General features: G+C 70.6%; 49 protein-coding genes and 2 pseudogenes (1 of these 51 cut by a window edge). 31 read left to right on the forward strand and 20 right to left on the reverse strand.

Annotated elements, in window-relative coordinates; translation table 11 throughout:
• Positions 1–2 precede the first annotated feature (2 nt).
• The 3 genes and pseudogenes from AMK58_RS24900 to AMK58_RS24910 form a co-directional block, all read right to left on the reverse strand.
• Positions 3–626 (reverse strand): annotated as a pseudogene (locus AMK58_RS24900) (acyl-CoA dehydrogenase family protein); the annotation flags it as partial.
• Positions 627–649: 23 nt separating this feature from the next.
• Positions 650–2055: pseudogene (locus AMK58_RS31990) on the reverse strand (MmgE/PrpD family protein).
• A gap of 66 nt (positions 2056–2121) precedes the next feature.
• Positions 2122–2619 carry a MaoC family dehydratase gene (locus AMK58_RS24910; RefSeq protein ID WP_035682750.1) on the reverse strand — a complete coding sequence of 166 codons (498 nt, stop codon included), beginning with the start codon at positions 2617–2619 and terminating at the stop codon, positions 2122–2124.
• A 135-nt stretch (positions 2620–2754) separates the two neighbouring features.
• Here AMK58_RS24910 and AMK58_RS24915 point away from each other — a divergent pair, with 135 nt between their 5' ends.
• The 3 genes from AMK58_RS24915 (at position 2755) to dctP (ending at position 6070) form a co-directional block, all read left to right on the forward strand.
• The gene (locus AMK58_RS24915) at positions 2755–3651 is read left to right on the forward strand and encodes an HpcH/HpaI aldolase/citrate lyase family protein (protein ID WP_051140960.1); all 897 of its coding nucleotides are present in this window, start codon (positions 2755–2757) and stop codon (positions 3649–3651) included.
• Between the two features lie 53 nt (positions 3652–3704).
• A complete protein-coding gene (locus AMK58_RS24920; protein WP_051140961.1) occupies positions 3705–4907 on the forward strand; it encodes an MFS transporter in 1203 nt (400 codons plus the stop codon).
• Positions 4908–5038: 131 nt separating this feature from the next.
• On the forward strand, positions 5039–6070 hold the full coding sequence (gene dctP, locus AMK58_RS24925) for a TRAP transporter substrate-binding protein DctP (RefSeq protein ID WP_051140962.1): 1032 nt from the start codon (positions 5039–5041) through the stop codon (positions 6068–6070).
• A gap of 79 nt (positions 6071–6149) precedes the next feature.
• Here the strand turns inward: dctP and AMK58_RS24930 are convergent, their stop codons facing one another.
• From AMK58_RS24930 to AMK58_RS24940, 4 genes are all read right to left on the reverse strand, one after another.
• Complete coding sequence (locus AMK58_RS24930) at positions 6150–6851, reverse strand: SDR family oxidoreductase (protein WP_035682752.1); 702 nt, start codon at positions 6849–6851, stop codon at positions 6150–6152.
• A gap of 140 nt (positions 6852–6991) precedes the next feature.
• Entirely contained in the window at positions 6992–7117 is a 126-nt protein-coding gene (locus tag AMK58_RS31725) for a hypothetical protein (RefSeq protein WP_257722163.1), read from the reverse strand.
• A gap of 203 nt (positions 7118–7320) precedes the next feature.
• Complete coding sequence (locus AMK58_RS24935) at positions 7321–8445, reverse strand: glycosyltransferase family 9 protein (protein ID WP_059399586.1); 1125 nt, start codon at positions 8443–8445, stop codon at positions 7321–7323.
• Positions 8442–11081, reverse strand: coding sequence for a tetratricopeptide repeat protein (locus tag AMK58_RS24940; RefSeq protein WP_059399587.1), 2640 nt, complete (start codon positions 11079–11081; stop codon positions 8442–8444). The genes AMK58_RS24935 and AMK58_RS24940 overlap by 4 nt, the downstream gene beginning before the upstream one ends.
• 207 nt (positions 11082–11288) lie before the next feature.
• Here AMK58_RS24940 and AMK58_RS24945 point away from each other — a divergent pair, with 207 nt between their 5' ends.
• From AMK58_RS24945 to AMK58_RS24955, 3 genes are read left to right on the forward strand one after another with little or no spacing between them, the layout of a single operon-like run.
• On the forward strand, positions 11289–11888 hold the full coding sequence (locus AMK58_RS24945) for an RNA polymerase sigma factor (RefSeq protein WP_051140964.1): 600 nt from the start codon (positions 11289–11291) through the stop codon (positions 11886–11888).
• Positions 11885–12316, forward strand: coding sequence for a hypothetical protein (locus AMK58_RS24950; protein ID WP_035682775.1), 432 nt, complete (start codon positions 11885–11887; stop codon positions 12314–12316). Before AMK58_RS24945 ends, AMK58_RS24950 begins: the two co-directional genes overlap by 4 nt.
• On the forward strand, positions 12313–12780 hold the full coding sequence (locus tag AMK58_RS24955) for a periplasmic heavy metal sensor (RefSeq protein ID WP_059399588.1): 468 nt from the start codon (positions 12313–12315) through the stop codon (positions 12778–12780). The genes AMK58_RS24950 and AMK58_RS24955 overlap by 4 nt, the downstream gene beginning before the upstream one ends.
• Here AMK58_RS24955 and AMK58_RS24960 read toward each other — a convergent pair.
• Entirely contained in the window at positions 12777–13319 is a 543-nt protein-coding gene (locus AMK58_RS24960; protein ID WP_059399589.1) for an ankyrin repeat domain-containing protein, read from the reverse strand. The two genes, AMK58_RS24955 and AMK58_RS24960, sit on opposite strands and share 4 nt — an antisense overlap.
• Before the next feature lie 29 nt (positions 13320–13348).
• Positions 13349–14269, reverse strand: coding sequence for a transcriptional regulator GcvA (gene gcvA / locus AMK58_RS24965; RefSeq protein WP_079285270.1), 921 nt, complete (start codon positions 14267–14269; stop codon positions 13349–13351).
• Positions 14270–14386: 117 nt separating this feature from the next.
• Between gcvA and AMK58_RS24970 the strand changes: the two genes are divergently transcribed.
• Positions 14387–14611 (forward strand): YjiS-like domain-containing protein, encoded by a 225-nt coding sequence (locus AMK58_RS24970; RefSeq protein WP_079285271.1) that lies wholly within the window; start codon positions 14387–14389, stop codon positions 14609–14611.
• Between the two features lie 17 nt (positions 14612–14628).
• Here AMK58_RS24970 and AMK58_RS24975 read toward each other — a convergent pair whose 3' ends face one another.
• Positions 14629–15024, reverse strand: coding sequence for a hypothetical protein (locus tag AMK58_RS24975; protein ID WP_059399592.1), 396 nt, complete (start codon positions 15022–15024; stop codon positions 14629–14631).
• A gap of 192 nt (positions 15025–15216) precedes the next feature.
• Between AMK58_RS24975 and AMK58_RS24980 the strand changes: the two genes are divergently transcribed.
• From AMK58_RS24980 to AMK58_RS24990, 3 genes are read left to right on the forward strand one after another with little or no spacing between them, the layout of a single operon-like run.
• Entirely contained in the window at positions 15217–15612 is a 396-nt protein-coding gene (locus tag AMK58_RS24980) for a VOC family protein (protein WP_035682787.1), read from the forward strand.
• A gap of 56 nt (positions 15613–15668) precedes the next feature.
• Entirely contained in the window at positions 15669–16235 is a 567-nt protein-coding gene (locus AMK58_RS24985) for a twin-arginine translocation pathway signal (RefSeq protein WP_051140965.1), read from the forward strand.
• Between the two features lie 28 nt (positions 16236–16263).
• Positions 16264–17835 carry a GMC family oxidoreductase gene (locus AMK58_RS24990; RefSeq protein ID WP_035682792.1) on the forward strand — a complete coding sequence of 524 codons (1572 nt, stop codon included), beginning with the start codon at positions 16264–16266 and terminating at the stop codon, positions 17833–17835.
• 84 nt (positions 17836–17919) lie between these two features.
• On the opposite strand, the gene AMK58_RS29985 is transcribed toward AMK58_RS24990, so the two are convergent.
• The gene (locus tag AMK58_RS29985; protein WP_244621413.1) at positions 17920–18459 is read right to left on the reverse strand and encodes a ribbon-helix-helix domain-containing protein; all 540 of its coding nucleotides are present in this window, start codon (positions 18457–18459) and stop codon (positions 17920–17922) included.
• Positions 18460–18889: 430 nt separating this feature from the next.
• On the opposite strand from AMK58_RS29985, the gene glf reads away from it, so the two are divergent.
• From glf to AMK58_RS25015, 4 genes are all read left to right on the forward strand, one after another.
• Positions 18890–21193 carry a UDP-galactopyranose mutase gene (gene glf, locus AMK58_RS25000; RefSeq protein ID WP_059399593.1) on the forward strand — a complete coding sequence of 768 codons (2304 nt, stop codon included), beginning with the start codon at positions 18890–18892 and terminating at the stop codon, positions 21191–21193.
• Positions 21194–21319: 126 nt separating this feature from the next.
• Positions 21320–22468: a beta-galactosidase gene (locus tag AMK58_RS25005; RefSeq protein WP_059399594.1), complete on the forward strand. Its 1149-nt coding sequence runs from the start codon at positions 21320–21322 to the stop codon at positions 22466–22468.
• Entirely contained in the window at positions 22465–24231 is a 1767-nt protein-coding gene (locus tag AMK58_RS25010) for an ABC transporter ATP-binding protein (RefSeq protein ID WP_035682807.1), read from the forward strand. The genes AMK58_RS25005 and AMK58_RS25010 overlap by 4 nt, the downstream gene beginning before the upstream one ends.
• Before the next feature lie 219 nt (positions 24232–24450).
• Positions 24451–27435, forward strand: coding sequence for a PAS domain-containing protein (locus AMK58_RS25015; protein WP_051140967.1), 2985 nt, complete (start codon positions 24451–24453; stop codon positions 27433–27435).
• Between the two features lie 69 nt (positions 27436–27504).
• Here the strand turns inward: AMK58_RS25015 and AMK58_RS25020 are convergent, their stop codons facing one another.
• Positions 27505–28815: a solute carrier family 23 protein gene (locus AMK58_RS25020; protein ID WP_035682809.1), complete on the reverse strand. Its 1311-nt coding sequence runs from the start codon at positions 28813–28815 to the stop codon at positions 27505–27507.
• Between the two features lie 269 nt (positions 28816–29084).
• Between AMK58_RS25020 and AMK58_RS25025 the strand changes: the two genes are divergently transcribed.
• Positions 29085–30101, forward strand: a complete 1017-nt coding sequence (locus AMK58_RS25025; protein WP_035682812.1) for a sensor domain-containing diguanylate cyclase — start codon at positions 29085–29087, stop codon at positions 30099–30101.
• A gap of 39 nt (positions 30102–30140) precedes the next feature.
• On the opposite strand, the gene AMK58_RS25030 is transcribed toward AMK58_RS25025, so the two are convergent.
• Positions 30141–30620: a hypothetical protein gene (locus AMK58_RS25030; RefSeq protein ID WP_035682814.1), complete on the reverse strand. Its 480-nt coding sequence runs from the start codon at positions 30618–30620 to the stop codon at positions 30141–30143.
• 553 nt (positions 30621–31173) lie between these two features.
• Between AMK58_RS25030 and AMK58_RS25035 the strand changes: the two genes are divergently transcribed.
• Positions 31174–32241, forward strand: a complete 1068-nt coding sequence (locus tag AMK58_RS25035; protein WP_079285404.1) for an Ldh family oxidoreductase — start codon at positions 31174–31176, stop codon at positions 32239–32241.
• A gap of 164 nt (positions 32242–32405) precedes the next feature.
• Positions 32406–33746: an amidase gene (locus tag AMK58_RS25040; RefSeq protein WP_059399595.1), complete on the forward strand. Its 1341-nt coding sequence runs from the start codon at positions 32406–32408 to the stop codon at positions 33744–33746.
• Between the two features lie 22 nt (positions 33747–33768).
• On the opposite strand, the gene AMK58_RS25045 is transcribed toward AMK58_RS25040, so the two are convergent.
• From AMK58_RS25045 to AMK58_RS25075, 7 genes are all read right to left on the reverse strand, one after another.
• Entirely contained in the window at positions 33769–35355 is a 1587-nt protein-coding gene (locus AMK58_RS25045; RefSeq protein WP_059399722.1) for a gamma-glutamyltransferase family protein, read from the reverse strand.
• A 33-nt stretch (positions 35356–35388) separates the two neighbouring features.
• A complete protein-coding gene (locus tag AMK58_RS25050) occupies positions 35389–35646 on the reverse strand; it encodes a hypothetical protein (protein WP_035682832.1) in 258 nt (85 codons plus the stop codon).
• Between the two features lie 136 nt (positions 35647–35782).
• Positions 35783–36907 (reverse strand): DUF1513 domain-containing protein, encoded by a 1125-nt coding sequence (locus AMK58_RS25055; protein WP_059399596.1) that lies wholly within the window; start codon positions 36905–36907, stop codon positions 35783–35785.
• A 3-nt stretch (positions 36908–36910) separates the two neighbouring features.
• On the reverse strand, positions 36911–38023 hold the full coding sequence (locus tag AMK58_RS25060; protein WP_236778366.1) for an imelysin family protein: 1113 nt from the start codon (positions 38021–38023) through the stop codon (positions 36911–36913).
• Between the two features lie 33 nt (positions 38024–38056).
• Positions 38057–39313, reverse strand: a complete 1257-nt coding sequence (locus AMK58_RS25065) for a di-heme oxidoredictase family protein (protein WP_059399597.1) — start codon at positions 39311–39313, stop codon at positions 38057–38059.
• A 180-nt stretch (positions 39314–39493) separates the two neighbouring features.
• Positions 39494–40774 (reverse strand): imelysin family protein, encoded by a 1281-nt coding sequence (locus AMK58_RS25070; protein WP_035682838.1) that lies wholly within the window; start codon positions 40772–40774, stop codon positions 39494–39496.
• Positions 40775–40948: 174 nt separating this feature from the next.
• Positions 40949–42118, reverse strand: a complete 1170-nt coding sequence (locus tag AMK58_RS25075) for a cytochrome-c peroxidase (protein WP_035682840.1) — start codon at positions 42116–42118, stop codon at positions 40949–40951.
• Positions 42119–42839: 721 nt separating this feature from the next.
• Between AMK58_RS25075 and AMK58_RS25080 the strand changes: the two genes are divergently transcribed.
• The 14 genes from AMK58_RS25080 to AMK58_RS25145 all read left to right on the forward strand — a co-directional run.
• Positions 42840–43052, forward strand: coding sequence for a Flp family type IVb pilin (locus AMK58_RS25080; RefSeq protein WP_051140969.1), 213 nt, complete (start codon positions 42840–42842; stop codon positions 43050–43052).
• 39 nt (positions 43053–43091) lie between these two features.
• Positions 43092–43664 (forward strand): prepilin peptidase, encoded by a 573-nt coding sequence (locus AMK58_RS25085; RefSeq protein ID WP_059399598.1) that lies wholly within the window; start codon positions 43092–43094, stop codon positions 43662–43664.
• Positions 43655–44533 (forward strand): Flp pilus assembly protein CpaB, encoded by an 879-nt coding sequence (cpaB, locus tag AMK58_RS25090; RefSeq protein WP_211107378.1) that lies wholly within the window; start codon positions 43655–43657, stop codon positions 44531–44533. Before AMK58_RS25085 ends, cpaB begins: the two co-directional genes overlap by 10 nt.
• 31 nt (positions 44534–44564) lie before the next feature.
• On the forward strand, positions 44565–46025 hold the full coding sequence (locus tag AMK58_RS25095) for a type II and III secretion system protein family protein (RefSeq protein WP_059399600.1): 1461 nt from the start codon (positions 44565–44567) through the stop codon (positions 46023–46025).
• 23 nt (positions 46026–46048) lie between these two features.
• On the forward strand, positions 46049–46714 hold the full coding sequence (locus AMK58_RS25100; protein WP_236778367.1) for a CpaD family pilus assembly protein: 666 nt from the start codon (positions 46049–46051) through the stop codon (positions 46712–46714).
• Positions 46711–47922, forward strand: coding sequence for a CpaE/TadZ family protein (locus tag AMK58_RS25105; protein WP_059399602.1), 1212 nt, complete (start codon positions 46711–46713; stop codon positions 47920–47922). The genes AMK58_RS25100 and AMK58_RS25105 overlap by 4 nt, the downstream gene beginning before the upstream one ends.
• A complete protein-coding gene (locus tag AMK58_RS25110) occupies positions 47919–49313 on the forward strand; it encodes a TadA family conjugal transfer-associated ATPase (protein ID WP_059399603.1) in 1395 nt (464 codons plus the stop codon). Before AMK58_RS25105 ends, AMK58_RS25110 begins: the two co-directional genes overlap by 4 nt.
• Positions 49314–49329: 16 nt before the next feature.
• Positions 49330–50295 carry a type II secretion system F family protein gene (locus tag AMK58_RS25115; RefSeq protein WP_051140973.1) on the forward strand — a complete coding sequence of 322 codons (966 nt, stop codon included), beginning with the start codon at positions 49330–49332 and terminating at the stop codon, positions 50293–50295.
• A complete protein-coding gene (locus AMK58_RS31160) occupies positions 50292–51314 on the forward strand; it encodes a type II secretion system F family protein (protein WP_059399604.1) in 1023 nt (340 codons plus the stop codon). The genes AMK58_RS25115 and AMK58_RS31160 overlap by 4 nt, the downstream gene beginning before the upstream one ends.
• The gene (locus AMK58_RS25125) at positions 51311–52141 is read left to right on the forward strand and encodes a tetratricopeptide repeat protein (RefSeq protein ID WP_059399605.1); all 831 of its coding nucleotides are present in this window, start codon (positions 51311–51313) and stop codon (positions 52139–52141) included. The genes AMK58_RS31160 and AMK58_RS25125 overlap by 4 nt, the downstream gene beginning before the upstream one ends.
• 7 nt (positions 52142–52148) lie before the next feature.
• A complete protein-coding gene (locus tag AMK58_RS25130) occupies positions 52149–52727 on the forward strand; it encodes a TadE family protein (RefSeq protein WP_035682859.1) in 579 nt (192 codons plus the stop codon).
• A 5-nt stretch (positions 52728–52732) separates the two neighbouring features.
• Complete coding sequence (locus tag AMK58_RS25135; protein WP_079285406.1) at positions 52733–53332, forward strand: TadE/TadG family type IV pilus assembly protein; 600 nt, start codon at positions 52733–52735, stop codon at positions 53330–53332.
• Positions 53329–54771 (forward strand): TadE/TadG family type IV pilus assembly protein, encoded by a 1443-nt coding sequence (locus tag AMK58_RS25140; protein ID WP_079285407.1) that lies wholly within the window; start codon positions 53329–53331, stop codon positions 54769–54771. Before AMK58_RS25135 ends, AMK58_RS25140 begins: the two co-directional genes overlap by 4 nt.
• Positions 54772–54910: 139 nt before the next feature.
• Positions 54911–55000: the beginning of a response regulator gene (locus AMK58_RS25145; RefSeq protein WP_035682866.1), read on the forward strand. It continues 285 nt past the right edge of the window; only the first 90 of its 375 coding nucleotides appear in the window; it begins with the start codon at positions 54911–54913; its stop codon lies off the right edge, out of view.

The raw sequence follows: 55000 nt of genomic DNA on the forward strand, positions 1-55000 counted from the left end.
AGCTTCTCCAGCTTGCGGCTGACCTTGAAGCCCGGCCCCTTCTCGGCCAGGAACATCGTCATGCCCTTGTGGCGGGGCTGCGCCGTCGGGTCGGTCTTGACCAGCAGGGCGAAGCAGCTTCCCTGGATGCCGTTGGTGATCCAGGTCTTGGAGCCGTTGATGACGTAGTCGTCGCCGTCGCGCTTGGCCACCGTGCGGATGGCCTGGAGGTCGGTGCCGCAGTCCGGCTCGGTCAGAGCGAGGCCGCCGCGCAGCTCGCCGGTGGCGAAGCGCGGCAGGAAGGCGGCCTTCTGCTCCTCCGTCCCCGTCTTGGTGACGATGAAGGCCATGATGAGGTGCGAGTTGATGATGCCGGACAGCGACATCCACACCGATGAGATGCGCTCGATCATCTTGGCGTAGGTCGAGGGGCGCAGGCCCAGCCCGCCGTACTCCTCCGGGATCGTCGCCCCGAAGAGGCCCAACTCCTTCATCCGCTCGACGATCTCGTCGGGGTAGGCGTCGTCATGCTCCAGCTTCAAGGCGACCGGCCGGACGTGGCGGTCGAGGAAGCGGTCCACGCTGTCGAGGATCAGGCGGTCCTGCTCGTCGCGTTCCGCGTCGGTCATGGTGTTGGCGTCGCTCATGGCGTGTTTCCCGGATTGATTGGTCAGCGGACGGACGGCGACAGCACGGACAGCGAGTCCGCCGCGCGCGGGCTGGCGTCGAGGCCGAGGACGGCGTCGGCGATGCGCGCCGCGGCGGTCTCGTTCACGGTCATGGCGGCGTTGCCGCGGTACTTGTCCACGATCTCGGCGTTGGACAGCGGGCGGTCGGCGGCGCCGCGGTTGATGTGCTCGCGGTGGCGCAGTTCCCGCCCGTCGTCGAGCGTGATGACCAGTTCGCCCGAATAGGCTTTGGGGAAGGGCGAGTCCGGGTCATGGCGGTAGGACACCTTCGACGCGATGTCGAGTATGGCCGCGTCGCCCAGCGCGTCGTTCTCCAGCTCCGCCAGGGTCAGGCGACCGCGCACCAGCGCGGCGGCGACCAGGAAGGGCACGCTGAACTGCGCGTCGTAGGAGTTGGAGGGCCGCTTCTTGTTGGCCTCCGGCTCGCAGACGGTCTTGACCACCTGCTCGGGCACCAGCGCCTCGATGCGGCGGATGCGCGCGAGGTCGAGGCCATCGCGGCGCAGCTCCAGGGCGGCGTCCACGCAGGCGTGGGTGAAGTGGCAGGCCGGGTAGGGCTTGATCGCCGTCGCCATCAGCTCCCACGTCTCGCCGAGGCCGGCGGTGGCGATGCCCAGATCGGCGCGCCCGGCCTCCTTGCCGAGATAGGCATTGAACAGGCCGAAGCGGCCCTCGTAGGGGCGGGTGACGCCGGTGAAGCCCTCGCGGGCCAGCGCGCCGCAGTGATGCCCGCCGCCGCCGCCCAGCCGGGATGCAGGCGCTTGTTCCAGGCGCCGTCCTCCAGGAACTCCAGGCTGCCGCTCGCCATCGACAAGGCGATGCCCTGGGCGGCGGCGAGCTGCGCGCGGGTCAGGCCAAGCAGACGGCCGGCGGCCAGCGCGCAGCCGAAGACACCGATCATGCCCGTCGGGTGGAAGCCCACCTGATGGAAGCCGCCGCGCGCCACCGCGCCGAGCCGGGCCGCCACCTCGACGCCCAGCACATAGGCGCTGACCACGGAACGGCCGTCCGCCCCGGTCATCGCCGCCGCCGACAGGACGGCGGGCATCACGCTGGCGGTCGGGTGGATGACACCGCCGATGTGGGTGTCGTCGTAGTCGAGGCCGTGGCAGAGCAGCCCGTTGACCGTCGCCGCGTCGCGGGCGGGCAGCGAGGCGGGCATGCCGATCACCGGCACCGGCCCTTCCCCCGCCAGCCCGCGCAGGGCGGTCAGCGTCTTGTGGGCGAAGTCGTAGCGGGTCGAGGCGAGCGCGATGCCCACGGCGTCCAGCATGTGGTGCGGCGCGCGGGTGCGGACCTCCGCCGGAATGGCGTCGTCGGGCGTGTCGGCGACGAAGGCCGCCAGCGTGGCGGCGATCGAGTTGGTGGCGGAATCGGTGGCGGGCATGGTTCCTCCCTTTTGTTCTTCTCGGGCCATCAGTGGTTTCGGACAGATCCTTTCAGATTGTCCGGATCAGTCGCCGATGCCGTGGCCCCGCTTGGGGACGAGGCTGGCCCGCTCGAAGGTCACGAAGACCGTGCCGTCGGCCTTGTAGCCTTCGGTGTAGGTGGTCACGATGCCCTGGGTCGGGCGCTTCTTGGATTCGCGGACGTCCAGCACCTTGGAGCGCGCGTAGACCGTGTCGCCGGGGAAGACCGGGGCGACCAGCTTGATCTCCTTCCAGCCGAGGTTGGCGACGGACTTGTAGGAGACGTCGTCCACCGTCATGCCCAGCACGATGGCCAGGGTCAGGCCGCTGTTGACCAGCGGCTTGCCGAATTCCGACTTCTCGGCGAAGGCATGGTCGCAGTGCATGGGGTGGCGGTTCATCGTCAGCAGGCTGAACTGGATGTTGTCCGCTTCGGTGATGGTCCGGCCGGGGCGGTGCTCGTAGACATCACCGACGGTGAAATCCTCAAGGTAGCGGCCAAGGTCGGCGACGATGGTCCGCGGTTCCTGAACATCGGGCATGGGCGGGCGTCTCTTGTCTGCGGATCGGAGGGATGAGTGCGGGGCGCCGATCATTTCAAGGTGACATGTTCAGCGCGTGTGATAGCATGTTGTACGTACAAATAGCACGCCCCCTCACCCTTGGAAAGCGTTTTCATGGCCAACAATCCGCAAACCCCGGCAACGGCGCCGGAATCGCCGGTCCGCCGCTCCTACCTGTTCGTTCCCGGCGCCCGTCCCGACCGTTTCGCCAAGGCCCTGGGAGCCGGTGCCGACGCGGTCATCATCGATCTGGAGGACGCGGTAGCCCCCGGCGACAAGGACAGCGCCCGCGCCGCCGTCGGCGCCTTCCTTCGGGAACATGACGGCGCGGGCGGCCCAGCGGTTTTCGTTCGAACCAATTCGGTGCGCAGCCGCACCGGCCTGCTCGACATCCTCGCTTTGACCGATCTTCCGGATGGTACTGCGCCGCGCTGGGCGGGAGTCCTGCTGCCGAAGGTGGACGGGGCCGAGGACGTCCGGCTGGCCGCCGGGCTTCTCGACGAGCGCAATCTGCCTGGCGCGCTCGGCGCGCTGATCGAGAGCGCCGACGGGCTGGAGAACGTCATGGCGATCGCCGCGGCCTCCCCCCGCCTGTCCTTCCTGATGTTCGGCGGGGCCGACCTGTCGGCGGAGCTGCGCGTGCCGCTGTCCTGGGAGCCGCTGGTCCAGGCCCGCACCCGCATCGTCCACGCCGCCGCCCGCTTCGGGCTGGACGCGCTGGACATGCCGTGGATCGCGCTGGACGACGAGGAGGGCTACCGCCAGGAGCTGGCGCGCAGCGTCCTGCACGGCTTCACCGCCCGCTCGGCCATCCATCCCAAGCAGATCACCGCCATCCACGACGCCTACACCCCGTCGCCGGAGGCGGTTCTCCGCGCCGGGCGGGTCCTGGCCGCCTTCGAGGCCGCGGGCGGCGGGGTCTGCGTGCTGGACGGCAAACTGGTCGAGCGGCCCCTGGTGCTGGGGTCCCATCGAATCCTGGCATTGGCCCGCCGCGCCGGAATGCTGTAGCCAGGGATTGACCGTTCATGCGCACCGCGCCACCGCCACTTGTACGGACCCCCATGACCACGCAAGAAACCCCGCCCGCCCCCTTTCCCCTGCTGCTGGCGGAGGTGACCAGCGTCCAGACCGTCGCCACCCTGTCGGTCCTGACGCTGGCGACGGTCGCCCCGCTGGCCGCCGCCTCGCTGGGGGTGGGGTCGGAGGCGGTCGGCTACCAGATCAGCGTCATCTACAGCGCCGCCGCCCTGGTGTCGGCCTTCGCCGGGCTGGTGGTCCGCCGCTGGGGTGCCGGGACGGTGGGCGTCCTGGCGCTGGCTTTGGGGCTGGTGGGCTGCCTCGGCATCGCCACCGGCTTCCTGTGGGTCGCGGCGTTGGCGTCGGTGCTGCTTGGCATCGGCTACGGGCTGGTGAACCCCTCCTCCTCCCACCTCTTGAACCGCTTCACCCCGCCGGCCCGGCGCAATCTGGTCTTCTCGCTGAAGCAGACCGGCGTGCCGCTGGCCGGCGTGCTGGCCGGACTGACCCTGCCGGGAATCGGCGAGATCGCCGGCTGGCGCGGGGCGGCGCTGGCGGTGGCCGGCATGTTCGCGCTGTTGCTGGCCCTCTTCGCGCCGGGCCGCCGGGTGTGGGACGACGACCGCAGCCCCGGCCTGCCGATCCGCGGCAACCTGATGGAGGGGCCGCGGCTGGTCTGGCGGGTGCCGGCGCTCCGCGGCTTCGCCCTGATGGGCTTCTTCTTCTCGGCGATCCAGCTGTCGCTGATGGCCTTCACGGTGAACATGCTGGTGCACGACCTGCACTGGTCCATCGTGTCCGCCGGGCTGGCCGTGTCGGTGATGCAGGCGGCGGGGGCGGCGGCGCGCATCGGCTGGGGGCTGCTGGCCGACCGGCTGCGCTCCGGCGTGGCGGTGCTGGGCGGCATCGGCGTGCTGTCCGCAAGCGCCGCACTGGCCACCGCCGGCCTGGGGCCGAGCTGGCCGGTGCCCGCGGTGATCGGTGTTCTGACGGTGTTCGGCATCGCCGCCATCGGCTGGAACGGCGTGTTCCTGGCGGAGGTGGCGCGGGTCGCCCCGAAGGGAACGGCCAGCACGGCGACCGGCGGCGCGCTGATGTTCACCTTCTCCGGCGTGGTCGTCGGGCCGGCGCTGTTCGCCACCCTGTTCAACACGGTCGGCAGCTACGGCGAGACCTTCGCCCTGATGATGGCCTTCCCGCTGGCCGGGGCGGCGGCCGTCCTGTTCTGGTCGCGCCGCAAAAGCTGACGGCAAAGGCCATAGGCCCCATCGCGCATAGTTGTCCGTACAATAATGTTGGCACTCCCCACTGTTTTCCCCTATGATCGTTCGGACAAGCGGGCCAGAAGCGTCCGAACGCAATCTTGGGAGGGAAGCCGATGTTCAATCCGTCGCTGTTCAGGCCATTCTGGGCGAAGACGCTGCTGGTGGGAATGACGGTGGCCGGGCTGGCCGCCGGATCGCCGGGCCAGGCCCGCGCACAGGCGGCGCCGGTCGAGATGGTGATGACGGACGAGATCGCGACGTCCCACTGGACCGCCAAGATGATGGACGAGTATGCCGCCCTCATCGAGGAGCGCTCGAAGGGCCGCATCAAGCCGAAGGTCTTCCACTCCGGCACGCTCTACAAGGACAAGGACGCCGTCGCCGCCCTCGGGTCGGGCGCCGTGCACATGGTCTGGCCGGTCAGCGTGCAGCTTGAGAGCATCGCCCCGCAGTACGGCGTGGTGAACCTGCCCTTCGCCGTCACCGACGCCGCGATGTCCAAGCCGGAAACCGCGCAAGAGGTCTCCAAGCTGCTGTCCGGTCTGGTGGCCGACAAGGGCATCCGCGTCATGGGGCTGATGCGCACCGCCGACCTGATCTTCCTGTTCAAGGACAAGGAGGTCGACTCCGTCGGCGACCTGAAGGGCAGCAAGATCCGCCTGACCGGCGGGCGCGTCCTGCAGCTTCTGATGCGCGACTTCGGGGCCAGCCCGGTGTCGATGCCCGCCTCCGAAATGGCGGCGGCGCTGATGCAGGGCGCCATCGACGGCATCTACACCTCCGCCGGCGGCTGGGAGATGGTCGGCACCAACGCCGCCAAGGTCGCCTCGCTGGTGCCGGGCATGAGCCTGCTCACCTACTCGGTCCTGGTGGATGACAAGTGGATGAAGGGCCTGCCCGACGACCTGCGCCAGGTGGTGGAGACGACCACCAACGAGATCATCGCCAAGCAGTGGCAGCGCGCCATCGACGCCGACAAGAAGACCATGGACCAGATGATCGCCCAGGGCGGGCGTCTGGCCGTGGCGCCCGAGGCGGAGCAGGCGAAGTTCCGCGAGATCGCCAACAAGGTCAACCAGGACTATGTCCGGCGCTACCCTGAGATCTGGAAGCAGTATCAGGCCATCGTCGGCAACAAGAGCTGAGGCGATCCCCCTCGCTTCACCTCGCGGTGCGGGCGGCGTTCCGGAAGGAGCGCCATCCGCACCGTTTTTTTATGCGTGCTCAGACCGACCGCATGAGGCCGCCGTCCACCCGGATGTTCTGCCCGGTGATGTAGCCGGCCCCGTCGGAGGCGAGAAAGGCGACGGTCGCCGCGATCTCCTCGCTCTTGCCGTAGCGGGCCATCGGGACGCCCTGGCGCCGCTCCTCCGTCGCCGGAAGGCTGTCGATCCAGCCGGGCAGCACGTTGTTCATCCGCACATTGTCGGCGGCGTACTGGTCGGCGAACAGCTTGGTGAAGGAGGCCAGCCCGGCCCGCGCGACGGCGGAGGTCGGGAACATCGGGCTCGGCTCGAAGGCCCAGGCGGTCGAGATGTTGATGATCGTCCCGCCCTTCTGCCCGACCATGACCGGGGTCACCAGCCGGACCGCCCGGACGACGTTCAGGAAATAGACCTCGATCCCCTTGTGCCAGTCCTCGTCGGTCAGCTCCAGCAGGCCTTTTCGCGGGCCGTGGCCGGCGCTGTTCACCAGCGCGTCGATGCGGCCCCAGCGCTCCATCGTCCGGCTCACCAGACGCTCCAGATCCTCGGCGGACTGGTTCGAGCCGGTCACGCCGATCCCGCCCAACTCCTCCGCCAGAGCCTCGCCCTTGCCGGAGGAGGACAGCACCGCGACCTTGAATCCGTCCGCCGCGAGGCGCCGCGCCGCCGCAGCCCCCATGCCGCTGCCGCCCGCGGTGATGATGGCAACCTTATCGCCCATGATTCGTCATCCCTCTCCTGCCGGAACGGTTCGTCCGTTCCTTCTCTCCTCCTGTATCGCACCGGACGCAGGACGGGGCCAAGGGAAGCGTGCGTGTGCCTTCGGGCGCCGATCAAGGACAGCGCCGGATTCAGGGCCGGTCAGAGGGTGAGCAGGAAAGCCAGAGACGCGACCGGAGCCGCCGTGACGAAGCCGACGGCGACGAAACGCTCGACCGGGCTCCAGGACGCCCAATCCCGCTGAAGCGAGGACAAGAACGACTTCATGATCCCTCACGGACCGGCTGATGTTGCAATGCATATAAGATACGGTTTCCGAGGGCGTTCGTGCCAGGGGCGTGGCTTCCGTATCGCGAAATATCGGGGGGTGATGCAGCGCCGCCACAGGCCGGAAAGCGGCACTCCGAAAGGGCTTTGCCGGGGCGGGACCGTCAAAGGTTGCCCATCGGCCACAGGGACCGATGGACGCTTCAAGGCGACACGCCCTCGCCGAACAAAGCAAGGATTTGCGCCGCCGCCAGCTCCGGCGGGATCGAGGCGATGCAATGCGCCTCCGCCGCCGTGCAGCTTTCCGGCGGACAGGGCGCAAGCGCCGCCACGGGCCGCAACACCAGCGCCCGTGCGCACCAGGGCCGGAAGCGCTCCGGCGCGTGGACGTGGTTGGGGTCCCCACCCTCCGGATGGCAGGAGAAGACGGCGACCGGCACGCCCACGGCGGCCCCGAGATGGGCCGGACCGGAATCCATGGCGATCAGCCCCGCCGTCCGCTCGATCACCGCCGCCGCCGAGCGCAGCCCGGTCCGCCCGGTGAGGTCGGTGACCCGCCCCGGCAGGGCTGCGGCGATCCGCTCCGCCGCCGCCCGCTCCAGCTCCGTGCCGAGAACCGCCACCCGCGCGCCGAGCGCGATCGCCACCACGGCGACCACCGCCGTCAGCCGCTCCGGCGGGTATTCGCGACGCGACGCGGCGGCCCCCGGCGCCACGGCGATGATCCGCTCCCCCGCCGCATCGGCCAGCAAAAGGGCAGCCTCCGCCCGGTCCTCCGCGGTCAGGTGCAATTCCACCCCGGCGCCGTCCGGCACGCCGCCGGCGAAGCGCAGCAAAGCGAGGTTCTGCTCCACCTCGTGGCGTCCCGGCGGGGGCGTCAGCCGGTGGGTGTAGGCGCGGTCGAAGCCGGCGTTGCCCGACGCCTTCCAGGGCGTGACCGCCTCAGAGAATCCAACAACGGCGCGGGCACGGCTGTTCGCGGCGAGCGCCGTGGCGCCGTGGCGGTCGAAATCGTAGCGGGGGACCAGCGTCAGGTCGAAGCCGGCGCGGAACGCCTCCGCGAAGGCCGCCGCGCCGCCCGGCGTCACGCCGCGCAGGTCGATCCCCCCGGCCGGCTTCGGATGAGGCGCCACCACCGCGTCGACATGCGGGCAGGTTTCGGCGAGGTCGGCCACCGCCGGGCGCACCGCCAGCACGATGCGCGCCTGTGGCGCCGAGGCCCGCAGACCGCGCAGGAAGGGCGTGGCGAGCACGAAGTCGCCCACCTCGTCCAGCTTCACCACCAGGATGCGCTGGGCGGATGAAAGGTCGAAGACGGCGTCCGTCATGCCGCGCTCATGTCGATACGGGCGGGAGGCAAGCCGGCGCACCAGCGCCGCCACGCCATGCGGTAGCCGGCCTCGACCGCCCGGGCGTACCCTATCTCGTCCATCAGGGGGGAGCGCGCCATCCGCTCGCGCAAGCCCGCGCGTTGCGCCTCCAGAAAGGCGCGGTCCGTGGCCAGCCGGACGGCGAGCGCCACGTAATCGTCCTCGCGCTCCACCACCAGCGCGTCCAGCCCGACGCTGCCGAGCATCGTGGCGCCCCAGCGGGAGATCATCGCCTCCCCCGCAATGGACAGCACCGGAACCCCCATCCACAGCGCGTCGCAGGTTGTCGTCCCGCCGTTGGCGAAGACGGGGTCCAGCGCGCAATCGAGCAGCCGATAATCCTCGTAAGGGTCCGGCGCGGTGCCGCGCAGCAGCAGCCGCGACTCCGCGACTCCATGGGCAGCGAAGGCGTCCAGCACCCGCCGCGCCACCCCGCCGCCGGACAGCCCCCGCCATTTCAGCATCAGCCGCGCCTCCGGCACCGCCGCCAGCACCCGCCCCCACAGCGCCAGCGTGGAGGCGTTCAGCTTCGTCAGGTTGTTGAAGGAACCGAAAGTGAACACTCCCGCCGTCTCGACCGGCGGGTGGGCGGGCAGAGTGACGACAGACTCCGCAGGGCGGTAGCACAGCACGCTTCCCGGCAGACGGATCAGCTTTTCCGTATGCAGGGCGTCCGCGCTCTGTGCGGCGAAGCGGTGGTCGGAGAACTGGTAATCCATCGCCGTCAGGCCCGTCGTGTTCGGGTAGAGCGGCAGGCTGACCTGGACCGGGGCCGGGCGGCGGATGAACAGCGGCATGCGGTTGCGCGACATGTGCCCGCCGCAGTCCACCAGCACGTCGATGCCGTCCGCCCGGATCAGGCGGTCCAACTCGCTGTCCGGCAGGGCCGCGACGGCGCGCCAGCGGTCGGCCAGTGCCGCGAAGCGGTCCGTCGCCGCGTCCTTCGGCAGGTCCACGTAATAGCAGGTCACCTCCACCGCCGACCGGTCGTGGCGCTCGATCAGCGGCAGCAGGAAGTGATAGCCCGGCCCCGGATAGCGCTGGAAATCCGGTGACAGGTAACCGACGCGCAGACGACGCTCCGGATCGCGGTCCACCGCGTCGAAGCGCGGGGCGGCGGGCGGCACCGGCATCACGGCGCGCTCGAAGCGCCGGTGTTCCTCGAACACCGCGCCGAGGTCGCCCCCTTCAGCGAAGCACAGGCAGAACAGCAGGTTGGAACGCACCTCCGCATCCTGCGGCGCGCGGTCCAGCGCGGCGCGCAGGGCGGCCACCGCCTCGCCATGGCGGCCAAGCGCCATCAGCGCGACGCCCAGGTTGGAACTGGCCAGCGCCTCCCGCTCCGCCGTGCGCAGGGTCAGCGCCCGCCGCAGCAGGGTGAGCGCGTCGTCGAAGGCGCCCGCGTCGATGGCGTGGGAGCCGAGGTTGGTCCAGCCGGCGGCCCCGTCGGGCTGCAAGACCACCGCACGGCGGAACCAGGCCCGCGCCTCCTCGTGGCGCTTGGCCCGGTGCTGGACGGCCCCGGCGTTGAGGGCGTGGCCGCCTTCCTCCGGGTCGGCACGGACGGCGCGGCGGGCGGCGGTCGCGGCCTCCTCCACCCGTCCCAAAGCCGACAGCGCCATGCCAAGCCCGGTCAGCGCCGTCGCGGAGTCCGGGGCCAGCGCCAAGGCGCGACGGTAGCAACGCGGCGACGCCGCGGGATGTCCCCGCTCCTGCCACAAATTGCCCAGCACCAGCAGGGCGTCGGGAGCCGGGGTCAGCACTGCCGCCCGCTCCAGCCACGCTGCCCCCTCCCGCCAAGGCCCCGCGGCTGCCAGCGCCGCGCCCAGGATCTTCGCACCCTCGCCGTGGCCCGGCTCCAGCGCCATCAGCCGCCGCCCCGCCTCCGCCACACCCGCCCTATCGTCCAGCGCGTGGCACAGGCCGGTCACCTGCTCCTGCGCCTGGACGAGCAGCGGCGCCAGGGCGGCGGCGCGGCGGAAGGCGGCGAGGGCGTCGCGCGGGCGCCCGGCGTCACGCAGCGCGGCTCCCTGGTTGTAGACCGCCAGCACCTCACCGGGAGCGAGCGCCGACGCCCGCCCGTACCAGTCCGCCGCCGGGCCGGGCCACCCCAGATCGTACAGCGTGTCGGCCAGCGCGTTGGTGGCCTCCCCATCCTCCGGCGCCAACGCCAGCAGGCGGCGGAAGGCCCGCGCCGCCGCTGCCGCCCGGCCCAGCTTGGCGTGGGCGGCGGCCTCCAGCCGGTGATGATCGGAGACCAACGGGGCGAGGCGGGCGGCGTGGCCGTAGGCCTCCGCGGCCTCCGCCCAGCGCCCGGCCGCCTCCAGAACGCGGCCCAGGTTGAGGCGGAAGACCGGCTGGGCGCCATCCTTCGCCACGGCCTTGCGGATCAACGCGATTCCGAATTCCGGATCGCCGGCCTGCGCCGTCAGCAGGCCCAGCAGGTGCAATGCGTCGCTCTGCTCCGGCACTTGGCGCAGCACCCGCTCGTAGAGGGGCCGCGCCTCCGCCAGCCGTCCGTTCTGGTGATGGACGACGGCCTGGGCCAGCGTCTCCTGGAGCGTGGAGGGGAAAGAATCGCGGCTGGCGCTCATGACGGTCCGTGTGTCTGGCCCGCGGACGGGGCTTCGGGGGGCGCAGTGTAGCGCGCCGGCACCGCCGCGGGTACGAATGCCTTGATGCCGCCGGGATCGTCCGCCAGCAAATTTTCGGTCCGGACCGCGCAGGAGTTCCCGACCGCCCGCGTATCACCACCAACAGGCTCCCTGGAGCCGGCCGGACGGCCCCGGATGCAGGCCAGGATGCAGGAAGGAGCAGAGGATGGCCGTGTGGCGGTGATCGACGAGGATGACGACGAATCGCTGATGGCCGAAACGGCCGCGGGGAACCGGGCGGCCTTCGACCGGCTGACCCGCCGGCACCTGCGCCGGAGCCTCGCGCTCGCCCACCGGGTGGTCGGCAACGCGAGCGACGCGGAGGAGGTCGTGCAGGACGCCTTCCTGCAGATCTGGACGCACGCCGACCGCTGGCGCGGCGACGGGACCCGGTTTTCCACCTGGCTCTACCGCATCGTCGTCAACCGCTCGATCGACTACCGCCGCCGCAGGCGTTTCCAGCCGCTGGACGACGCGGTGGAGGTGGCCGACCCGGCCATCGGCGCCGACGGGATGCTGGCGGAACGCCAACTCGGTGCGGCGGTGGACGCGGCGATCACCGCCTTGCCGGAACGGCAGCGGGCGGCGCTCAGCCTGTGCTACTACCAGGAGATGAGCTGTGCGGAAGCATCGGAGGTTCTGAACGTCTCGGTCTCGGCTATGGAAAGCCTGCTGGTCCGGGCGCGGCGTGTGGTCCGCACCCGTCTCAACTCCCTGATCCGTCAGAAGGACGGCGACGAGAAATGACACTCAAAGAGTTCAAGCGCTTCGCCGACCTCTACGGCGGCGACATCGACCGCTGGCCCGCGACGGACGGCGTCGATGCCCTGACCCTTCTTGAAGACTCCGCCGAGGCGCGGGCCATCCTAGCCGACGCTGCGGCGCTGGACGCCCTGCTCGACCGCGCCGCCCCGTCGGTGGACGAGGACGGCGTGCGGCGGGTGATGAACGGCATCGCGGCACGGCTGGACGCGCCGCCGATGGAGCGTGCCCCCGCCCCCTGGACCCTGTCGGCACCACCCATGCGCCTCTGGCCGACCGCGGGATTCCTCGCGGTCATGGGGATGGCGGGTTTCCTCGCCGCATCCCAGGGGGTCCTGCCGGTGCAAGGCGCCCAAGCGAACGGTTATGCGGAGGTGGTGGTGAACAGCAGTTATCTGGGGGCGATCCGATGAGCCGTCCCATCGGCGGTCCCGCCGCCCCGCGCCGCTGGCCCTGGTACCTGCTGGTCGGTTCGCTCGGCATGAATATGCTCCTGGGCGGCATCCTCGCCGCGCAGGCGCTGCACCTCATGCCTCCACCGCCGCCGCCCGATCCCGGTCAGGGAATCGCACGCTTCGTCGAACGGGCCGAGCGCGAGCTGTCCCCCGCCGACGCGGTGGTCCTGCGGCGCGGATACGAGGCGGAGCGCACGGCGATCGAGCGCATGCATCAGAACATGGAGGCGATGCGCCGCCAGATCCGCGACAGCATAAAAGCCCCAACCTTTGACCCGGACGGCCTGCGCCGTTCGCTCGAACAGGCCCATGCGACCGAGGCCGAGCTGCGCGGCCGGATGGACAGCCGCGTGATCGAGGTGCTTGGCCAATTGTCGCCCGAGGGGCGCCGCAAGCTGATGGAAATGGGTCCGCCCCGTTAAACGGCCTGTCCGCCCGGCGCCAGCCGGGCGGCGGCGTTGGCGGCACCCATGGCGAGGGCCGCCTCGCGGGCGGTCAGGCCGCGGGCATCCCGCGCGTCGGGGTCGGCGCCGCGGGCCAGCAGGAACTCCACCATCGCGACGCGGTCGAACATGGCGGCGGTCATCAGCGCCGTCCGCCCGTCCGGCCCGCAGCCGTCCACGGCGGCGCCCTCCTCCAGCAAAACCCGCAGCACCGCCTCATCCCCCTTGAAGGCAGCGGCGGCCAGCGGCGTCTGCCCGCGGTCGTTCGCCAGCTCCGGATCGGCGCCGTGGCGCATCAGGTTGCGGGCCAATTCGGCATGGCCGTGGTAGCTGGCCAGCATCAGCAGGCTGTCGCCCTTGTCGTTGCGCAGGTTGGGCGGCAGGCCCATCTCCAGCAGCTCGGTCAGCTCGGCGGTGCCGCCGGACCGCGCCCAGTGGAACAGCTTCCCGGCGAAGGCGATGGTGTCCTCATCGAGTTCCCTGCGCGGCTCCCGTTGCGGCTCCCCCTGCGCTCCCATGGCGGCGCTCCCCCGGTCAAGGTTTCGGCTCAAACCGGGGAAACAACCGCCGCAGCGCTTTGTTGCGCCGTCTCGCCGCGCGCTTCCTCCTGCAGCCAACCGCGGAAGGCGGCGACGGCCGGGCGGTCCTGCATCCCCTCCGGACAGACGAACCAATAGCTGCCGGACGACGCCTCGATCTCCGGGAAGGGCAGGACGAGCCGCCCCGCCGCCACATCCTCGGCGCACAGCATGCGGTCGGCGACGGTGGCGCCCATGCCGGCGGCGGCGGCCTGCATCGCCGGGTCCATGGCGTCGAACACCGCGCCCTGGCGCAGCGCCTCGAAGAAGGGCAGCCCCGCCGCGGCCAGCCAGGCCCGCCAGTCCTGCCCCTCCGAACAGCCGTGCAGCAGCGGGATGGCGCCGAGGTCCATCGGCACCCGCAGCCGCTCCGCCAGGGCCGGCGGGCAGACGACGGTCAAGCGCTCCGGCAGCACCTCCACGGCGGAGAAGCCGGGCGGCACCTCCCGACAATAGGGGATGGCGGCGTCGAATTCCTGCGGGTCGAACTCCAGCCCGCTGCTCCAGGCCACGGTCACCCGCACCTGCACGTCGGGGTGGCGCGCCTGGAAGCGGACCAGCCGCGGCATCAGCCAGCGGATGCCGAAAGAGAAGGCCACCTTGATCCGCAAATCCCGCCCCCGCGCCGCCAGCCGCGCCGCCGTCCCGGCGATGCGGTCGAAGGACTCCGACAGCACCGGCAGCAGGGCGCGCCCGTCGTCGGTCAGTTCGACCCGGCGGGTCAGCCGCCGGAACAGCGGCACGCCCAGCCACTCCTCCAGCCCCATGATCTGCCGGCTGACCGCACCCTGGGTCACGCACAGCTCGTCCGCCGCCTTGGAGAAGCTCTCGTGGCGCGCCGCCGCCTCGAAGGCGCGCAGAGCGTGAAGGGGCGGCAGGGCACGCCGCATCGGATGCTCCATGGATGACTTTCGCTCATCCATCCTATGAGAAAGCATGGTTTGTCGTCCACGCACCGACACGCGATTTTCCGGCTTCGAGGAATGACCGACCGGCGGGAGGGCCGCATGACGAGCATGAGCGGAACGCACGACAAGCGGCGCAGCGGAACGACCACCGGCCCCACCGCCAACCCCAAGGCCGGCTCCTGGCTCTCCCACCTGACCGGCTGGCGGGAGCGGCGGGCGCTGCGCCGCGCCCTGGCCCGCATGGACGCGCATCTCTGGGCCGACCTCGGCTTCGACGAGGCGGCGGCGCGCGAGGAGATGGACAAACCGTTCTGGAGGCGGTGATGTCCGTCTGATCCAACCTACTCCATCGGCCGGTCGAGCGGGCGGCCCATCGCGCCACCCGCCGCAGCACCCAGGGCACAGCCCAGCGCCGCGGCCGGGCCGGTCGCCGGCAGGGCGGCCCCGCCAGTCGCCGCCCCCGCCGCGACGGCGCCCGTCGCCCCCACCGCTCCGCCGGCCAGACAGCCGAGCGTCAGCCCCGCCACCGTATGCCGGTTCTGGTACAGCAGGGCGCCGCCCAGGATGATCGCGCGCTCCGCCCCATCACGCAGCCCGCCCGCGCTGTCGGACAGCCAGCCGCGCCACTCCGCCCTCCCCTCCGATGTTGGCGACGCGGCCTGGGCCACCGGTGCAGCCATAAGCACCAGCGTGGCGAAACCCGCCGCGGCGAGGGGGCGGCCCGTCCTGTGTCGCATGGGAAGCTCCTTTTTCCAGGCCGTGAGGATACGCCATCGCGGCCGGAACGCCGTCCCGAAAGCAGGGATGAGCGACCGCCGACCGGGCTACCCCCTTCGCGTCGGGCCTGTAGTAGATACTTACTGCCACACGGACAATCCGCATCACTAACATTCATGCTGGAGCCACCAACCGGAACGGAGCCAGCCCCCATGGCCAAGGCCATCCACATGATGATCCGGGTCCTCGACGAGGAGCGGTCGCGGGATTTCTACGCCCGCGCGTTCGGCCTGGAATGCGCCGACCGCTACGCCTTCGACGGCTTCACCCTGGTCTATCTGCGCAACGCCGAAAACGACTTCGAGATCGAGCTGACCATCAACCACGGCCGCACCGAACCCTACGCGCATGGCGACGGCTACGGCCATCTGGCCGTCTGCGTCGAGGATCTGGACGGGGAACACCGGCGCTTCACCGCGCTCGGCTACGGCCCCAACCCGATCAAGGAATTCGCGCGGGACGGCGCGCTGATGGCCCGCTTCTTTTTCGTCCAGGACCCCGACGGCTACAAGATCGAGGTCCTCCAGCGCCACGGCCGCTACCGCTGACACCAGGTGCGTGCGGCACTCGAAGCAAAAATCATAATCGGTCTTGGGAGGAAGCGATGCGTTCTCCGACGAGCACAACAGCAAAACCCGCCCCGAACCCCACCATGCACCGGCGCGCCTTCCTGGCGGCCTCAGCCACCGCCGCCGCGGCGACGGCCATCCTGGTGTCGGGCGGGGCGATCCTCTGCCCGCGCGAGGCCTGGGGGTACGAAACCAAGGCGCTGGCGCCCGACACCATGCGCTCGCTGATCCGGGTGTCGCGGGACATCTACCCGCACGACCGGCTGGCCGACCGCTTCTACGCCGTCGCCATGAAGGCGCAGGACGAGAAGGCGGCCGCCGACGCCGCCCTCAAGGAGCTGTACGAGTCCGGCATGGCGAAGCTCGACCGGCTGGCCAAGGCCAAGCACGACGCGCCCTACGCGGAGGTCGGCTGGGAGGCCGACCGGGTCCGGCTGCTGCACGAGATCGAGGCCGACCCCTTCTTCCAGACGGTGCGCGGCGGGCTGGTCACCGGAATCTACAACAACCAGGAGGTCTGGCCGCTCTTCGGCTACGAGGGCGAGAGCGCGTCCAAGGGCGGCTACATCGACCGCGGATTCAACGACATCGAGTGGCTCTGACCACCGGCTCAGGAAGGATGTTTCAGCCATGGCAGCGAAATTCGACCTGAACGACGACAGCGTCGTGGTGATCGTGGGCTCCGGGGCCGGCGGCGGCACGCTGGGCACCCAACTGGCGCTGAAGGGCATCAGGACGGTGATCCTGGAAGCCGGCGGCCGCCACAACATGGAGGATTTCCAGAACGACGAATGGGCCAGCTTCGCCCAGATCTCCTGGCTCGACCCGCGCACCACCTCGGGAAGCTGGCGGGTGTCACGCGACTTCCCCGGCCTGCCGGCCTGGATCGTCAAGGCGGTCGGCGGCTCCACCGTGCATTGGGCGGGTGCGTCGCTGCGCTTCCAGCCGCACGAGTTCAAGACGCGCACCGCCTACGGCGAGGTCGCCGGCGCCAACCTGCTGGACTGGCCGATCACGCTGGAGGAGTTGGAGCCCTGGTACGCCAAGGCGGAGGACCGCATGGGCGTCACCCGCACCAACGGCATCCCCGGCCTGCCCGGCAACAACAACTTCAAGGTCCTGAAGGCCGGCGCCGACAAGATGGGCTACACGGAGTGCCACACCGGCAACATGGCCATCAACTCACAGCCCCGCGACGGGCGCGGCTCCTGCCAGCAGATCGGCTTCTGTTTCCAGGGCTGCAAGTCCGGGGCGAAGTGGTCCACCCTGATCGCCGAGATTCCCAAGGGCGAGGAGACCGGCAAGCTGGAGGTCCGCGCCAACGCCCAGGTGCTGAAGATCGAGCATGACGCCAAGGGCAAGGTGACCGGCGTCGTCTACGCCGACAAGGACGGGGCGATCCAGCGCCAGAAGGCCCGCATCGTCGCGGTGGCCGGCAACTCCATCGAAAGCCCCCGCCTGCTGTTGAACTCCGCGTCCTCCCTGTTCCCGGACGGTCTCGCCAACTCCTCCGGACAGGTGGGGCGGAACTACATGCGGCACATGACCGGCTCGGTCTACGGCGTGTTCGAGAAGCCGGTGCGCATGTACCGCGGCACCACCATGGCCGGCATCATCCGCGACGAGGCGAAGAACAAGCCCGACCGCGGTTTCGTCGGCGGGTACGAGATGGAGACCCTGTCGCTCGGCCTGCCCTTCATGGCCGCCTTCCTCGACCCCGGCGCCTGGGGGCGGGAATTCACCTCGGCGCTCGACGGCTACGACCATATGGCCGGCATGTGGCTGGTCGGCGAGGACATGCCGCAGGAAAGCAACCGCATCACCCTGCACGCCGACAAGAAGGACAAGTACGGGATGCCCGTCCCCAACGTCCATTTCGACGACCACCCCAACGACGTCGCCATGCGCCAGCACGCCTACCGGCAGGGCATGGCGCTGTATGAATCGGTGGGGGCGACCCGCAGCTTCCCGACGCCGCCCTACCCGTCCACCCACAATCTGGGCACCAACCGGATGAGCGAGAAGGCGCGCGACGGCGTGGTGAACAAGTGGGGCCAGACCCACGACGTGGCGAACCTGTTCGTCTCCGACGGCTCGCAGTTCACCACCGGCGGGGCCGAAAATCCCACCCTGACCATCGTCGCGCTGGCGCTGCGCCAAGCCGACTACATCGCCGGCCAAATGGCCAAGAACGCGATCTGATCGCTGTTCTGTCCCATTATTCGGGAGGCTTCGCGGATTACAGCCCCTCTCTTCCGGACGGAGGAGGGGGGCACTCTTTTGCGCTCAGGCCGTCTCGCGTTCTTTTTCCGGGGCGGGAAAAGAGGCCGCAATTCCCACCGGAAGGACGGCGGCGGCCACCGCGGCGAAATCGGTGCGCGCCTCCCGCTCCAGTTCTTCCACGCAGGGGCGGTGGCCCTTCACTTCCTGGGCGTAGGTCAGGCAAGCGCAGCGCAGCAGGCCGGCGAAATTGCGCCGCTCCACTCCGCGGGCCAAGACTTCGTCGTGCAACTTTGACAAGAAGCGACCCAGAGAGACGCCCTGCATCGCCGCGATTTCCTCCAGCGCGTCCCAGAAGGCCGCTTCCAGACAGACGCTTGTCGAGTGACCGCTGAGGCGGACCCGCCGGGTTACCATGCGGAAGCGCTCCGGGTCCTGACCGGCAAAAATTCGGCACATCCCTCGTCTCCTTCCAAACTTCCCCGACTCCTTGAATGCACTATGAACGGAAAATCCGTAATGCGCATTAACTTCCGAAAGACGGAACCCGCCCAGGTCGAGTGAAGAGAGAGAAACATCACCGAATCCGCGCGCGTCGAAAAGCACTGGAGACGCCCAGTCTTCCCCGGATACCACCCCCGCCCGCTGAAATATGCGCTTACCTCAGCCAACCCGGCGCAAAAGAACGAGCGCTGAGAATATGGGGAACCGTTTTCCACAACGCATTTCTGTCACGGAACCCACCCCTGCCGACCCCGTTATTGGTTTCCGGTTTTCGACGCCATTCCGCTGCGCCGCAAAAATCCACTGTATTCGTGGCGAATTCCCCGGCGGCAACCCGACGACACGTCATTGAAGAGAGGATGGAAACATGAGTTGGGCCGGCCAACACCAGTTCCCAATCGGCAGAAACCGAAAAAGAACACGTCCGACCGCCGACTCTCCACACTCCGATTTCACCACCCAGCCCTCGCAGACCCTGATCTGCTTCTCGCACCTGCGCTGGAGCTTCGTTTATCAGCGTCCACAACACCTTATGTCGCGATTCGCGCGTGACCACCGCGTGCTGTTCGTCGAGGAGCCGATCCACAACGACACGCCCGAGCCCTGGCTGGACGTGCGCGAGGATGAGGGCGTCCTCGTCCTGGTGCCCCGCCTGCCCGCCGGCATGGACGGCGAGGCGGCCGTCACCGCCCAGCGCCAGCTTCTCGACCGCTATCTGGCCGAGGAAGGGGTAACCGATCCGATCCTCTGGTACTACACGCCGATGAGCCTCGGCCTGTCCGGCCATCTGCGCGGAGCGCTGGTGGTCTACGACTGCATGGACGAGTTGTCGGCCTTCCACGGCGCCCCGCCGGAGCTGGTCGAGCGCGAGCGTCAGCTGATGGCGCGGGCCGACGTGGTGTTCACCGGCGGCGTCAGCCTCTACGAGGCCAAGCGCACCCTGCACCCCAACGCCCACGCGTTCCCCAGCAGCGTCGACATCGCCCATTTCGCCGCCGCCCGCGGCATCGTCGAGGAGCCCGCCGATCAGGCGGCCATCCCGCACCCGCGGCTCGGCTTCTACGGCGTCATCGACGAGCGGCTGGACATCGCGTTGCTCGACGCCGCTGCCGCGGCCCGGCCCGACTGGCAGTTCGTCCTGGTCGGCCCGGTGGTGAAGATCGACCCGGCCGACCTGCCCCACCGTCCGAACATCCACTATCTCGGCCCGAAGAGCTACGACGACCTGCCGCACTATCTGGCGGGCTGGGACGTCGCCCTGATGCCCTTCGCGCGCAACGAGTCCACCCGCTTCATCAGCCCGACCAAGACGCCGGAATATCTGGCCGCCGGGCGCCCGGTCGTCTCCACCTCGATCACCGACGTGGTGCGCGGCTATGGCGACAGCGGCGTTGTCCGCATCGCCGACGCGCCGGAGGATTTCGTCGCCTCCGTCGAGGCCGCTCTGGCCGACGCCGCCGACCCGGAACGTCTGCGCGCCACCGCCGACCATGTCCTGCGCGACATGTCCTGGGACAAGACGCAGGGCCGCATGAAGACGCTGATGGAGCAGGCCCGCCAGCGCGGACGCGCCGCGCCGCCGGCCCACCGCCCGACGCCGGCGATCCATCCGGCCAAGCATGTCAACGGGCGCGCCGCCGGCCGCCGCTCCGGCTTCGACTATCTGATCGTCGGGGCGGGCTTCGCCGGCAGCGTGCTGGCGGAGCGGTTGGCGGCGGGGCTGAACAAGCGGGTGCTGCTGATCGACCGGCGTCCGCACATCGGCGGCAACGCCTACGATCACTACGACGACGCGGGCGTGCTGATCCACCGCTACGGCCCGCACATCTTCCACACCAACGCCAAGCCGGTCGCCGACTATCTGTCGCGCTTCACCAAGTGGCGCCCCTACGAGCACCGCGTCCTGGCGCGGGTGGACGAGCGCCTCGTCCCCATCCCGATCAACCGGACCACGGTCAACCAGCTGTATGGGCTGGACCTCGACGAGGCCGGCGTGGCGGAGTTCCTGAAGAGCCGGGCGGAGCCGGTGGCCGAGGTCCGCACCTCGGAGGACGTGGTGGTCGGCGCCGTCGGGCGGGAGCTGTACGAGACGTTCTTCCGCGGCTACACCCGCAAGCAGTGGGGCCTCGACCCGTCGCAGCTCGACAAGGCGGTGACCGCCCGCGTGCCGACGCGGACCAACGACGACGACCGCTATTTCGGCGACAGCTTCCAGGCGATGCCGCTGAACGGCTACACGCGGATGTTCGAGAGCATGCTCGACCACCCGAACATCAAGGTAATGCTGAACACCGATTTCGACGACGTGCGGGACGAGATCGCCTATGACCGCATCGTCTTCACCGGCCCCATCGACGAGTATTTCGGCCACCGCTTCGGCAAGCTGCCCTACCGTTCCCTGACCTTCCGGCACGAGACGGTCGACCGGGAGTGGTTCCAGCCCGTCGCCGTGGTGAACGAGCCGTCGGAGGCGGTGCCCTACACCCGCGTCACCGAGTACAAGCACCTGACCGGGCAAAGCCACCCGAGGACCAGCATCACCTACGAGTATCCCGCCGCGCAGGGCGATCCCTACTACCCGATCCCCCGCCCGGAGAACCAGGAGCTGTTCCGCAAGTACCAGGCGCTGGCCGACAACACCCCGGACGTGATCTTCCTGGGCCGGCTCGGCACCTACCGCTACTACAACATGGACCAGGTGGTGGCGCAGGCGCTGGCGGTCTACGCCCGCCTGGAGAAGGAGGAGCAGCAGAGCCGCGGTCTCGCCGCCGCCGCGCGGGCCTTCGGCTCGCTGGGCGCGGAGCGGGAGGTGCGGGTCGCGGGGATGGGGGATTAGGCGCATCCCTTGCCCCCACCCTTCCCACGGCTTCGCCGCGGGCCCCTTCCCTCCCCTGCGAAGCGGGGGAGGGTTAGGGAGGGGGCAATGCCTCCCCAACTCCCCGCCCTCTACGAAGAGCCCCCCATGCACACCCCCACCCTGTTCGACAGCGTCTTCCTCGGCGGCTTCGAATGCTCGACGCACCGGCGGCACGACGGGCGCCGGCTCGACCTGATCGCAGCGACCGGCCACGACCGGCTGGCCGCCGAGGACTACCGGCGCATGGCCGCGCACGGCCTGCGCAGCGTGCGCGACGGCGTGCGCTGGCACCTCATCGAAACCACGCCAGGCCACTACGACTGGTCCAGCCTGCTGCCCATGGTCCGCGCGGCGCGGGAGGCCGGGGTCCAGGTGATCTGGGACCTCTGCCATTATGGCTGGCCGGACGACATCGACATCTGGCGCCCCGCCTTCGTGGAGCGCTTCGCCCGCTTCGCCGGGGCCGCCGCCGCCCTGCTCCGCGACGAGGGCGTGGAGGCGCCCGCCTATTGCCCGGTCAATGAAATCTCCTACTGGGCCTGGGCCGGCGGCGACATGAAGCGCTTCAACCCGATGGCCGAGCGCCGCGGGGCCGAACTCAAGCATCAGCTCGTCCGCGCCAGCATCGCGGCCATCGACGCGATCCGCGCCGCCGACCCGCGCGCCCGCATCGTCCAGGTCGATCCGGTCATCAACGTGCTGCCCCGCCCCGACCGCAAGGGCGACGCCGGGGCGGCGGAGGAGGCCCGGCTGGCCCAGTACGAGGCGTGGGACATGATCGGCGGCCACGCCTGGCCGGGGTTGGGCGGCAAGCCGGAGTATCTGGACGTGATCGGAGTTAACTACTACTCCGACAACCAGTGGTTCCTGAAGGGTGGCACCATCGGGCGCGACGACCCGCGCTACCGTCCCTTCGCCGACATCCTGGCGGAGGTCCACCGGCGCTACGGCCGCCCGGTCCTGGTGGCCGAGACCGGCGCCGAGGGCGACGCCCGCGTGCCCTGGCTCGACTATGTGACGGGGGAGGTGATCGCGGCCCTGAAGGCCGATGTGCCGGTGGAGGGAGTCTGCCTGTACCCGATCCTCGACTATCCCGGCTGGGCCAACGATCGCCATTGCGAGACCGGCCTCTACGGTCTGTGCGACGAAAAGGGCGGGCGTTGCCTCCATCAACCGCTGGCCGCGGCGCTGGAGCGCGGACAGGCCCGCATCGGCGCGCTGCTCGGCCAGCCACAGTTCCAGGCGGCTCAATGAGCGGTTCCAGCACAGACGCCATCCCGGACCGTCCCGGCCGCTTCCTGCTGCGCTACATCCGGCGGCGGCCCTGGTCGTTCGGCGGGCTGTTCTCGGTGATCGTGGCGGCGGCGGGCTGCGCGGTCGCCGTGCAGTACGGGATGAAGCTGCTGATCGACGCCATGGCCTCCCCCGACCGGGCGGCGGCGGACGTCTGGACTCCGCTCGGCCTGTTCCTCGGCTTCATCGCGGCGGAGAACGTGCTGTGGCGGCTGGGCGGCTGGCTCGGCTGCCGGACGGTGCTGGCGACCGGCGTGGACATGCGGCTGGACCTGTTCCGCCACCTGACCGGCCATTCGATGCGCTACTTCTCGGAGCATCTGGCCGGATCGCTGGGCAACCGCATCGCCGCCACCGAGAACGCCGCCACCACCATCTTCCGCACCCTGACCTGGAGCATCGTCCCGCCGGTCACCGACTTCCTGGGGGCGGTGCTGGTGCTGCTGACCATCCATTGGGGCATGGCGGCGGCGCTGGTGATGTTCGCCGTGGTGGTCGCCGTCGCCATCGTCGGGCTGGGGCTGCGCGGCCGGACGGTTCACCACGCCTTCGCCGAACAGTCCGCCCGCACCAACGGCGAGCTGGTCGACGTGGTGTCCAACGTCTGGACGGTGAAGGCCTTCTCCGCCCGCGGGCGCGAGCGCGAGCGCCTGCGGCAGGCCTTCACGGTGGAGGCCGGGGCGCACCGCCGCAGTTGGATGCATCTGGAGAAGACCCGCGTCGTCCACGACGTCTGTCTGTGGGTGATGGCCGGGTCGATGCTGCTGTGGGCGCTGCTGCTGTGGCGGGACGGCACGATCACCACCGGCGACGTGGTGATCGTCAGCGCGCTCACCTTCCGCATCCTGCACGGCTCCCGCGACCTCGCCTTCGCGCTGGTCACCGCCACCCAGCAGGTCAGCGCCATCGACGAGAGCCTGCGGGTGATCGCCCGCCCCCACGACGTGCTCGACCCCGTGCCCGCCGAACCCGCCAAGCCCGGTGGCGGCACCATCGCCTTCGAGCGGGTCTCCTACCGCTATCCCGAAGGGCGCAAGGTGCTGGAGGATTTCAGCCTGACCATCCCGGCCGGGCAGAAGGTCGGGCTGGTCGGGCCGTCGGGGGCCGGCAAGTCCACCATCATCAGCCTGATCCAGCGGCTGGACGACGTGCAGCGCGGCGACATCCTCATCGACGGCCAGCCGCTGACCGCGCTCGCCCAGGACGACCTGCGCGCCAAGATCGCCGTGGTGCCCCAGGACATCGCGCTGTTCCACCGCCCGATCCTGGAGAACATCCGCTACGGCCGCCCCGACGCCAGTGACGAGGAGGTGTTCGAGGCCGCCCGCCATGCCTTCTGCGACGGCTTCATCCGGCAGTTGCCGGAAGGCTACGGCACGCTGGTCGGCGAGCGCGGCGTGCGGCTGTCGGGCGGGCAGCGGCAGCGGCTGGGCATCGCCCGCGCCTTCCTGAAGAACGCGCCGATCCTGATCCTCGACGAGGCGACCTCCGCCCTCGACACCCAGTCGGAGCAGGAGATCCAGGCGGCGCTGGCCAATCTGGCCCAGGGTCGGACGGTGGTCGCGGTGGCTCACCGGCTGTCGACCGTGTCGGCCTTCGACCGCGTCCTGGTCCTGGTCGACGGCCGCATCGCCGAGGACGGCCATCCCACCGAGTTGCGGCGGCGCGGAGGACTTTTCAACTCCCTGTGGCAGCTCCAGGCGCAGGGCTTCGCGGCGGAATAGTCGGAGCCGCCCGGCGACCCCCGCACCGTGGCGCGGGAGCCGCATCAGCCGGAACGGTTAGGGAAAACGGACCTTCGACGAGCTATCTTTCCGGGCCCGGTGTGTTAAGACACCAGACGCAACCTCGCCGCGGCCCGAAAGCTCGATGAAAGCCACGACCGACGATAGCAGCCTTGAGATTCAGACCCTTATTCCGTCCGAAATTCACGGAGCCGGCGCATGACGGACCTGCCGGTGATTGGCGGGCCGGGGATTGGCGGCCCGGCAATCGGGGGCGACCTGGATTTCCTGTCCGGCGGGGGCGAGATGGGAGAGCGGATGCGCTCCCACGACTGGGCGTCAACGGCGCTCGGCCCGCCGGAGGGTTGGCCGCAGAGCCTGCGCACCATCGTCAGCGTCGTCCTGTCCTCCCGGCAGGCGATGTTCGTGGCCTGGGGGCCGGAACTGTCCTTCCTCTACAACGACGGCTACGTGCCGATCTTCGGGGCCAAGCATCCGGAGGCGCTCGGCCGTCCCTTCGCCGAGGTGTGGTGGGACATCTGGCCCCAGATCAAGCCGCTGGTCGACCGCACGCTGTCCGGCGAGGCGTCCTGGTACGAGGATCTGTTGATCCCGATGGAGCGCCGGGGTTTCCGCGAGGACGCCTGGTTCACCTTCTCATACACCCCGGTGCGGGGCGAGGACGGGCGCATCCCCGGCATGTTCTGCGCCGCCATCGAGACGACCTCGCAGGTGCTCGCCGCCCGGCGCACCGACTTCCATCTGAAGCTGGAGGCCCGGCTGCGTCAGCTCTCCAATCCGTTCGCCGTGGCCGCGGCGGCGGAAGAGGCTCTGGGCCGTCACCTGGGAGTCAGCCGCGTCGGTTACGGCGTGGTCGACGAAACCGCCCGCTTCTTCACGACAGAGCGGAACTGGACCGACGGCAGCGTCGACCATCAGGCCGGCACCCATGATCTGCTGAGCTTCGGGCCGGAGCTTCTGGACACGCTGCGCAGCGGCGGGACACTGACCATCCACGACGCCGCAGCGGACCCGCGCTTCGCCGCGCCGGACCGGCAGGCCGCCTTCGCCGGGATGAACATCGCCTCCGCCATCACCACCAGCCTGGTGAAGAACGGGCGGATGGTCGCCGCCCTCTACGTCCACGACCGGAAGCCCCGGCACTGGCACCCGGACGAGGTCCGTCTGGTGGAGGAGGTGGCGGAACGCACATGGTCGGCGCTGGAGCGCGCCCAGGCGGAGGAATCGCTGCACCGCGCCAACGCCAGGCTGGCCGCGGAGGGGGAGCAGATGCGCAACCTCTTCCGGCAGTCGCCCAACTTCATGTGCGTGCTGCGCGGCCCGGACCATGTGTTCGAACTGGCCAACGACTCCTACCGGCAACTGGTCGGCGACCGCCCCCTGATCGGCAAGCCGGTGCACGAGGCCATGCCGGAGGTCGCCGGCCAGGGCTTCTTCGAGCTGCTGGGCCGCGTGTACGACAGCGGGAAGCCCTTCGTCGGGCACGCCCTGCCGGTGCGGGTCGTCCGCCAACCCGGCGCGCCGGTGGAGGAGCGCTTCATCACCTTCATCTACCAGCCCATCAAGGACGCCGACGGGCGGGTGACCGGGATCTTCTGCGAGGGCAGCGACGTCACCGAGGCCAAGCATGCCGAGGACGCGCTGCGCGACCTGAACGCCACGCTGGAGCAGCGCGTCGCCGACCGCACCGCCGACCGCGACCGCATGTGGCGCCTGTCCACCGACGTGATGTTGGTGGCCCGCTTCGACGGCACCATCAACGCCGTCAATCCGGCCTGGACCAGTCTGCTGGGCTGGACGGAGGAAGAGTTGGCGGCGCGCAACTTCTTGGACTTCGTGCATCCCGACGATCTGGGGCGCACGCGGGCCGAGGCGGCGCGGCTGGGCACCGGGCAGACCACGCACCGCTTCGAGAACCGCTACCGCCACAAGGACGGTCATTACCTCTGGCTGTCCTGGGTCGCCGTGCCGGACGACCGCTTCATCCACGCCGTGGGCCGCGACATCACCGCCCAGAAGGAGGCCGACGCCGCCCTGCGGCAGACCGAGGAGCAGCTTCGCCAAGCCCAGAAGATGGAGGCGGTCGGCCAGTTGACCGGCGGCGTGGCGCACGACTTCAACAATCTGCTCCAGGCGCTGGAAGGCTGCCTGTTGATGATCGGGCGCCGCACCGGGGAGCCGCAGGTCCATGCCCTGCTCGACGCCGGGCAGCAGGCGGTGGGGCGCGGGGCCAAGCTGGTGCAGCAGCTCATGGCCTTCGCCCGGCGCGACAGCCTGCGCCCGGAATCCATCGGCGTGCGCGAGCGGGTGCTCGCCATGTCGGCCCTGCTGGAACGGGCGCTGCGCGCCGACATTGCGCTGGACCTCCGCCTCGGCGACGATCTCTGGCCCGTCGAGGTGGACCCGACACAGTTCGAACTGGCGGTCATCAACCTCGCCGTCAACGCGCGCGACGCCATGCCGTCCGGCGGGCGGCTGACGGTGGAGGCGGTCAACAGCGTGTTTGCACCCGGCGATCCGCGGGGAGTGGAAGGCGAGTTCCTGCACCTGTCGGTGTCGGACACCGGCTGCGGCATGCCCGCCGCGGTGACCGCCCGCGCCTTCGAGCCGTTCTTCACGACGAAGGACCTCGGCAAGGGGACGGGGTTGGGGCTGGCCCAGGTCTACGGCCTCGCCCGGCAGGCCGGCGGCACCGCCTGGATTGACAGCGCGCCGGACCATGGCACGACGGTGCATCTGCTGCTCCGCCGCTCCGGAGTGGCCCCGACGATGGAGCCCGCCCTTCCCGCCGCCATCGTGCGGCCGTCGGTTGGCGCGCGGCGCCACGGCCGCGTTCTCGTGGTGGAGGACGATCCCATCGTCGCCATGACCGTCAGCACGGCGCTGGAGGACGCCGGGTTCGCCGTGCTGTCCGCCGCGAACGCCGAGGAGGCGCTGCCCCACCTGGCGGACGACGGGGTCGACGTGCTGCTGAGCGACGTTGTGATGCCCGGTGCGATGAGCGGCATCGACCTGGCCCGCGAAGCCCGCGAGCGGCGACCCAGCTTGCCGGTCATCCTGGCGACCGGCTACAGCGAGGACATCGCCCGCGCCACCGGCATCCCGGTGCTGGCGAAGCCCTACCGGATCGACGAACTGGTCGGGCGGATCGACGCGATCCTGATGGGCCAAGTCGAGGACTAAAGAAATCGGGGAATAAAAAAGGCGGAGCCCCCAGGGGGACTCCGCCTTGGCCGGCCGCGATCCGGTTGCTCAGATGTGGTCGGAGGACAGGATGGCCTCGGCGTCGCCGCCGGTGCCGCGGCCCGGCAGGACCGCGTTCAGGACGACGCCCATCACCGCCGACAGCGCCATCGACGAGACGACGAAGCCGCCGTCGCCGAACTTCAGCGACGCCCCGCCGATGCCGATCACCAGGATGGTCGAGGAGATCAGCAGGTTGCGCTTGTCGCCCAGATCCACCTTGCCCTCGATCAGCGTGCGGATGCCCGAGGACGCGATGACGCCGAACAGCGCGATGGAAACGCCGCCCATCACCGCCGTGGGGATGCTCGACAGGAAGGCCGACAGCTTGCCCACGAAGCCCAGGATGATGGCGAGCGTCGCCGCCCCGCCGATCACCCACACGCTGAAGACGCGGGTTACCGCCAGCACGCCGATGTTCTCGCCGTAGGTCGTCGCCGGGGGACCGCCCAGCGCGCCCGCCACCATGGTCGCCACGCCGTCGCCGAACACCGAGCGGTGCAGGCCCGGATCGGCGATGAAGTTGCGGCCGACGACGCGGCTCAGCACGATCTGCCCGCCGATGTGCTCCGCGATGGTGACCAGCGCCACCGGCGCCACCAGCAGGATCATCGCCCAGGCCGACACGCCCTCCTTCATGCCGGAGAACAGCAGATGGAAGTCGGGCATGCGCAGGAAGGGTGCCGCGGCGACCGGTCCGAAGTCGACCATGCCGAAGACCACGCCCAGGACGTAGCCGGTCAGGATGCCCAGCAGGATCGGCACCACCGTGAAGAAGCCGCGCAGCACGATCGAATAGAGGAAGATGCTGCCCAGCGTCGCCAGCGCCAGCAGGAAGTGCGGCAGGCTGTATTCGCCGCCGCCCGCGGTGTTCTGCGCCATGCCCACGGCGACCGAGGCGAGGCCGAGGCCGATCACCACGATCACCGGCCCGACGACGATGGGCGGCAGGATGGCCAGCAGCCAGCGCACGCCGAAGGCACGGATCAGCAGGGCGACGGCCACATAGACCGCCCCCGCCGCGCAGGCTCCGACCAGCGCGCCGCCGGTCCCGCCGATCTGAGTGGCGGCGACGATCGGGCCGATGAAGGCAAAGGAGGAGCCCAGATAGGCGGGCAGCCGCCACTTGGTGAAGGCCAGGTAGATCAGGGTGCCCAGACCGCTGGTGACGAGCGCCACCGACGGGTCGAGACCGGTGAGGATCGGCACCAGCACGTTGGCGCCGAACATGGCGAACAGGTGCTGGAGGCTGAGCAGGAGGAAGGTGGCCGGGGGCGGACGGTCGTGGACGTCCAGCACCCGGTCGCGCGGGGCTGTCATGAACTGCGGTTCCCGTATCGGTGGTTGCACGGCAAGGGTTACTCCGCGACGGCCTGCCCGGTCAAACGCCACCATGCGGAATTTTTCGGCAGATACCTTCCACGGATGCCCAACGCCACCATCGGGGGCGTGAAATCATTCACCCGTTGCCTCGCCATCGCCCTTTTGTTAGTGTGGGTTTTAATCAAAATTTCCATTACCAGACATGAAACTGCGTTCCCGCTTGCAAGGCGGGGATGATGCTTCTGTTTTTTAGAATGGCTGACCGCATGGCCGACGAACTGTTTGCTCAACTCACCGACACCCTTTCGTCGGCGAAGACCGTGGAAGACCTGACCCGGCCCTTGCTGTCGCTTCTGGAACTGGTGACGGAACTGGAAGCCACCTACCTCACCCGGATCGAGCTGGAACACGGCATCCAGCGCATTCTCTTCTCCTGCAACACCAAGACCCTGACCATTCCCGAAGGGCTGGCCGTTCCGTGGGAGGGCACGCTGTGCAAGCGGGCACTCGACGAGGGCAAGCTCTATACCGACGACGTGCCCGGCTGCTGGGGCGATTCCGAGGCGGCGGCGGCGCTGGGCATCCGCACCTATGTCAGCACGCCGGTCCATCTCGACGACGGCAGCCTGTTCGGCACGCTCTGCGCCGCCAGCTCGGAGCAAAAGCCGCTAACCCCCAAAGGGGAGCAGGTGCTGCGCCTGTTCGCCTCGCTGATCGCCCTTCATGTGCAGCGCGAACAGCTTCTAAACCAGTTCCGGGACCTGAACGCGGCGCTGGAATCTTATTCCTACACCGACGCGCTGACCGGCCTGCCGAACCGGCGCGCCATCGTCGCGGAACTGCACCGGCTGTTCGCCATGGCCGAACGGGCTGGCCAGAGCGTGCTGATCGGCTTCATCGACCTGGACGGTTTCAAGGCCATCAACGACACCCACGGGCACGAGGCGGGCGACGCGTTCCTGACCAAGGTGGGACAGCGCATCGGCGCGGGGCTGCGGGCGGGCGACACGCTGGGCCGGCTGGGCGGCGACGAATTCATCATCGTCGGCATGGGCGCCACGCCCGGCGCCGAGGGGGAGGATGCCGCCGACGCGTTGCGCGAGCGGGTGGAGCCACTGATCCGCGGCGTCTACCGCCTGGACAGCTGCGCCTTCGACTATCCAGGTGCAAGCGTCGGGGTGGTCAGCGCCGACCCCGGCACCACGACGCCCGACGACGCGCTGCGCGCCGCCGACGCCGCCATGTATGTTCAGAAGAAGATCCGGCGGGCCGCCCGGGCCTGAAGTCCGGGCCAGACACCGCCCGCGGTGATTGTCGGCGCCTTACGGGCCGCCGGCCGCGCTCCACGGATCGGGAGCGGTCACTTCGTAGGGCTGGGCGACGCCGCCCATCGACATCGCGTGGACGGAATTGCTGCTGAAGCCGCAGGCCTGCTCCGGATTCACGCTGTTGTTGGGGCGGAAGGCGTAGGGCCGCGGGGCGTCGGGCGACACGGAGGTCGCCTTGGTGCGCACGACCAGCCCGTGGCCCGACGGAACGCTCTGCTCCACCCACACCCACAGGACATCCGGATTGTCGCGGAAGCGGGCCAGCAGGGTGGATAGCGCCTCCGTGCAGGCGGCGTGGTCGAGCTGGTGGGCGCCGCGGTCGATGATCGCCGAGGCCGGTCCGGACGACGAGGCGTCCGCAGGGTTCCAGGTGAACGCCATGAGGCCGGACAGCGCGATGCCAGCGATGGAGGTTCCCCAGAGAACTCCGGAATCGAAACCGGAATCACCGTGACGGCTGGAATGATCGCGCATCGTGGTCCCTCATACAAAACAGTCAACCGCTGCAACCGGCGTCCGCTTGTCCCCATCTGTTTGACAGGAAGGCAGGCCCGTGACCTTGATCCAGAACAAGCACCTTACGGTCTCATCCTGTTCGTTGTTTATTGTGCACCGCAACATCCGCCCGTCAACACCCACCGGAAGCATGGCAGGGCTGATTCCGCGCGCTTTCACGCCAGCGTGGCGATGACCGCGGCAATTTGCCGCTCCTCCGTGCCGGAGCACCGTAACGACCGGTGGATGCGCCTCCGGCCGGCAGGCTTCCAGACAACGGGCCCGGCGGCGCCATGGTTCCCTACCGCCATCCAATTCGCCAATAAAGTCAGTTGGTTATAATTACGCACATTCAGAATTACAAACGAAGCCCACCCCTCAATCCCACGTTTGACGGGTCGATTGCGGACAGGCGGACGCCATTCCCTTTCGCCCGCGCCGCCGCCGCGCGCTATGGTGCGCGCGGCGACCAGTGGACCGGCAAGAGTCCGGGGCGCCCGCAAGAAGAACACGAGAACCGGAAGGGACGAGCATGAGTGACGAGACCCCCAGCCGCCGCGCCGCCGCGGCCTTCGCCCAGACCGCGGAAACCGGAACGCCGGTGGCCTTCGCGGATCTGGTGGCGCTGCTGGAGCGCATCTTCCTGCGCCACGGCACGTCGGAGCGGGTGGCGGCGATCCTGGCGGAGAACTGCGCGTCCTGCGAGCGCGACGGCTCGACCAGCCACGGCGTGTTCCGCATCCCCGGCTATGTCGGCTCGCTGAAGAGCGGCTGGGTGGACGGTCGGGCCGAACCGACGGTGGAGGAGGCCGGTCCCGCCTTCCTGCGCGTCGACGCCGCCAACGGCTTCACCCAGCCCGCCTTCCTGGCCGCCCGCGACCGCTTTCTGGAGATGGTGCGCGACAACGGCGTTGCTGTGATGGCGATCCGCAACTCCCACCATTTCAGCGCCCTGTGGCCGGACGTCGAGCCCTTCGCGCGGGAGGGGCTGGTGGCGCTCTCCTTCGTCAACAGCTTCGCCTGCGTCGTGCCGCCGGGCGGCAAGGCCGCCGTCTACGGCACCAACCCGATGGCCTTCGCCACCCCGGTCGCCGGCGGCGACCCGATGGTGTTCGACCAGGCGGCCAGCTCCATGGCCAACGGCGACGTGCGCATCGCGGCGCGCGAGGGGCACGCCATCCCCGCCGGTTCCGGCGTGGACCGCGACGGCAAGCCGACCACCGACCCCAGGGCCGTTCTCGACGGCGGCGCCCTGCTGCCCTTCGGCGGCCACAAGGGCGGCTCCATCGCCTTCATGATCGAGGTGCTGGCGGCGGCGCTGACCGGCGGCAAATACTCGCGCGAGGTCGACTGGTCGGCCCATCCCGGCGCCGAGACGCCCTGCACCGGCCAGCTCTTCATCGTCATCGACCCGGAGCGCGGCGGGACCGGGGCCTTCGCCGACCGCGTCGCCGGCCTCATCGGGAACGTCAGGGAAGCGGGGCAGGACCGCATGCCGGGCGAGCGCCGCTACGCCCGCCGCACCCGCACCCTGCGCGACGGCATCCCGCTGGCCCCCGCCCGGCTGGCCGAGCTGCGCGCCCTGGCCGGCGACGCCTGATACCGAAGGCGTTTGATGGCCTCCATCAAACGCCTTCGGTTCAAACCCGACAGCACATGGCGCAGCCATGTGCGAAAGGGTCATACGGCCGGCCGATCATGGAACTGTACATGTGCCGGCCGTATGACGCCCCTTCCCTCCTTCCAACCCGGTCGGTTCCCGCCATGACGACGCCCACCATCGCCACCCTCTCCCGCCAGCTCGACGACGGCGCCACCACCAGCCGCCAGCTCGTCGATTCCGCCCTCGCCGCCATCGCGGCCGGCGGCGAGGAGGCGCGCAAGACCTACACCGCCCTGCACGCCGAGCCGGCCCGCGCGGCGGCGGACGCCCAGGATCTGCTGCGCCGGGCCGGGCAGCACCCCTCCCCGCTGGCCGGCCTGCCGATCTCGGTCAAGGACCTGTTCGACGAGGCCGGGCACGTCACGCGGGCCGGGTCGCGGGCGCTGGAGGACGCCGTCCCGGCCAGCCGCGACGCCGACGCCGTGGCCCGGCTGCGTGCCGCCGGTGCGGTGGTGGTGGGCCGCACCAACATGACGGAGTTCGCCTTCTCCGGCGTCGGCATCAACCCGCATTACGGCACCCCCGGCAACCCCGCCGATCCCGCGCGCATTCCCGGCGGCTCGTCGTCGGGCGCCGGGGTGTCGGTGGCGGCCGGCCATGTCCCGCTGGCGCTGGGCACCGACACCGGCGGCTCGATCCGCATCCCGGCGGCGCTGTGCGGCATCGTCGGCTTCAAGCCGACCCAGCGCCGGGTGTCGCTGCGCGGCGCCCTGCCGCTGTCCTGGTCGCTCGATTCCATCGGGCCGCTCGCCCGGACGGTGGAATGCTGTGCCATCGCCGACGCCGTCCTGGCCGGCGAGGCGGAGTGGGTGCCGCCGCCGGTCGGGCTGGCCGGGCTGCGCTTCGCCGTGCCGCAGACGGTGGTCCTCGACGGCATGGAGGACGCGGTGGCCACCGCCTTCGACGCCGCCTGCCGCCGCCTGTCCGAGGCCGGGGCGCGCATTATCGAGATTCCCATGGCGGAGCTGGCGGAGATCGGCCCGGCCAACGCCAAGGGCGGCCTGCCCGCGGCGGAGGCCGCCCATTGGCACCGCGACCTGCTGGCGGAGAAGGGCGACCTCTACGACCCGCGCGTCCGCGTCCGGATCGAGCGCGGCCAGACCATGAGCGCCGTCGATTACATCGAGGTGACGCAGCGCCGCGCCGACCTGATCGCCCGCACCGACCGGACCACGGCGGACTACGACGCGCTGCTGATGCCGACCGTGCCGCTGCTCGCCCCGCGCATCGACGCCTTCGCCGAGGACGCGGAGTTTGCGCGGCTGAACCTGCTGCTGCTGCGCAACTGCGCCCTGTTCAACTTCCTGGACCGCTGCGCCATCAGCCTGCCGATGCAGCGCGCCGGCGAGTTGCCCAGCGGCCTGATGCTGGTGGGTGCTGCGGGGGCCGACCGCCGCCTGCTGTCCATCGCCGCCGCGGTGGAGCCGGTGGTGGGCGCCTGACCCGAGGGGGCGACCCGCCCCCTCACAATCCCAGGGCGCAGCCGTCCTTGCGGTGGTCCGAGCCGGCGATCAGCAGGCCGGCGGCGTGGTCGATCCAGATCGCCTGCCCGCCGCCCATCGGCTCGTCCCGGCGGACCACCGCGTGGCCGCGGCGCGCCAGTTCGGCCGCGGTGTCCTCCGCCACGGTGGGCTCGATCTCCAGGACGCCGTTGAAGGCGAAGCTGCGCGGCTGGTCGATGGCGGTCTGGACGTCCAGCCCGCGGTCGAGCACCGCCGACACGAAGGCGCCGTGCCCGGCCGCCTGGTAATGGCCGCCCATCACGCCGAAGGGGCAGACCGCGCGCCCGTCCTTGCGGATCAGGCCGGGGATGATGGTGTGCAGCGGGCGGCGGCGCGGCGCCAGGGCGTTGGGGTGCCCCTCGGTCAGGCGGAAGGAGGTGCCGCGGCTGTGCAGGAGCACGCCGGTCGCCGGGTCGAGCTGCACGCTGCCGAAGCTGTGGAAGATCGAGTTGATGAAGGAAATGGCGTTGCCGTCGCGGTCGACCACGCTGAGGCAGACCGTGTCCTTGTGCTCCGCCTCCGTCCACAGCGCGGGGGCCTGGGCGCGGGCCGGGTCGATGCGGCGGCGCAGCGCTGCCGTCGCCTCCGCCGACAGCAGAGCCGCGGCGGCGTCCGGTCCGCCGCCCCCAACAAGAACGTCACGGTGGTGGTAGGCGAGCTTGGTCGCCTCGGCGTGCAGATGGTGGCGGTCGGCGTCGCCGACCGACGGCGACAGGTCGAAACCGCCCAGCGCGTTGAGGATCATCAGCGCGGCGAGGCCCTGGCCGTTGGGCGGGCATTCCAGGATTTCGTAGCCGCGGTACTCGGTGGCGATCGGCGTCACATACTCCGCCCCGCCCTGCGCCGCCGCGAAGTCGTCCAGCGTGTGCAGCCCGCCGCGGGCGCGCAGGAAACCGACCAGCGACTCCGCCGTGGCCCCCGTGTAGAAGGCCGCCGCCCCGTGCGCCGCGATGTCCCGCAGCCGCTGGCCGAGCAACGGCTGGGCGTGACGCTCCCCGGCGCGCGGCGCGCGGCCGCCGGGCAGGAAGACGGCGCGGCAGCCCTCGTCCGCCGCCAGCAGGGGCGCCGCCGCCGCCCAGTCCTGGGCCACCCGCGGGGAGACGCCGTAGCCCTCCTCGGCGTAGCGGATGGCGCGCAGGAAGACCCGGTCGAGCGGCAGCCGCCCGTGGTCGGCGTGCAGCCGCGTCCAGGCGGCGACGGCGCCCGGCACGGTGACGGCGTGGGCGCCGTGGCGCGGGATCTCGCCGGTGACGCCCAGCCCGGCCAGACGCTCCACGCTCGCGGCGGCGGGAGCGCGCCCGCTGCCGTTCAGGGCGACCACCTGGCCCCCGTTCGCCGGGGCGTAGAGGGCGAAGGCATCGCCGCCGATGCCGGTCATGTGCGGCTCGACCACGCATTGCACCGCGACGGCGGCGATGGCCGCATCCACGGCGTTGCCGCCCGCCGCCAGGATCTCCAACGCCGCCGCGCTGGCCAGCGGGTGCGAGGTGGCCACCGCGGCCTCCGTCGCCACCAGCGCCGACCGTCCGGGCCGGCAGAAGTCACGAATCACGACGGGGCGCCCTCCGGAACGGGAAACGGGTCAGTGCGGGTCGCGGCGCAGGGGGATGACGCGGCGGTTCCGGACCTCCGGCTCCTTCGCGGCGTGGATCTGCACCTTCTTGAGCTGGATGACGTACCGCTCGGCGCCGTTGACCATCACGGCGATGACGGTCGGCCCGTTCGCCCAGTCGCTGGGCACGAGATGAAGTTCCTTGATGCGGGCGGTTCCGGCGGTCAGCTCCGCAAGGTCGAGAACCTCGTCCCCGGCGCGGAACCCCAGATATTCATCGACGATCATGGCGTCCGGCGGCAGTGTCTTGGCGGCAGTGACCCCAAGCCTATCAGCACGGCGGGCGGCGGGCCACCGTGCAGGCCGCCGCCCGGCGCTTTTTCATAGGAAGCCTTACGAACGGCGCGTCATACGGCGACGCGCGTCAGGTGGCGATGCGCGTCATATGATTGTCCCAACGGAAGTCGGCCAGCCGCAGCCCGTCGCCCGGCAGGTCCGGCGTCGCGCCGACCGTCCGGAGATTGCCGAGCCCGCTGCTCGCCAGGAAGCCGTCGCCGTCCGGGGCGATGCCGCAGCCGTCGGGCAGCGCCGCCGACCCCAGCCACGCGCCGGTGGCGTCGTCCCACAGCCCGATGATGCCGCCCTTGGGCGAGCTGGCCGCGACCTTGCCCTTGTCGGCGGCGACGCTGCCGATGTAGCCCTCGAAGCGGGACAGCTCGTCGTCCGGAGTCTCGAACAGGCGCACCGCGCCGCCCCCCGGACGGTGCGTGCCGGTCAGCGGCTGGAGCATGCCGACGGGCCGCTCGTCCTGCGCGCCGAAGGCGATCCCGCCGTCGGCCAGGGCGGCGATGTGGCGGATGCCGAGATTCGCGTGCTCCTCCGGCAGGCGCACCTGATCGAGCAGCTTCCCGCTCGCCACCTCGACGTAGGTGATGGAGGAGTCCATCTCGTCCAGGTTCAGCTTGGCCCGGCCGGTGTCCGGGTGGGTGATGACGCCGCCGTTGCCGACCGCCAGGACCGTGCCGTCCGCGATCATCAGAAGCTCGTGCGGCCCCAGCCCGTGGGTCGGCATCGCGCCGACGCGGCGGTAGCCGTCCATCGCGTCGTAGACGCCGATCGACCCGGTCTCGCGCGGCACGTCGTCCTCCGCCACATAGAGCAGTCGCCCGTCCGTGGAGAAGGCGCCGTGGCCGGTGAAGCGGCGGTCCTCCGGCGCGCGGATCACCGGCCCCGGACGGCCATCAACCAGCGACAGCGGCATGAACCAGCGTCCCGGACGGCGGGCGAAGGCGACGGCCTCAGCCCGCGCCGGGTGCGTGACCACCCCGTGGGCGCGGCCCGGCGTCGGGGTGGTGAAGCGCACGCCGCCTGCGCCATCCAGCGCCGCCACACCATACTCCGGCGCGGCCGCCGCGGTGGCGTAGGCGTTGAGGAACAGCGTGCCCCCCGCGGTCTCCGCCCGCGCCGGCCCCAGGAGAGCGCCAAGCAGACCGCCTCCAAGCAGGCCGCCACCAATCAGGAGCAGAGTGCCCCGGCGGGTCGCATCCATCGCTCAGTCTCCATCCAGTTCGTTGAAGCCGATGCTGATGTCCAGCAGCGGCGCGACGGTGCCGGTCAGCAGGTTGCGCAGGTCCTTGGCCCGTTGCAGGGTCGCCTCCACGGTCTTGCGCTTGGCCGGATCGGCGACGGCGACGTTGATCGGCGCGGGGATCGCCTCGGCGGCGCGGATCGCGGCGGTGAAACCCTCCTCCAGCGCGCGGCGGGCCTGGGCGCCGGGGTCGCCGGCGGGCAGCAGCGCGGTCAGGCCGGGGCCGCCGCCCTCGCCCAGCAGCAGGGCGCGCAGCGCCTCCAGGTTGATGCGGACGTTGCGGGCCGACTGGCCGCTGCGCAGCGCCTCGGCCACCGCCGGCTTGGCCTCCCCGGCGTTGGGGCCGAGCGGCGCCAGAAGCTTCTGGTCGGCGACCACCTGCAGGGCGGTGAGCGACCCGGTGAAGAGGGCGTTGACCGCGGAGCCCGCGTCGGGGCCGAGCGCGGTCGCCTCCCCAGCGGTCAGCGGCGCCTCCAGCGCCTTCCAGCCGTCGCGGACCTCGCGGGCGATGGCGAGAACGTTCTGCGCCACCGCAGCGGCCAGCGCGCCGCGGAAGCGCCCGGCCTCATCCCCCTGGAACGACGCGGCGGTGACGCCCTCGTCGAACAGCAGCCGCTCCAGAGCGGTCAGCCCCTGCACCGCGGCGCTCTGGCGGGCCAGCCCGCCCGGCTCCAGCAGCTTGGGATCGCGGGCCTTCAGCATGGCGAGGATCTGGCGCTGCACCACCCCGGCCCGTTCCGGCCAGAAGGCGATGCGGTCGGCGCGCAGTTCCATCGACAGCGGCCCGGCGCGCAGGTGCTGGACGCCGGCCCAGGCGTCGTAGACGGCGCGGTGGGCGGCGCGACAGCTCTCCAACCCGTCCGCCGTCGGCGCCGCGGCGAACTGGTCCAGCCGCTCCGCGTAGATGCCGGCGGCGGAAGCCAGCGCGTCGAAGCGCGGCAGGGCGTGGGTTCGGACCAGCCCGCCCAGCACGGCGGCGTCCCCCGCCGGCTCCCGCGCCGCCAAGGCGAGCTTGCCCGGCAGGAGGATCGACAGGGCGGCGGCCGACATCAGGCCGATCATGCGGCGGCGTTGCATCTCATCACCTATGCCATTCAAACCGTGTGGACTTTAGAGCCCCAGAACGAAACGCACCAACTTTTCGCGGTCGCCGCGCGGCAGCGCCATGAAGGCGCCGCGCGCCTTGTCCGCCTCGCCGCCGTGCCACAGGATGGCCTCGGTCACGCTGCGCGCCCGCCCGTCGTGGAGCAGGGCCAGCGTGCCGTCAGCGTCGGCCAGCCGCTTCATCCCCCACAGCGGCGTCGTGCGCCAGTCGCGGCCCCGCGCCGCGCCCATCGCCACGCCGTCGGCCAGATCCTCGCCCAGGTCGTGGAGAAGCAGGTCGCTGTAGGGGAAGATCGTCCGGCGCGACAGCGTGGGATGCGCGGCGTCCTCCGCCGTGGTGAAGGAGGGGCGGTGGCAGGACGCGCAGCCGGTGGCGGCGAACAGCGCGCCGCCCGCCGTGTCGCGCGGCGCCTCCAGCCCGCCGTCCGGCGGCAGGGTGCGCAGATAGCCGTCGATCAGCCCGATCACCGTGGAGGGGATCTCCAGCCCCTCATACTGCGGGGAGTCGCCGTGCGGGGCGTTCCGGCATTCGGTCTGCGCCGGGGTGCAGTCGCCCCAGGGCTCGGGATAGGCCGGGGTGGACATGCCGATGTCGAGGCTGAAGGCCTCCGAATTCTGGCGGTGCAGCGTCGGGTGGACGGCCTTCCAGCCGAAGCGGCCGAGCTGCCGCGTGCCCTCCGGCGCCACCCAGTTGGGGCGACCGGCGATGCCGTCGCCGTCGCGGTCCTCCGGATCGGCGCCGGCCAGGATGTCGGCTTCGGGGATGCGCTCCAGCAGGCCCATGCCGCGCACGGACGGGGCGATGCGGGCGGAGATCGCCGTCGCCTCGGCCAACGGCCCGTAATTGAGGTCGGTGACGGTTACCACCGGCCGGCGCAGCGTCGTCGTGTCGCCGTCGGGGAAGCGCACCGTCTCCTCGCGGTAGCTCAGGGACGGCTTGCCCTCGATGGCGAAGCCGAGCACCGCGTTGGTCTGGATCTGCCGCCCATAGACGGGGTCCCCGCTGAGCTTCAACGCGTAGCCGACGCCATGGTCGTCGGGCGTGTCGGGATCGGGCGGGCGCCCCTGGCGGGCCGCCGGATGGCAGGCGGCGCAGGAGCGGGCATCGTAGAGCGGCCCCAACCCGTCGTTGGCGTGCGTCACCGTGGGGGCGCTGACCCACATCCGCCGGAACAGCTTTTCGCCGATCCGGGCGTCGAGGTCACCCGCCATTGCCGGCAGGGCCGGCAGCAGAGCGAGCAGGAAGGCGAAGCGGGCTTTCATCGGTCGGGCGGGCATCGGTCGGGCGGAAGGCCCCATCTCATGAAGACGAAAAGGCAGGGCTGCGGCCCCTCCCCCGCGCGGGCGGTCGGCGGGGAGCGGACAACGCCGCCCCACGCGGGAAGGAAGGGCCGCAGCCCATGGTCCGTCGGCTTGCTTGCCGACGTCTTACTTGCCGATGTCTTACTTTCCGACAGCGGACGGGTTGTCGAGGCTGTCCGAACCGGCCAGATCGACCGAGACGCCCAGGGCGGCGACGACGCTTTCCAGGGCCTTCTTCTGGTCGACCAGACGGTCCACCGCGGTCGAAATGATCGCGTTGCCTTCGGCGTTGTCGGTGCCGATCATCTGGTCGTAAGCCATCTTGCCGCTGTCCGCGGTGTCCTTCATGACCTTCATGGCGGCGGTGGTGGCGGTCATCGCCTCCTTCACCTTGGCGTCGGCCTCCGGCGCCGTGGCGGCGACATACTGCGACAGCGACGGACCGGTCACGACCTTGCCGTCCACGCGGGTGTAACGCCCGTTGTAGACGTTCACCATGCCGACCTGGTCGTAATAGTGCGAATTGTGGGTGTTGTCGGAGAAGCAGTCATGCTCCTCCTCCGGATCATGCAGCATAAGGCCGAGCTTCATGCGCTCGCCGGCCAGCTCGCCATAGCTGAGGCTGCCGAGGCCGGTCAGGATGCGGGCGACGCCCTCCGACTCCTTGGCCTTGGCGATGGAGGCGCGGGCCTTGCCCTTGGCGCCCCAGGCCTTGGCCATCTCCTCCAGGTCCTCGACCAGCATCTGGGTAGCGACGGTCAGGAACTGGGCGCGGCGGTCGCAGTTGCCGTTGGTGCAGTCTTTGCCCTTGGCGTAGTCGGTCGCCTTGCGGGCGCCGGCGCCCGGACCCGTGCCGTTCAGGTCCTGGCCCCACAGCAGGAACTCGACGGCGTGGTAGCCGGTCGCCACGTTGGCCTCGACCTTGCCGGCCTCGTGCAACGTGTCGGCCAGCAGCTCCTTGGTGATCTTGCGGGCGTCGATGGTCTTGTCGCCGGCCTTGATCTTCGGGTTGGCGATCACGTTGGCCTTGGCGAAGGGGTTGCTGTCGCCACCGGCGTAGCTGTCGTCCACATAGTCGATCAGGCCCTCGTCGAGCGGCCAGGCGTTGACCTTGCCTTCCCATTCGTCGACGATCGGGTTGCCGAAGCGGAAGGCCTCGGTCTGCATGTAGGGGACGCGGGCGTTCAGCCACGCCGTGCGGGCGGCGGCCAGCGTTGTCTCCGACGGGTTGGCCACCAGCGCGTCGATGGCCTTCTTCAGCGCCTTGGCGGTGCTGGCGGAGTCCTCGTAGCCGGCCTGGGCGATGTCGGCGTAGGTCTTCACCACGTCCTTGTAGGCGGGCTTGGCCGTCTGGGCGTCGGCGGCGAGCGGCGCCAGCGCGATGAGAGCCGCGGCGGCAAGGCCGGAGGCGTGCTTGAACATGAAGGTCTCCTCAAGCGTCGGTGATCGTTGGCGTCACAGCCATGAAAGTGCGAAGCATTCTCAACATGCGCCGCTAATCACTCTCATTGTCAAGATGCAATTGCCAAGCAGGCTGCGCATTGCTGATTTTGCGGCGGAACGCAGGGCCACGGCGGCGGCCCCACCCGGCCGCGCTCACTTCACCAGCGGTTCGTAGCGGGCGTCGGTCAGCGTCTTCATGAAGGCGACCAGCGCCTTGATTCGGCGGTCGTCGAGCGCCGGGCCTTCCTCAAGCTCCTTGATGGAGACGGTGGCGGCGACCTCCGGATTGCCCCAGGGCTTGCCGGTCTCCGGGTTGATCTGGTCGGCCGGCTTGCGGCTGTTGTATTTGTTGTAGAAGCGGACGACGGTCTCCAGGTCCTTGAAGACGCCGTTGTGCATATAGGGACCGGTCACCGCGACGTTGCGCAGGGTCGGTGTCTTGAACTTCCCCTCATAGGCCTTCTGGCCCTTCAGCGCCGGATTTTCGGCCAGCCCGCGGTCGATGTGCGTCGCCGCCACCCCGTTGGCCGCCCGCAGCTCCGCGTTCACCGGCACGCCGATGTTGTGGTACTCGTAGTTGGTGAAGACCTCGTTCGTCGCCGCCGGCATGGCGTTCAGCTTGTGGCAGACGTTGCAGTTGGTGAACTGCTGCGAGAAGAACAGGGTCATCCCAAGTTCCTCCTCGCCGGTCATCTTGTAGTCGCCGCGCAGATAGCGGTCGTACTTGGAATCGAAGGGCGAGAAGACGTCGGTCCTCTCGAAGGCGGCGATGCTGTCGGTCATCGCGTCGTAGGCGCGGTCGGCGTCGTCCAGCACCCCCGCGCCGTAGAGGGCGACGAAGCTGCGCGCGTAGTCCGGGTTCTCCTTCAGCCGCCCCTGCACCTCCGCCTTGGAGGCCATGGCCATCTCGGCGGGGTTGAGCGGCGGACCGCCGGCCTGTTCCTGGAGGGTGGCGGCCCGGCCGTCGTGGAACTGCCCGCCGAAGGGAACCCCGTTGGCCTTGAAGCCGAAGCGCGGGGAAAGGTGAGCGTAGGCGGCGGTCGGCGCGTTGCGGTCGCCCAGCGACTTGCCGTCGGCCCCCAGCGACGCCGCACCGCGCGGGTCGGCGAAGCCGAATTCCGGGTTGTGGCAGGTCGCGCAGGATTGGCTGCGGGTGGAGGACAGGTTGTTGTCGAAGAACAGCGCCTTGCCCAGCTCGGCCTTGGCTTTCTGCAATTCAGCCGGATCGGCGGCCATGCCGGACCCACCGGCGATCAACAGGCCAGCGATCAACAGAGAGGGCAGCGCTGCGGCCGGCGCGGCGTATTTGCCGAACAATGACATCCTGACACTCGCTCCTTGACGGCGGTGGCCCACGGCGGCAATCCATGGCGGGGCCTGCCGGTCAGTATCCATGCCCTTCGGCCTGGATGATAGTTATTCTCATTATCACGAACGTGCGACCTATTGCCACTGGTCGTAGGACCGGCGGGATTAACCCCTCGCCCCGTTCGTCCGGCCCTGTTCCCGGATGGACGATCCGGTCCGGGCGCTTCGCCCTGACGGAAAAGGGTACCCCGACCCGGCTACCGACTCTGCTTCGCCAACCGGTGGGCTTGCCGCCATTCCGGGGCGAGGCGGCACCACCGTCGGGACTCCAAATGCTCCGAACGCCACGAAGGGAGCGGCGGCCCCCACACCGGCGCAATCCCGGCACAATCCGATAATCACTTCAAATTCTAACCATTTCCTTCCAAAGCAATCCGTCCGTCATTCGCCTCCCCACGTGGCGTTCTTCTCCCCGTTTCTTTGACGCGACGCCTTTGCGCATGGCGATGCCCACGCTTTGCCTGAAATCCGTGCGGAAAGTTGCGTTTCGGATGGCTAGGACAACGGCGCAGGCCCGCCGGACTACCCCTATCGATAGGTTTAATAAAATGCCAGCCTTCGCCATCCTTCAAATCACAGACGCCGTGCATTCCCTGAAAATCAGTAATCAGACCCCTCCGCTTCACCGCATTGAAGCGAAACCCCTTCGCATCTCAATTATCAACGGAGACAATCAATGACCCTCTTCGCCAACATCCGCGCCATCATTTCCCCGGTCCAGGCCGCGACCAAGGACCGCAAGGGCATCACGGCCCTCGAATACGGTCTGGCGGCGGCGCTCGTCGCGCTCGTCATCATCGGCGGCGCCCGCACCTTCGGCACCAACGTCAGCACCCTGTTCACCGGCATCGGCACCACGGTCAGCGGCACCTCGACGACCATCCCGTAAGCGCCGCCGCCCCACCCCCCTCCCACGCAAAGTCCCGCCATGGATACGATCGCGCTCTTCGATCCCCTCTCCCTGGCGCTGCCCATGGCGGGACTTGCGCTGGGTTGGGCGGCGGCGGACGACCTGTGCCGGCGCATCATCCCCGACACGGTATCCATCTTCCTCGCCACCCTCGGCCTCGCGCTTCCGCTCTGGCAGGGCGCGCCCTTTCCCTGGGGCAGCCTTGCCGCCGCCGCCACGCTCCTCCTCGTTCTGTGCGCCCTGCACGGTCGGGGCTGGCTGGGCGGAGGGGACGTGAAACTGGCCTCGGCCATCCTGCTGCTGGTCGGGGTGGAACGGGCCGCATCCTTCGCGACCGCGACCGCGCTGGCCGGCGGAGTGCTCTCCCTCCTTTATCTCGCCGGGTGGCTGGCTCTGCGCAACGCACGACCGACGCGCCGGCTGCTGCGCCGCTTCGGCGGGCTCACCGGCCCGGCCCGCCTGCTGGCCCATGTCCTGGCGGCCGAGGCGCACCGCATCGCCACCCGCCATTCCGTGCCCTACGGCGTCGCCCTGGCCGCCGGCGGGCTGCTCACCCTCTCCAACCCCACCGGAGGCGCGGCATGGTTCTGAGAGTGCTTTTCCTGTCCCTGCTGCTCGTCGGGCTCTCGCTGGTGGGCTACGTGTCCTTCTCGATGCTGCCGGCCCCGACCGCCGCCGTCGCGGTCCCGGCGCCCCAGGCGCCCATGGACTCCGTTCTGGTCGCCGCCCGCCCGATCTCCACCGGCATGCTTCTGCGCGCCGAGGATCTGCGCTGGGAGCCCTGGCCGCCGGGCCGTCTGGTGGACGGCTACATGGTGCGGGGCCGGGTGGCGGAAAGCGCCTACAGCGGCGCCGTCACCCGCCGGTCCTTCGCGGCGGGCGAGCCGATCATGGCCGGGCACATCGTGGCGCCGGGGGAGCGCGGCTTCCTCGCCGCCGTCCTGTCGCCCGGCAGCCGCGCCGTCTCGGTCGCGGTGGACGCGGTCAGCGCGACCGGCGGGCTGATCTGGCCCGGCGACCGCGTGGACCTGATCCTGACCCAGAATTTCGAATCCCAGGCGGGGCGCGACCTGCGCAGCCGGGCGGTCGGCGAGACCGTGCTCCAGAACCTGCGCGTCATCGCCATCGACCAGCAGCTCGGCGAGGCCGGCATGGCGAAGAACGGGCCGGACGGGCGCGTTCCCCGCACCGTGACTCTGGAGGTCACCGCGCGCCAGAGCGAGACGGTCACCGTCGCCGCCGCGATGGGAAAGCTGTCGCTGGCGCTGCGCAGCCTGCTCGCCGACGAGACCGCCCTCGCCGTCGGAGATGCGGAACCCGCCTCCCCGCCGACCTGGGCTGAGGACGTGTCGCCCGCCCTGCGCCAGCTTCCCGCACCCCACAGCGCGGAGGCGCCAGCCGCCCGCCGCCCGCCGCTGCTCATCATCCGCGGCTCCAAGACGGAAACGCTCGAACGCTGAACCGGCGCGCCGACCCAGGGGGGACGAATTCATGACGATGGCAACCATCAACACCACAAGCCGGGTCACGGCCTTCAAGTTCATGGGGGCGGTCCTTCTCGCCGGGCTGTTCGCGGCGCTGGCCGCGACGCCCGCCCAGGCGCAGCAGCGCCCCCGCGAGATCACGCTGGAGGTCGGCGGCGGACAGCCGGTCAACCTGCCGGCCCCGGCGGCCAGCGTCTTCACCTCCGCCCCGGAGATCGCCGATGTGCAGGCGTCCGGCCCGCAGGCCTTCTTCATCGTCGCCAAGACGCCAGGGCGGGCCAGCGTCTACGCCCTGTCGGCGGACAACAAGCCGCTCGCCTCCTTCAGCGTCGTCGTCACCATGCCCATCGGCGACCTGCGGTCCAAGCTGGTCGCCCAGGTGCCCAACGCCGCCATCGACGTGCAGAGCACCGGCAACGGAATCTCGCTGACCGGCACCGTCTCCTCCCCCGCCACGGCGCGGCAGATGGTCGAGCTGGCCGAGCGCTACGTCGGCCAGGGGCAGACCGTCACCAACCGCCTGACCATCGCCGCCCCCGCCCAGGTCAACCTGCGGGTCCGCGTCGCCGAGGTGTCGAGGCAGGTGACCAAGGAACTGGGCGTCAATTTCGAGAGCATGTTCAACATCGGCTCCTTCGCCTTCGGCATTGCCACCGGACGGACCATCCTGGACGCCGCCGGCAACCTGATCCGCGCCGCGCCCCCGACCAACTCCTTCGGCGGCAGCTACCGCTCCAGCAACGGCCGGGTGGACATCAACACGGTGGTGGACGCGCTGGCCGAGGACGGTCTCATCACCGTGCTGGCCGAACCGAACCTGACCGCCCTGTCCGGCGAGACGGCCAGCTTCCTGGCCGGCGGCGAGTTCCCCATCCCGGTCGCCCAGTACGACCGCACCACCACCATCCAGTTCAAGAAGTACGGCGTCAGCCTGGACTTCACCCCCACCGTTCTGGGCGGCGGCCAGATCAGCATGCGCGTCCGCCCGGAGGTCAGCGAGCTGACCAACAACGGCGCCGTCGTGGTCGACTCCATCCGCATCCCCGGCCTGTCGGTGCGCCGCGCCGAGACCACCATCGAGCTGGCCAGCGGGCAGAGCTTCGCCATCGCCGGCCTGCTCCAGAACAACACCTCGGCGACGCTGGACGCCGTGCCGGGGCTGGGCGACGTGCCGGTGCTGGGGGCGCTGTTCCACTCCAGCAAATTCCGCCGCAACGAGACGGAGCTGGTCATCGTCGTGACCCCCTACCTCGTCCGTCCGGTGTCCGCCGCCAACGCCCTGTCCGCCCCGACCGACGGCTTCGTCGCGGCGACCGACGTGGAGCGCATCTTCCTGAACCGCGCCCAGAGCCTCCAGCCCCCGCCGGGCGGCGGCAGCGCGGCTCCGGCCGCCCCGCTCGCCGCCCCGATGGCGATCGGGCCGGGCGCCGCCCGCCTGCACGGCGATGCCGGCTTCAGCCTCCAATGACCCCTTTCGCGGAGCACAGCGCCATGCCCAGAGCCATGCGAACGCCGATGCTGCTTCTGCCACTCCTCACGGGTCTGCTGGGCGGCTGCGCCGTGCCACAGACGCCCCCGCCGATGCCCGTCGCCCAGACGCCCGTCGTGAAGGCCTTCCGCAACGCCGTTCCCGTCGCCATCGACCCGCGCAGCGGCGCCGTCACGGCGGAGGAACACGCCCGGGTGGTGCGCACGGTGGCCGGGCTCGGCCGCGACGCCACCCCCCACGTGACGGTCACCGGCCCGATGCTCGCCGCTCCGGCGCGGGCCGCCGTCGCCTCCCTGCTGGGCCAAGCCGGGGTGCCGCCGGAGAACGTCACCTTCGCCCCCGACCAGACCGGCGCCCCGGCGCTCCAGGTGACCACCTACGTCGCGCTGGCCCCGGACTGCGGGGCGTGGAGCGACATCTACAACGGCTGGTACCAGAACAGCCCGACCGAGGCGCTGGGCTGCAGCAACCGGCGCAACCTCGCTCTGATGCTGGCCGATCCGCGCGACCTCGTGCAGGGCCGCGAGACCGTGCCCGCCGACGGCCAGCGCATGGCCGGTGCCGTCCAGCGCTACCGCGCCGACAAGGTGAAGCCCTTCGTGAAGGGCAACGGCTCCAACACCTTCTTGCTGGCCCCCGGCATGAACGGAACCCAGGAGGACCAATGAGCCTGCTCGCCACCCTTCTCGGGGACGCGCCGTCGCCGGCCGACGCCGCCCGCGGCTCCGCTCCCCGCCTGCTCGCCTACCTCGCCGACGCGGCCAGCGCTGCCCTGCTGAACAGCGCTGCCGCGTCCCTGCTGCCCTGCGAGGTGCGGACCGGCGACATCCGCAGCGCCGTCCGCGATCTTGCTCGCCAGCGCTCGCCCGACCTGCTGCTGGTCGATCTGTCCGGCGTCGCCAACCCGCTGGCCGCCATGGAGGCGCTGGCCGGGGTCTGCGACCCGTCGGTGCGGGTCATTGCGGTCGGCGACAGCAACGACATCGGCCTCTATCGCGACCTGCGGCGGATCGGGGTCACCGACTATCTGTTCAAGCCGCTGTCCCGCGACCTGCTGGAGGGGGCGTTGCGCGCCGCCGCCGCCGGCGCCGCGGCGGACGAGGCGGCGGGACGGCTGGGCAAGCTGGTGGCGGTGGTCGGCGCGCGCGGCGGCGTGGGCACGACCACGGTGGCGGTGCATCTGGGCTGCTGGCTGGCCGACGGGGCGCGGGGCCGCACGGCGCTGGTCGACCTCGACCTGCAGAACGGCACGGTGGCGCTGGCCCTCAACCTGCGGCCCGAGCCGGCGCTGCGCGAGGCGGTGGAGGCGCCCGACCGGGTTGACGACGTGTTCATGGAGCGCGCCATGGTCGCCGCCTCCGACCGCCTGTCCGTCCTGGCGGCGGAGGAACCGGTGGAGGACGTGATCGACATCGCGCCGGCCGCCGCCCTGTCGGTGCTGAACCGTCTCCAGGCCCGCCACAACTACGTCGTCGTGGACGCCGGCCGCGCCCAGGGCGGGGCCGCCCGCGCCGCGCTGGAGGCGGCGTCCATCGTGGTCCTGGTCGGCGACGCCAGCGTCGCCGGTCTGCGCGATCTGGTGCGGCTGCGCGCCGCCATCGCGCGCCGGGCCGGCGGCGGGCGTCTGGTCACCGTCCTGAACCGGCGCGGCGCCCCCGGCGAGCTTCCCGCGGCGGACCTCATGCGCACGCTGGGCGAGCCGCCGGAGCACGCCCTGCCCTACCGCCCGGTGCCGCTGGCCGTCGCCGCGGGCGTCGGCGAGCCGGCCTTCCGCCACTGCCGCCGCTTCCGCGAGGCGATGGAGCGGCTGGGCGCCGACGTCGCCGGGCAGCCCGCCGCCCAGGACGGCCTGTTCCGCCGTTGGGTGCGGCGATGAGCACCCTGTTCGGCCGCAAGACCGCCCCCCCCTCCCTGGCGGTCGCCAGCCCGCCGCCCGAGGAGCCGAAGCCCGCCCTGCCGCCGGCGCCGGTGGCACCTCCCGCCCCGCCGCCGCCGGCCGCGCTGCGCCCGGTCAACCGCTCGCTGAACGACATCCGGTCGCAGGTGCTGGCCCGCATCGACCCGGCGACCATCGCCGACATGCCGGCGGAAACGCTGCGCCCGCTGGTCGAGCGGCTGATCGACGACATCGCCACCACCAGCCGCAGCCAGCTGAACGGGCGCGAGCAGGCCACGCTGGCGACGGAGCTGGTCCACGACATGATCGGGCTGGGGCCGCTGGAACCGCTGCTGGCCGACGACGCGATCACCGACATCATGGTCAACGGCCCGTCGCGCACCTTCGCCGAGCAGCGCGGCAAGCTGGTGGAGATGCCGGTGCGCTTCCGCGACGCCGGGCATCTGCTGAACATCGCGCAACGCATCGCCTCGGCGGTGGGGCGGCGGGTGGACGAGTCCAGCCCGATGGTCGACGCCCGCCTGGCCGACGGCAGCCGCGTCAACATCGTGGTGCCGCCGCTGGCGCTCGACGGCGCCTGCATCTCCATCCGCAAATTCGCCCGCCGCACCATCGGCTTCCGCGAGCTGGTGGAGTTCCGCAGCATGTCCGAGCCGATGGCCCGCGCGCTGGAGATCATCGGGCGCTGCCGGCTGAACGTCATCATCTCCGGCGGCACCGGCTCGGGCAAGACGACGCTGCTCAACGCCATGTCCCGCCCCATCGAGGCGACGGAACGCGTCATCACCATCGAGGACGCGGCCGAACTCCAGCTCCAGCAGCCCCATGTCGTCCGGCTGGAGACGCGCCCGCCCAACTTGGAGGGCCAGGGGCAGGTGACGCAGCGCGACCTCGTCCGCAACGCGCTGCGCATGCGGCCCGACCGCATCATCATCGGCGAGGTGCGCGGGGCGGAGGCCTTCGACATGCTCCAGGCCATGAACACCGGCCATGACGGGTCGATGTCCACCATCCACGCCAACAATCCGCGCGACGCGCTGAGCCGCGTCGAGAACATGGTGCTGATGGCCGGGATGAACCTGCCCAGCCGCGCCATCCGCCAGCAGATCGCCGGAGCGGTCAACGTCATCGTCCAGGTCCAGCGCATGCGCGACGGCGTGCGCCGCATCACCCACGTCACCGAGCTGGTCGGCATGGAGGGCGACGTGATCCTGACCCAGGACCTCTTCACCTTCGAGTTCCGCGGCGAGAACCGCGACGGGATCCTGGAAGGGCGCTACGCCGCCACCGGCCTGCGCCCACGCTTCGCCGAGCGGCTGGCCTATTTCGGGCAGGAGGCGGCCTGGAACACCGCCACCACCGGCCTGTAGCGGGAGGGTACACGCGATGGACCGCATCCAGGCCCTTCAGCTCGCCACCACGCTCCTCGGCGTCGGGACGCTGCTGTTCGCTCTGTCCACCCTGCGCGCCTTCCGCCGCCACACGGCGCTACGCCGCCGGCTGGCCGCCCTGTCGGCCGAGGCGCGGGCGGTGGTCGAGGACGGCAGCCCCGACATCACCGGCGCCGGGTCCCTGACCCTCGCCGACCGGGTGAAGCGGCGCATGTCGCGCTTCTACGCACGGCGCCAGACCGTCTATCTGCCGCCGGGCATCCGGCTGTGGCGGGCGCTTCTGTACGCCGTGATCGCCGCCGGCCTGTGCTGGTGGCTGGGCGGGCCGGTAATGGGCGACGCGGGCGCCACGACCGCCGCCGCCGTGGCCCTGCTGGTCACCCCGCGCCTCGTCTTCGCCGCCAGCCGCCGCAAGACGCTGGAGGCGCTGATGAACCAGCTCCCCGACGCGATCAGCCTCGTCGTCCGCGCCACTCGCGCCGGCATCCCGGTGTCGGAAAGCCTGCGCATGGTCGGCACCGAGCTGTCCGAGCCGATCGCCCCGCTGTTCCGCCGCATCGTCGACGAGACGGCCATGGGCATCGACCTGGAAACCGTGCTGGCCCGCGCCGCCGCCAACGTCCGCCTGCCGGAGTTCCGCTTCTTCGTCGTCACCCTGCTGCTCCAGCGGGAAACCGGCGGCAACCTGACGGAGCCGCTGGAGAATCTGGCCGACATGATCCGCCAGCGCCGCCGCGTGCAGATGCGCACCCGCGCCCTGACCTCGGAGGCGCGCAGCTCCGCCGCCGTGCTGGCCGCCCTGCCCTTCCTGGCCGGCGGCGGCATGGCGATGCTGAACCCCGACTATGCATGGCGGCTGATCGACGAGCCGAGCGGCCAGACGATGCTGCTGGTGGCGGGCGGGCTGCTGCTGGTCGGCGTCGGCTCCATGCAGCTCCTCATCCGGAGGACCCTGTCATGAGCGGCGGCGTGATGGGCGGCCTGATCCCACAGCCGGTCCTTCTCGGCTTCGGCGTGCTGATGATCCTGACCGGGGTGGCCGGGCTGCGCTCCTGCGTGCTGCGCGAGCGGCTGCTGGCCCGGCTGGAGCGCCTGCGCGCCGGAACCGCGCCCTCAGCCGCGCCGGAGACGGAACGCCGCAGCCTGCTGAGCCGGATCGGCGCCGCGCTGGCACGCACGCCGCTCGTCGGCTCCGCCGACCGGGAGCGGATGCGCAAGAGCCTGATCGCCGCCGGCTACAACCAGCCCGGCCACCTCTATTCCCTGCTCGGCATCAAGCTGCTGTGCATCGGCGCCGGGATGGCGCTGGTCCCGGCGGCGGCGGGCGACCTGCTGCCGTCGCTGATCGGCGCGCCGGGCGCCGCCGCGCAGGTGGTGGCCGGCGCCTTGCTCGGCTGGCGGCTGCCCGATCTGGCGCTGGGCCGGATGCGCGACCGCCGCCTGGAGGAGGTGCGCAACGGCCTGCCCGACGCGCTCGACCTGCTGGTGATCTGCGGCGAGGCCGGCCTCGGCCTGGAAGCGGCGGTGGACCGCGTGGCCCGCGAGGTGGCGACCGCCTACCCGGCGCTGAGCGCCGAGCTGTCGGCCACCGCGGCGGAGATGCGCGTGCTGTCCGACCGCGGCGGCGCGCTCAACAATCTGGCCGCCCGGCTGGACATGGAGGGCGTGCGCGGCATGGCGACGACGCTGATCCAGGCCATGCGCTACGGCACGCCGCTGGCCCAGGCGCTGCGCGTCCTGGCCGGGGAGATGCGCGCCCAGCGCCTCGCCCGGTTCGAGGAGAAGGCGGCCCGCCTGCCGGTGCTGCTCACCCTGCCCATGGTGGTCTTCATCCTGCCCTGCGTCTTCATCGTCGTCGGCGGCCCCGCCATGCTCGACGTCTCGCGCAGCTTCGACAGCGCCGGCACCAGCCAGCAGGCCCATTCCAGCCAGACCCATTCGAACCCGCCCCACAGCCAGACCAAGGGAGGTCAGCCATGATCGCCACCCCGTCCCTCCGTCCGTCCAGGAAGCGTCTGTCCCTGGGCCGCGCCGCGGCGGCCGCCCTCCTGCTGCTGTCGGTCAGCGCTTGCGCCAGCCCGCCGGGCGGTGGGCCGGTGGGGTCGAAGAACGGCCCCACGGCCAACGCCACGCTGGACGACAAGGCGCGCGTGCAGCTCCGCCTCGCCCGCGCCGCGCAGGAGGCGGGCAACACCGGCTCCGCGGTGCGCTTCTACCGGGCGGTGCTGGATCAGGCGCCGGGCCATGTCGGCGCCCTGCTCGGGCTGGGCGAAACCCTGTCGGAGAGCGGGTCCGCCGCCGACGCGGTGGTCGAACTCCAGAAGGCCGCCGCAGCGGTGCCCGACAATGTGGAGGTGCAGACGGCGCTGGGTCGCGCGCTGGTCCGCGCCAACCGGCCCGCCGACGCGCTGAACCGCTTCGACGCCCTGCTCCGCCGCAACGACGACGACCTGCGCGCCCGCCTGAACCGCGGCGTCGCCCTCGACCTCGCCGGGCGGCACGCGGAAGCCCAGGGCGAATACCGCCACGTCCTGAAGGCGGAGCCGAACAACGCGGCGGCCATGGCCAACCTCGGCCTGTCACTGGCGCTGAACGGCAGCGCGGAGGGGGTGGCGATCCTCGAAGGCCTCGTGCAAGGCGGGGTCGACTCTCCCCGCGTGCGCCAGAACCTCGCGCTGGCCTATGGGCTTAAGGGCGATCTGGAGGCGGCGGCCCGCGTGGCCCGGCTCGACCTCGACGACGCCAACGTGCGTTCCAACCTGGCCTTCTACGAGACGGCACGCCAGTTCGTCGCCTTCAAACCGTGAGGCGGCCATGCTCAGCCGCAACCGCAGCCCCCTGCTCCGCCTTTTGCCCCGTCTTCTGCGTGACCGCCGGGGCCTGACCACGCTGGAGCTGGCCATCGTGTCTCCAGCGCTGATCGCGGGCATGATCGCGCTGGCCGAGGTGTCCTACTCGCTGACCGTGGACGGTCTGCTCAACCACGCCGCCCGCGCCGCCGCCCGCAGCGGCTTCACCGGGGAACTGGCGACCGGCTTCACCGACCGCCGCGCCCAGGTCTGCGACACGGTGCGCCGGCTGACCTCCCGGGTGCTCGACCAGAGCCGCCTGTCGGTGCGCAGCCACAGCTACGCCTCCTTCACCACGCTGGGGCAGGTCAACGGCGGGGTTCCGCCCTCGACCTCGCTGACCGACCTGAATTGCGGCTCGACCAACTGGGACGCCAAGCAGACCGGGGCGGCGCTGGGCGGCAGCGGGCAGGTCGTCGTCTACGCGCTGCGCTACACCCAACCGGTGCTGACCGGGCTCGGCGCCACGATCCTCGGCCGGGCGGAGCTGGTCCACGAAGCCCGCTTGGCCGTGCGCAACGAACCCTTCATGGTGGGGGAGTGACCGGCATGACGGGACATTGTCCATTCCGCCGAAACCCGTTGCGCGACCGCCGCGGGGTCGCGGCGCTGGAGATGGCGCTGCTGGCGCCGGTTCTTCTGCTGCTGGTCACCGCCACGGTCGACGTGGTGCGCTACGTCAGCATCAGCCTGACCCTGAACCGCACCGCCGCCAATGTCAGCGACATCGCCACCCAGTTCGACAAGCTGCGCGCCGGCATGACGGTGGTGAAGGGAAACGAGGTCGGCGTGCTGTTTCTCGCCGCGACGGAGGTCGCCCAGCCGCTGGACCTGATGGCCGGCGGGCAGGTGATCGTCAGCTCGGTCGCCAACATGGGCCAGGGATCGCGGGTGATGTGGCAGCAGCAGGCCGGCACCGGCTCGGCCGCCAGTCACCTCGGCGCCGCGGGTGGGGCCGCCAAACTGCCGCCCGGCTTCACCCAGCAGCCCGGCGACAACGCCATCTTCACCGAGCTGTTCTACCGCTTCACCCCATACCTGCTGAGCGGACCCTGGCTCGGCAACGCCGGGACCTCCACGACGCTCTACGCCAGCGCCGTCTACCAGCCCCGGCTCGGCACGCTCACCACGCTGGAGACCGGGCCATGAGGACAGTGCTCACCTCTGCGGGCCGCTTGCTCACCTCCTTGGGCGCGGTGCGGCGGGACCGCCGGGGCGCCACCGCGCTGATGTTCGCCGCCGCCGCGGTGCCGCTTCTGGGCATGGTCGGGCTGGCGGTGGATTACGGCCGGGCCTTCCTGGTGCAGTCGCGGCTCCAGACCGCCATCGACGCCGGGGCGCTGGCCGCCGGCAAGATGCTGAACTCCTCGGCGGACGCCCAGAAGGACATCGCCATGTTCGTCGCGGCCAACCTGCCGCCGGGCTTCCTGGGCGCGGCCATCGGCACCCCGGCGGTGACGCTGGACCAGACGAACCAGCGCGTCGGCGTCTCCGTCACCGCCACCCTGCCGACGACCTTTCTGCGCGTCCTGCGGGTCAACCAGCTCACCATCTCCGTCACCAACCAGGTGCAGCGCGCCAACGCCGGGCTGGAGCTGGCCCTGGTGCTCGACGTCACCGGCTCGATGGCCACCAACAACCGCATCGGGGAGCTGCGCAGCGCCGCCACCGACCTCGTCAACATCCTGTTCGGGCCGGGCAGCACGCCGCCGAAGAATCTGTGGGTCTCCATCGCCCCCTACGCGGCGGAGGTCAACATCGGCAAGACCCGGACGACCTGGCTGGCGGCGGGCAGCTACGACGCCACCAAATGGGCCTCCCAGGGCTGGCGCGGCTGCGTCCTGGCGCGCACCCAGCCGCAGGACCAGACGGACACGCCGCCGGCTTCCGCGCCCTTCAAGCCCTTCTGGTACCCGAACAACCAATACAACGGGAACAACAACGACAATCCCTGGACCCCGAACAACATCACCGATGACGGTACCTACCGTCAGACCAACGACATGGCCGGGCCGAACCTCGGCTGCCCGCCGCCGGTCATGCCGCTGACCAACGACCGTACGGCCCTGCTGTCCAAGATCGCCGGGCTGAAGCCGGTGAACCGCGGCGGGACCATGGCGAACCAGGGGCTTCAGGCCGGCTGGTTCACCCTGTCGCCGAAATGGCGCGGCCTGTGGGGCGGCACGACGCCGAACACGCTGCCGCTCGATTACGGGACGCCGGACATGTCCAAGGCGGTCGTCCTGCTGACCGACGGCAACAACGAGTGGTACAAGTACAAGCCGCAGGGCGACTACACCAGCTACCAGCGCCTCAGCGATGGGCTGCTCGGCACCACCAACACCAATCAGGTGACCACGGCGATCGACAACCGCATGCTGACGCTGTGCAGCAACATGAAGGCGGCGGGGATCACCCTGTTCACCATCACCGTCGGCGACAGCGCCAGCAGCAGCACCCGCACGCTTTACCAAAGCTGCGCCTCGCCCGGCCCGAACCATTATTTCGACAGCCCGACGCCGGCGGACCTCCAGACAGTGTTCCGCACCATCGCCGGCCAGCTCAGCAACTTGCGGATCATCCGCTGAAAGGCCGGTGCTGAACGGCCGGCAGCATGGCCAGGGGCGGTATGGCGGAGACGGCGGTTTATGACCTATTGCGCATTGGTCCGCCGCCGCCCGATGGGCTACAGGAATCGGGACCGTGCAGACAAGAGGCCCGCCCGTCATGTCCCAGACCTTCCCCCAGACCTTCCATGTGATCGTCGCCGAGGACGACCCGGTCGTCGCGGTCACCATTGCCGAAACCCTGGAGGAG

It is taken from the genome of Azospirillum brasilense, assembly GCF_001315015.1.
GTDB lineage: Bacteria > Pseudomonadota > Alphaproteobacteria > Azospirillales > Azospirillaceae > Azospirillum > Azospirillum brasilense.

What these genes read in the sequence shown, in the direction of transcription:
- AMK58_RS24910 (WP_035682750.1), bottom strand. Translation starts at nt 2,619, where the DNA reads ATGCCCGATGTTCAGGAACCGCGGACCATCGTCGCCGACCTTGGCCGC.
- AMK58_RS24915 (WP_051140960.1), top strand. Translation starts at nt 2,755, where the DNA reads ATGGCCAACAATCCGCAAACCCCGGCAACGGCGCCGGAATCGCCGGTC.
- AMK58_RS24920 (WP_051140961.1), top strand. Translation starts at nt 3,705, where the DNA reads ATGACCACGCAAGAAACCCCGCCCGCCCCCTTTCCCCTGCTGCTGGCG.
- dctP (WP_051140962.1), top strand. Translation starts at nt 5,039, where the DNA reads ATGTTCAATCCGTCGCTGTTCAGGCCATTCTGGGCGAAGACGCTGCTG.
- AMK58_RS24930 (WP_035682752.1), bottom strand. Translation starts at nt 6,851, where the DNA reads ATGGGCGATAAGGTTGCCATCATCACCGCGGGCGGCAGCGGCATGGGG.
- AMK58_RS31725 (WP_257722163.1), bottom strand. Translation starts at nt 7,117, where the DNA reads ATGAAGTCGTTCTTGTCCTCGCTTCAGCGGGATTGGGCGTCCTGGAGC.
- AMK58_RS24935 (WP_059399586.1), bottom strand. Translation starts at nt 8,445, where the DNA reads ATGACGGACGCCGTCTTCGACCTTTCATCCGCCCAGCGCATCCTGGTG.
- AMK58_RS24940 (WP_059399587.1), bottom strand. Translation starts at nt 11,081, where the DNA reads ATGAGCGCCAGCCGCGATTCTTTCCCCTCCACGCTCCAGGAGACGCTG.
- AMK58_RS24945 (WP_051140964.1), top strand. Translation starts at nt 11,289, where the DNA reads ATGCAGGAAGGAGCAGAGGATGGCCGTGTGGCGGTGATCGACGAGGAT.
- AMK58_RS24950 (WP_035682775.1), top strand. Translation starts at nt 11,885, where the DNA reads ATGACACTCAAAGAGTTCAAGCGCTTCGCCGACCTCTACGGCGGCGAC.
- AMK58_RS24955 (WP_059399588.1), top strand. Translation starts at nt 12,313, where the DNA reads ATGAGCCGTCCCATCGGCGGTCCCGCCGCCCCGCGCCGCTGGCCCTGG.
- AMK58_RS24960 (WP_059399589.1), bottom strand. Translation starts at nt 13,319, where the DNA reads ATGGGAGCGCAGGGGGAGCCGCAACGGGAGCCGCGCAGGGAACTCGAT.
- gcvA (WP_079285270.1), bottom strand. Translation starts at nt 14,269, where the DNA reads ATGCGGCGTGCCCTGCCGCCCCTTCACGCTCTGCGCGCCTTCGAGGCG.
- AMK58_RS24970 (WP_079285271.1), top strand. Translation starts at nt 14,387, where the DNA reads ATGACGAGCATGAGCGGAACGCACGACAAGCGGCGCAGCGGAACGACC.
- AMK58_RS24975 (WP_059399592.1), bottom strand. Translation starts at nt 15,024, where the DNA reads ATGCGACACAGGACGGGCCGCCCCCTCGCCGCGGCGGGTTTCGCCACG.
- AMK58_RS24980 (WP_035682787.1), top strand. Translation starts at nt 15,217, where the DNA reads ATGGCCAAGGCCATCCACATGATGATCCGGGTCCTCGACGAGGAGCGG.
- AMK58_RS24985 (WP_051140965.1), top strand. Translation starts at nt 15,669, where the DNA reads ATGCGTTCTCCGACGAGCACAACAGCAAAACCCGCCCCGAACCCCACC.
- AMK58_RS24990 (WP_035682792.1), top strand. Translation starts at nt 16,264, where the DNA reads ATGGCAGCGAAATTCGACCTGAACGACGACAGCGTCGTGGTGATCGTG.
- glf (WP_059399593.1), top strand. Translation starts at nt 18,890, where the DNA reads ATGTCGCGATTCGCGCGTGACCACCGCGTGCTGTTCGTCGAGGAGCCG.
- AMK58_RS25005 (WP_059399594.1), top strand. Translation starts at nt 21,320, where the DNA reads ATGCACACCCCCACCCTGTTCGACAGCGTCTTCCTCGGCGGCTTCGAA.
- AMK58_RS25010 (WP_035682807.1), top strand. Translation starts at nt 22,465, where the DNA reads ATGAGCGGTTCCAGCACAGACGCCATCCCGGACCGTCCCGGCCGCTTC.
- AMK58_RS25015 (WP_051140967.1), top strand. Translation starts at nt 24,451, where the DNA reads ATGACGGACCTGCCGGTGATTGGCGGGCCGGGGATTGGCGGCCCGGCA.
- AMK58_RS25020 (WP_035682809.1), bottom strand. Translation starts at nt 28,815, where the DNA reads ATGACAGCCCCGCGCGACCGGGTGCTGGACGTCCACGACCGTCCGCCC.
- AMK58_RS25025 (WP_035682812.1), top strand. Translation starts at nt 29,085, where the DNA reads ATGGCCGACGAACTGTTTGCTCAACTCACCGACACCCTTTCGTCGGCG.
- AMK58_RS25030 (WP_035682814.1), bottom strand. Translation starts at nt 30,620, where the DNA reads ATGCGCGATCATTCCAGCCGTCACGGTGATTCCGGTTTCGATTCCGGA.
- AMK58_RS25035 (WP_079285404.1), top strand. Translation starts at nt 31,174, where the DNA reads ATGAGTGACGAGACCCCCAGCCGCCGCGCCGCCGCGGCCTTCGCCCAG.
- AMK58_RS25040 (WP_059399595.1), top strand. Translation starts at nt 32,406, where the DNA reads ATGACGACGCCCACCATCGCCACCCTCTCCCGCCAGCTCGACGACGGC.
- AMK58_RS25050 (WP_035682832.1), bottom strand. Translation starts at nt 35,646, where the DNA reads ATGATCGTCGATGAATATCTGGGGTTCCGCGCCGGGGACGAGGTTCTC.
- AMK58_RS25055 (WP_059399596.1), bottom strand. Translation starts at nt 36,907, where the DNA reads ATGGATGCGACCCGCCGGGGCACTCTGCTCCTGATTGGTGGCGGCCTG.
- AMK58_RS25060 (WP_236778366.1), bottom strand. Translation starts at nt 38,023, where the DNA reads ATGCAACGCCGCCGCATGATCGGCCTGATGTCGGCCGCCGCCCTGTCG.
- AMK58_RS25065 (WP_059399597.1), bottom strand. Translation starts at nt 39,313, where the DNA reads ATGAAAGCCCGCTTCGCCTTCCTGCTCGCTCTGCTGCCGGCCCTGCCG.
- AMK58_RS25070 (WP_035682838.1), bottom strand. Translation starts at nt 40,774, where the DNA reads ATGTTCAAGCACGCCTCCGGCCTTGCCGCCGCGGCTCTCATCGCGCTG.
- AMK58_RS25075 (WP_035682840.1), bottom strand. Translation starts at nt 42,118, where the DNA reads ATGTCATTGTTCGGCAAATACGCCGCGCCGGCCGCAGCGCTGCCCTCT.
- AMK58_RS25080 (WP_051140969.1), top strand. Translation starts at nt 42,840, where the DNA reads ATGACCCTCTTCGCCAACATCCGCGCCATCATTTCCCCGGTCCAGGCC.
- AMK58_RS25085 (WP_059399598.1), top strand. Translation starts at nt 43,092, where the DNA reads ATGGATACGATCGCGCTCTTCGATCCCCTCTCCCTGGCGCTGCCCATG.
- cpaB (WP_211107378.1), top strand. Translation starts at nt 43,655, where the DNA reads ATGGTTCTGAGAGTGCTTTTCCTGTCCCTGCTGCTCGTCGGGCTCTCG.
- AMK58_RS25095 (WP_059399600.1), top strand. Translation starts at nt 44,565, where the DNA reads ATGACGATGGCAACCATCAACACCACAAGCCGGGTCACGGCCTTCAAG.
- AMK58_RS25100 (WP_236778367.1), top strand. Translation starts at nt 46,049, where the DNA reads ATGCCCAGAGCCATGCGAACGCCGATGCTGCTTCTGCCACTCCTCACG.
- AMK58_RS25105 (WP_059399602.1), top strand. Translation starts at nt 46,711, where the DNA reads ATGAGCCTGCTCGCCACCCTTCTCGGGGACGCGCCGTCGCCGGCCGAC.
- AMK58_RS25110 (WP_059399603.1), top strand. Translation starts at nt 47,919, where the DNA reads ATGAGCACCCTGTTCGGCCGCAAGACCGCCCCCCCCTCCCTGGCGGTC.
- AMK58_RS25115 (WP_051140973.1), top strand. Translation starts at nt 49,330, where the DNA reads ATGGACCGCATCCAGGCCCTTCAGCTCGCCACCACGCTCCTCGGCGTC.
- AMK58_RS31160 (WP_059399604.1), top strand. Translation starts at nt 50,292, where the DNA reads ATGAGCGGCGGCGTGATGGGCGGCCTGATCCCACAGCCGGTCCTTCTC.
- AMK58_RS25125 (WP_059399605.1), top strand. Translation starts at nt 51,311, where the DNA reads ATGATCGCCACCCCGTCCCTCCGTCCGTCCAGGAAGCGTCTGTCCCTG.
- AMK58_RS25130 (WP_035682859.1), top strand. Translation starts at nt 52,149, where the DNA reads ATGCTCAGCCGCAACCGCAGCCCCCTGCTCCGCCTTTTGCCCCGTCTT.
- AMK58_RS25135 (WP_079285406.1), top strand. Translation starts at nt 52,733, where the DNA reads ATGACGGGACATTGTCCATTCCGCCGAAACCCGTTGCGCGACCGCCGC.
- AMK58_RS25140 (WP_079285407.1), top strand. Translation starts at nt 53,329, where the DNA reads ATGAGGACAGTGCTCACCTCTGCGGGCCGCTTGCTCACCTCCTTGGGC.